Consider the following 56,806-nt stretch of genomic DNA (forward strand, 5'->3'; position numbering starts at 1 on the left):
ACGTCTCCGCCTTCGGCCCGCAGGCCGCCGCGGTCGCGGCACGCATCGGCGACGGTCTGATCACGATGGCGCCCGACACCGCCATGGTCGAGCGCTTCCGCCGCGGTGGCGGCGGCACCAAGCCGGTGTACGGCGGACTGAAGGTGTGCTGGGGCACGGATCGGCAGGAGGCGCTGCGCACCGCACACCACCTGTGGGCCAATGAGCAACTGCCCGGGGAACTCCCGCAGATCCTGCCGACCACACGTCATTTCGAACAGGCCTCCGAGTTGGTCACCGAGGACCAGGTGGCGGCCGCCGTACCGTGCGGCGACCATCCGGACACGCACGTCGAGGCCCTGACCGCGTTCGTCGACGCGGGATTCGACACCGTGTACGTCAACCAGATCGGCAAGGACCAGCAGGGCTTCTTCGACTTCTACCGCTCGAAGGTCCTGCCGCGACTGCGCGACTGACCCGCGCCGGGGGACGGGCGGTGGAGCCGTGGACCGGCCCGCGGACACGACGAGCCTCGCTCTCGTCGTGATCGACATGATCAACACCTACGAGCACGAGGACGCCGAGTTGCTCGTGCCGTCCGCCGTGCCGTGCCCGTCCTGGCAGAGCTGATCGGCCGGGCCCGCGAGGCGGGCGTGCCGGTGATCTGCGCGAACGACGACTTCGGCCGGTGGCGCTCCCACCGAGGGGAACTCGTGGACACCGCTCCGGCCCGGCCCCCTCGCGACCCGATCGAGCCGACAACCCCCGACGACGAGTCGCTCTTCGTGGTGAAGGCCCGTCCACGTCCGGATCCCGTGCTATCGTAAAGAGTTGCAGTTTTGGTTACCAGAGGCTTTGAGTGCTCTTCCGACCTTCCGTCGACGAGCACTCTTTTTTGATGCTGGAAAGCTTCGCGGCTCACCAGGAACAGAGCCGGGCGGACCGCTGCTGCGACGACGGGCCCACAAGGTGTGGACCCCGAGCACTGCCCTCGAGGGAGATTCAATATGGCATCTGGCACCGTGAAGTGGTTCAACGCGGAAAAGGGATTCGGCTTCATCGAGCAGGACGGTGGCGGCCCCGACGTGTTCGCCCACTACTCGAACATCGCCACCTCCGGCTTCCGCGAGCTTCAGGAGGGCCAGAAGGTGACTTTCGACGTCACGCAGGGCCAGAAGGGCCCGCAGGCCGAGAACATCGTTCCCGCCTGACGCTGACGCCGACGCCGACGCGCGCCGCGTGGCCGGGATCCGCACTTCTGTGGTGCGGGCCCCGGCCCACTGCGTTCTCCGCGGCCCGCCGAATTTTCCCGGTCCTCGGCCCGGCAACGAAGCCGGCACCGTTCCCGCACCCACGGCGCGCCCCGCTGTCGCCCTGGCGATCCGCCGCTCCCGGCCGCCCGATTCTTCGTTCCACTGTTGTTTCGGCTCATTCTTGCGAATCCTCATGCGGCCGTGCAGGTCGCCGCTGGAAGGCATTCCTCGATACGTGCCGCATCGAGGAAGGTTCCGCATGAACCGCAACCACACAGCCCGTTCGAACAACAACTCCTCCCGCTCCCGTACGGACAAGGCCTCCACGGGCTCCGGCCGGGGCGGTCGCGTCCGCTCGCAGGGATCGGGCCGTCAGGGCGCCGCTTCCCGTCCGGCCAAGGCCGGGCGCAGCGGTCGCGGAGGCCGTCCCGCCGTGTCCGGTGGGGAGTTCGCCCCGCCGGTCACCCTCACCCCGGCGCTGGCACCGGTCGAGTCCTTCTCCGAACTGGACATGCCCGAACGGCTGTTGACCGCCCTCGGAGCCGAGGGCGTGACCACCCCGTTCCCGATCCAGGCCGCCACGCTGCCGAACTCGCTGGCCGGCCGGGACGTTCTGGGCCGCGGGCGCACCGGATCGGGCAAGACACTCGCCTTCGGCCTCGCCATGCTGGCCCGTATCCACGGGCAGCGGGCCGAGCCCCGGCAGCCGCTGGCCCTCGTCCTCGTCCCCACCCGGGAACTCGCCCAGCAGGTCACCGACGCTCTCACCCCCTACGCACGCGCGCTGCGCCTGCGCCTCGCCACCGTGGTCGGCGGGGTGTCGATCGGCCGGCAGGTGAGCGCTCTGCGCGCCGGGGCCGAGGTCGTCGTCGCGACACCCGGCCGGCTCAAGGACCTCATAGACCGGAACGACTGCCGCCTGGACCAGGTCGCCATCACCGTCCTGGACGAGGCCGACCAGATGGCCGACATGGGCTTCATGCCGCAGGTGACCGCCCTGCTCGACCAGGTGCGCCCCGAGGGCCAGCGCATGCTGTTCTCCGCCACGCTGGACCGCAACGTCGACCGTCTGGTGCGCAACTACCTCCACGATCCCGTGGTCCACTCGGTCGATCCGTCCGCGGGCGCGGTCACCACGATGGAGCATCACCTGCTGCACGTGGACGACGACGACAAGCACGCCACCACGACGGAGATCGCCGCCCGCGACGGACGCGTGATCATGTTCCTGGACACCAAGCACGCCGCCGACCGGCTGACCAAGAAGCTCCTCGCCGTCGGGGTGCGCGCCTCGGCCCTGCACGGCGGGAAGTCCCAGTCCCAGCGCACCCGGACCCTGACCCAGTTCAAGGACGGCCACGTCAGCGTGCTGGTGGCCACCAACGTCGCGGCCCGCGGCATCCACGTGGACAACCTGGACCTCGTCGTCAACGTCGATCCGCCCGGCGACCACAAGGACTATCTGCACCGGGGCGGGCGCACCGCCCGCGCCGGTGAGTCCGGCACCGTCGTCACGTTGGTCCTGCCGCACCAGCGCCGCGACATGACCCGCCTGATGACCGACGCCGGCATCACCCCGCAGACCACCCGGGTACGCCCCGGCGGGACCGAGCTGAACCGCATCACCGGATCCCAGGCGCCCTCGGGCGTACCCGTCGTCCTCGCTCCGCCGCCCGCCCAGAACAAGCCCGCGCGTTCCGGGCCCTCGTCCCGCGGCCGGCGCGGCCGCCCCGGCCAGGGTCGTCGCCGCCCGTCCGCCAAGGGGTAGGGGACGGTCCAGTCACTCCTCGCATGCGTGTCGGCGTCGTACAGGGTGTCGTAGTCCGGCACGATGACGCGCGTCGCCGGTGACGCCTCTCCGACCTGGGCGATGAACGCGTCCGGGTCCATCGCGGGATGGTGCACCGGGGAACCGGTCAGCGGCACCTCGAAGTTGTCCCAGTGGACGGGGACGGCGACACGTGGGCCGCCCAGCGCGCGCAGCAGCCGGGGTACGTAGAGGTGGGTGGCGGTGCCGGCGGGTACGGTGATCATCGCGAGGTCGGGACTCAGCCCGCGCACCGCCCGCCCGGAGAAGTCGCCGGCGCCCATCTCGACCACCCGGCCGTCCGGCACACCACCACCGCGCAGCGCCCGCCACGTCGAAGTGATCCGGGTCACCGTAGCCCAGCCGGGCCCGGCTGGGCTACGCTCTTCGACCATGTCGCACCCTGACGATCTGCTCGTCGCCGTCGCCGCGATGGTCGAGTCGGACCAGGACAGCCAGATGTCCCTCACCGTGGTGATCCCCGGTGCCGTCATCACCGGACGGCTGGCCCCCGAAGCCCTGTGGAGAGAGCGTGTGGCGGAGGTGCTGCGCGACTCCGCGCGGCTGACCCACTTCGCCCTTCCGTTCAGGGAGGCCGGCGGAGACGGGGACCCGTCACGCCCCTCCCACCTCCACTTCCACGTCGCCCGCATCCTCCAGGGCAGCTACGGCATCCCGGAGACGGGGGGCATGTACCGCGTCGCCCTCGCCGACGTGAGCGCCTGGACGGTGGGGGACATCGGCTACGCGGACCAGTTGGCGTAGTGCGCGGACGGGGCCGGTCGCCTACGGGGCGAGGCCGATCGAGGCGCAGGCCGCCCGGTACTCGGCCGTGCAGATGTCCTCCACGTCGTGGACGTCGTCCCGGATCACCGTGTCCTTGATGTTGTCCCGCGTCAGGGCGACCACCGGTACCAGCATCGCCGGGATGTCCTTCTCCGTCGGGCTGTCGACGCGGTCACTGGTCAGCGAGTCGAACTGGATGTCCCGCCCCTGGACCCGGGCCAGCGCGATCTCCGCGGCGCCGCCCGCCTCGAGCAGGAACGACTTGTACACCGTCATGTACTGCGTGCCCTCGACGATCCGCTGCACGGCCGCCAGATCGGCGTCCTGTCCGGTCACCGGCGGGAGGTCGGAGACGCCCGCCTCCTGCAGCGCGTCGATGACGGCTCCGGCCATGCTGTCGTTCGCCGAGTAGACGGCGTCGACGCCGTCTACTCCGACGGCGTCGATCGCCTTCTCCATGTTCGCCTTGGCGACCTCGGGCCTCCACTTCTCGGTGTCGTACGACTTGGCTATGTCCACGTTCCCGTTCAACTCGCTGAGCGCGCCCTCCTTGAAGAGGGCCGTGTTCGGGTCGGCGGGCGCGCCGTTCATCATGACGACCTTGCTGCTCTCCGCCTCGCTGCCGAGCGCGTCGACGAGTGCGCGGCCCTGGACCTCGCCGACGAGCTCGTTGTCGTGCGACACGTACGCGTCGATCGGGCCCTCGGCGAGCCGGTCGTAGGCGATGACGGGAATGTCCGCGTCCTTGGCCTTCTTCACGTCCGGTCCGATGGCCTTGGCGTCCACCGCGGTCACCAGGATCACGTCGACCTCGTCGTCGATCATCCGGCCGAACTGCCGGCTCTGCTCGGCCGCGCTCCCCCCGGCGTTGGCGTAGGCGACCCTGCCTTCCTTGCCGGTGAGAACCCCGACCCGCTCCTCGATGAGGGGGCGGTCGAACTTCTCGTAGCGTGCCGTCTCCTTGTCGGGGAGGAGGAGGCCCACAGTGATGTCGTTGCGCTTGCCCGGCGACGGGGAGTCACCGCTCCCGCCGCCGTCGCGCGCACCGCACGCGGAGAGCGAGAGGAGCGAGAGGGCCGTAAGGCCGGCCGTCACAAGGGTGGTGCCGCGACGTGCGGTGTTCGTGCGAGGTGCCGAGGTCATGCGCTGTCCCGGGGTAGCGGAGGCGGTGCGAGCGGTACGTGAGGGGCAGCCAACGCCGCGCGACCCGGCAGCGTCAAACCGTGTCCGTCACGAGGTCCACGTGCCAGTTCCACTGCCCGGCGGCTGTCACCGGGTCCGATTTCTGGCCGTGACGACCCGAATGGGCTTTGTGCTCCGCTCCGGAACTGCCTTTATGGCAGGGGATTTTGGTTGAATATCATACAGTCGGGATCGCCCCACGCGCCGGGCGCCACACATGCTCACGACATTCACGCGAAGCGGGCAGAGAATGTGCGCAGGAATGACACACGGACTGCACACAGCGGCTCGTGACTCTCGTTAGCGTTGCTGTTTCTGCTCCACTCGCTCTCGCGTGCGAACGCGAACGGGCCGTCTCCGGCTCGGCGGGTGCGTGCATGTCGACTCAGGAAGACAGCGGATGGACTACTGCTCCACGTGTCGCCGGCATCTGAACGGCGCCCTGGTGTGCCCCGGATGCGGCGCCTACGCCCCCGACCTCACGCCGAGCGTCATGGGCGGTCGCTCGGTCCCGGGCCCGGGGACAACGACCACACCCCCGGACGCGGGAGCCACCGGGGTCATGGGGGTCATGGGACGTACCGACGCGGGTGTCGGTACGGATGCCGGCCCGGCATCCGTACCGCAGCCGGCATATGCCGGCGACGGGCCGGTCCCGCCGCCCACGGCTGACCCCGGCCCCGCGGCGGCGTCCGTATCCGCGATGTCCATATCCGCGATGTCCGCGCCCACGGGACGGGCGGCGCGGCGGCGGCAGTTGGCGCGGTGGAAGAAGACCCAGCGCCGCGCCCTGGTCGCCACGGCGGTGGCGTTCGTCGGCGGTGGTCTCACCCTCGCCTCGATGGACCGGGGTTCCGGCGACCGTGCCCAGGCCGCGACGGCACCCGCGATCACCGGTATGGGCGGTGCGGACGGGCCCGCGGACCACTACGGCGACCCGGCGCCCCCGGCGACCCCGCCCGGCACGCACCAGTCCTCCCCGGACCGGCCCTCGCAGTCGGCCTCGGACGACGACTCGGACCCGCAGTCGGCCGGCCTCGCGTCGACGCCCACCACCGCGTCGAACATCCGACCGGACCGCGCCACCGGCGCGCCCACGACGGCGACGCCCCCGCCCCGGACCACCTCGCCGTCCACCGGCTCGGGAACAGAAGTCGGTTTCGACTCCGGCTCCGAGGGTTCCGGTGCCGGTTCCCACTCCGGTGCGGTGACCCGTCCGACGAGTCCGCCCGTGGCCGCCTCCGACAGCGGTGGAGGCGGCGGGGACAGCGGGAGCGATGGGTCGGGAGACCGGAGCGGCTCGCAGCCCGCCACGTTGGCCCCCACGACGCCCTCGCACAACTCGCCGGGCTCGTCCGACTCCGACGCCAAGCTGTGCCTGCTGGTGATCTGCCTCGGCTGACCGCCCCCGCACGTGTTCCGCGCCGTACTGCGGAACAATCGGGGCATGAGCATCGTCAAAATCAACGTACTCACGGTCCCGGAAGAGCAGCGGGAGACACTGGAGCAGCGGTTCGCCGCGCGGGCGGGAGCGGTGGAGGGTTCGGACGGCTTCGAGTGGTTCGAGCTGCTGCGCCCGGTGGAGGGCACCGACACCTATCTCGTCTACACCCGCTGGCGGACCGAGGAGGACTTCCAACGCTGGATGGAGGGCCGCGCCCAGGCCGCGCACGGCGGTGAGGGCGCGCAGGACGACCGCCCCAAGCCCGCGGCCACGGGGGCGACGCTGTGGTCCTTCGAGGTGGTCCAGCAGACCGGCCCCAAGCAGGCCTGACCCCACCGCTACGGCATCCCCGCGTTCACCCGAACCGCGTACACCGCGGCCACCCGTCCGGCGGCCGAGCGGCCGCTCGAACGGAAAGGGCCGGACTCAACTCGCCGGCCCTTTCCGGGCACCGGAAACACGCGCGGGAGCCGGAGTCCGGAAAACACGGAGCAGGGGCCCGCACCGATGTGCGGGCCCCTGCTGAAATCCCTGCGTACTCGCGTACGTACGGGTCAGGCGGGAACGATGTTCTCCGCCTGCGGGCCCTTCTGGCCCTGGGTGACGTCGAAGGTCACCTTCTGGCCTTCCTGGAGCTCACGGAAGCCCGAGGTGGCAATGTTCGAGTAGTGAGCGAAGACGTCGGCGCCGCCGCCGTCCTGCTCGATGAAGCCGAAGCCCTTTTCCGAGTTGAACCACTTCACCGTACCGGTGGCCATATCAAATCTCCTGAGACAGTGCTGGGAAATCGCACTTTACGAATTCCCTCATCGTCGCGATGATCACCTGCCCGGAGAACCGGTAGCAAACTGGCAACCACAACTGCAACTGACGTCAGCCTAGCATGGACCATATCCACGGCAAGCGAGGAAAATCACCGAGAAATAATGCCGACAGCGCGTTTGAAGAAATAGATTTCCATGACGGATACTGGATTTCTGTTCCAGCGGGGACAGATTTTCAGTGGTGGCGCTCGACATCCGCGCCCTGTCGGCGCAGCCCCTCGCCGACCCGCTCGACCTGCTCCGGCCGCTCCTCCAGGTCGACGACTTCGCGGACCCTGGCGGCGAGCTTCAGCCGGCGGCGCGAGCAGCGGCGGTGACCGCCCTCCGAGCGGCCGGGGTGATCAGCCCCGTCTCGCCCAGGGCACGGAGGAAGGCGGGTGTCGCTCCGCCCGGTTCGGCGGCCCTGCCCATGGCGCAGGCCGGGAAATGGTCGTCGTCGAGCCGGTCGGCGACGGGCAACCGGGCGTCGTCCGGCTGTGAGGCGTCGACATACGGCCGGCTCTCCAGGGGCATGCGCACCTTCCTGCGGACCGCAGGGGCACGGACCGCCACGGGGACGGGCCCCCACACCAGAACTCTCATCACCTCGGCGGAAAAACTACCGCGGCGCACACAGATATTCATGTCTGCCCCTGTTCACGGTGTCCGAGTCCGACGCACCTCCGTCCGTGCACCCGTCCGTGTACCGCGGCCACCCTCCGAGCCCTCCCCGGGCCGTGGCCGGTGCGGACCCATCTCCTGGAGCACGGCACCGAGCTCGACACCGGTGAGGGCGCGGCCCGGCAGCGGCGGCGGTGGGGCGGTGCGCAGGCCGTCGAGGAACAGGGCGAGGGGGCGGCGCCAGGCGTCGGAGGTGGTGGCCGTGGTGAGGGGCGGTACGGCGCGACCGAGGGCGGCGAGGGCGAACAGGACGTCCTCCGTGGTGACGTCGGGACGCACGGTGCCCTCCTCCCGGCCCCGAGCGAGCAGCAGCTCCACCGTCCGGCGGTTGTGGGCATGCACGGACCGAAGGGACTCGACGTCCGGCAGGTGGGTGGTCATGAGGTCGTTGGTGCCGCGGTCGTCGGCCAGGGCGCCGAAGACGGCACCGAGGTAGTCGCTCAGACCCGTCCAGGCGTCGGGGGCGGTTCGGGCCCGCTCGCCGGCCGCCATCGTGTCCGTCAACTGGTCGCGGAACACGGCGTCGACGAGTGCCGCGCGGGCGGGGAAGTGCCGGTAGAGCGTCGCGTTGCCGACGCCTGCCCGGCGAGCGATCACGTCGAGCGGTGCGTCGAGCCCCTGCTCCGCGAACACCTCGTGGGCCGCCGCCACCAGCCGGTCCCGGTTACGCCGGGCGTCGCGCCGCTGCCGGGGCGCGGGCTCCGGAACCGTGAAGTCCTCACCGACGCTCATGGCCGTCCCTCCGTCCACCCATCCATCCGTCCGCCCCTCCGTCAATCCGTCTTCGCACGAAGTGGGGAGCGTTCCCCGGTGAGGATGTTATCGTCGGGCCACCAAACGGGGAGTGTTCCCCATTTCAGTTGCCTCGAAGTCTCGGAGGGCATACCTGATGGGCGGAACGGGCGGGACCGCGCTGGTGCTCGGAGGTGGAGGTCCGGTCGGCGGGGCCTGGCTGACCGGGGTGCTCGCCGGTCTCGCGGAAGCCGGTGCCGACATCGACGGCGGCACCCGCTCCACCGGCAGCCTCCAACTGGCCCGCGGTGACGAGTGGGTGCTGGCCGCCACGCCGATTCCCTCGGCCGTCGGCCCGCGTCCCGACGCCTGGCGGCAGGCGGCAGGCGGCAGGCGGCCGATCTCAGGGCCGGGGGCGCCGCGGTCACCCTCGTCACGCCGGACGCCACGGCCCGCCGCGCCGCGGGCCGCGATATGACGGCCGACGCCCGACGCCCGGACACCGTCCGCGCGGGACACGTCCAGGGGACCGCCGTCGCGGACGCGATGACCGGTGCATGGCCCGGTCGGTGAGGCGAGCCCCCCAACCGAGGAACGACACGACCGACACGGAAAGGACGGCAGCATGCGAGCGCCCACCCCGAAGGAGCCGGTCCCCGAGGACCTCGATCCGGCGGCCGACCCGTACGCCGTCTACGCGGCGCTGCGCGCCAAGGGTCCTGTGCACCGCGTCCGTGTCCCCGCCGGCGGAGAAAGCTGGCTGGTGGTCACGCACGAGGCGGTCCGCCACGCTCTGACCGACCCTCGGCTGCGCAACGACATCCGGCACTCCGCGACCTGGGAGACCGACGGCGGCCACGCCATCGGCCGCAACATGCTCCAGAGCGACCCACCACAGCACACGCGCCTGCGACGGCTGGTGGCGGGCCACTTCACGCCGGGCCGGATCGCCGGGCTGCGCCCGCGGATCAAGGCCGTCACGCGGGAACTGCTCGCGGAGCTGCCCGAGCAAGGCACCGCCGACCTGGTGAGCGGTTACGCGCTGCCGCTGCCCGTCACGGTGATCTGTGAGGTGCTGGGCGTGCCCATGGCGGATCGCGCGGCCTTCCACACCTGGTCGAACGAGCTGGTCATGCCCACCAGTGAGGAAGCCGCCGCCGGTTCGGCGAGCGCGCTGACCGATTACCTCACCGAACTGATCACCGAGAAGACCCGCACCCCGGACGACTCCCTGCTCGCGGCCCTGGCCACGATGACCGACGACGCGAGTGCAGGCCCCCTCCCCGAACCCGAAGCCGGCGGCCTCACGCCGGAGGAACTGCTCGGGATGGCCTTCCTCCTCCTCGTCGCCGGCCACGAAACGACGGTCAACCTGATCTCGGCGACCCTGCACGGCCTGCTGGCCCACCCGGACCAGCTCGCCCGGCTCCGCGCCGATCCGTCACTCATCGGCGGGGCGGTCGAGGAGTCCCTGCGCTACCACTCCCCCGTCCACGCGGGCGCGTTCCGCTTCGCGGCCGAAGAGCTGGACCTGGCCGGCACCCGCGTCGACGCCGGAGACACGGTACTGGTGTCGCTGGCGGCGGCCTCCCGCGACCCGCTGGCCTTCCCGAACCCCGACCGTTTCGACATCACCCGCCGCCCCCGGGGCCACCTGGGTTTCGGCCACGGCCCCCACCACTGCCTCGGCGCCCCGCTGGCCCGCGCGGAGGCCACGATCGCTCTTCGCCTCCTCCTCGACCGCTGTTCCTCCCTCACCTTCGCGACCGACCCGACGGACCTCACCTGGCGAACGAGCACCCTGCTGCGCGGCCTGAAACAACTGCCGGTGCACCTGGGCTGACCGGAGAGCCGAACGGTGGCAGAGTGCCACCGACCCGGCAGTCCCGGCAGAGCCGCTCACGCGGGCGTCGGCACGGCCTTCCGCGACGTCGGCCGCTCGAGGTGAACCACGACGGTGGAATAGAACCGGTTGACGGCGTCGTCCACGCTGCGGATGAACCCGGCCTCGGCGTTGCCACGGGTGCTGCCCATGCCCTTGAAGAGAGTCAGCCGGAAACCGGTGATCTGGGTGCCGTTCTTCGGCAGCAGGTCACCCGGCTCGGGCCGTAGCCGTTCCGGAGTCCCCCGCGGCCCGCCCGTCTCGGCATCGGCCAGCGTCTCGATGTGCAGGTCGGCCGGCGCCTCGCTCAGCCACTTGATGAGCCGCTTCGCCCGGGTCAGGGGGTAGCCCTGGTCGGATGCCGGGATCTCGATCCCGGTTGTCGGTCCGCCCACTGCCGCCGGGTCGTGCGGACCTTCCGCCTCGTCGGCCCTCGCGGCTGCCACCGCTTCAGCCTCGTCGTCGTCGATGTCGACCCCGAAGTCGGTCGCCGGCCCGGCGAGACCGGTGTCGTAGCCCTGTCCGACGGCCCGGAACTTCCACTCACCTGCCCGCCGGTACAGCTCACCGAAGATGAACGCGCTCACCGAACCGGCGCCCTCGATCGGAAACCGGAGCAGGCCGTCGCCCGAGCCGTTGGCCAACGTGACCTGTAAGCCGTCCAGTTCATCGAAGCGCATGCCCTCGTACCGGCTCGCGGCGACGACGATCCGCTCGACATCGTTCGGGTCCACCGTCAGATCGAAGACGATCCGGTCCTCGCTGCCCTCTCCGGCAGGCTTCTTGCCGAGGAGTTCCACGCCGCCGTCGGCGGCCACCGGATTGTTGTAGAAGTAGAAGTCGGCGTCGCTGCGCACCTTGCCGTGTGCGCCCAGCAGCAGAACGGATACGTCCGCGTCGCCCTCGCCGGTCTGACTGACCCACCCCAGACTCGCGATCACCGAATCGACGGTGTCACTCAGGGTCGCCAACCCGACATCGGCCCCCTTGACCATTTCGCACATGAACCCCCGAACTCACGGCGGGACAGACAGACCCCTCCCTCGACTGCTCGCCACGCACCGTGCGTGCCATGACACGCATTCAACGCAGCCGAAACTCTGGTACGCGAAGCGCGCAGTCGGCGATGTTCCGGCAGAAACAGGATGATCACGGGCAGTGCGCACGGCGCGCACCGCCGTCATGCGCACGCCGTGGACGGCACGGCCGAGGGATGATCTGGCGGCAGGTCCGCGACGCGTCCCCCGAGCCGTCCCCTAGGGCCTGTGTGATGTTGTGATCAGTCTTGCCGGTCCGGATCCGCCTGGAAGGCGGATCCGGTAGGAAGACAATCGTGACGCGCAGACAACTCACCGAAGAACAGTGGAAGTTGATCGAGCCGTTCCTGCCGATAGGCGAGTACGGCCCGTACCCCGAGCGGCTGCGGGATCAGTTCGAGGGGGTGATCTGGCGGTTCAGGACGGGCGCGCAGTGGCGGGAGATGCCGGGCGAGTTCGGCCCCTGGCCGACCGTCTACGGACGCTTCCGGCTCTGGCGGAACGCCGGTGTCTTCACCGCCCTGCTGGAGGGCCTGATCGCCGAGGCCGCCTGCCGGGGCAAAACGGACCTGTCCCTGGTCAGCGTGGACTCCACGACCGTCCGCGCCCACCACGACGCCGCCGGGATGCTCGTCGGCCAGGAGGTCATGGAGGCGCTCGAGGAGGCCGCCGCCGAGCAGGAACAGGCCCGGCAAAAGGGGGCGACAAGGCGGAACAGAACGGGCGGGACGGCGGAAACGGGCCCGAGCGGGAAGAACGCCGGCGCGTCCGCCGCCGACGCAGGCTCCGCCTGAAGGAAGCCCTGCTCGGCCGGTCCCGCGGCGGACTGACCAGCAAGATTCACCTCGCCGCCGACCAAAAGCGCCGGCCGCTGTCGTTCGTGCTGACCGCCGGGCAGGCCGCGGACAGCCCGCAGTTCATCCCCGTGCTGAACAAGGTCCGGGTCCGCGGGCCGGTCGGCCGGCCCCGCACCCGGCCCGGCGCGGTCGCCGCGGACAAGGCCTACTCGTCCCGCGCCAACCGCGCCTACCTGCGCAAACGGCACATCAGGGCGGTCATCCCGGAGAAGAAGGACCAGGCCGCCAACCGCAAGAGGAAGGGCAGCAGGGGCGGCCGTCCCGTCACGTACGACGCCGATCGTTACCGTGACCGCAACACCGTCGAGCGACTGATCAACCGGCTGAAGGACTGGCGCGGCATCGCCACACGCTTCGACAAGACGCCCGAGAGCTACCTCGCCGGCCTCGAACTCCGCGCCTCGATGATCTGGATCGGAGATCTCCTGCAAGCGGCCGATTGATCACAACATCACACAGGCCCTAGCCGACCCCGAGATGTCCCCCAACCGACCCGGAGATGTGTCAGAGAACTTTGACGGGCCCCCTCGCACCTGTCAGCCTTTCCTGACAGGTACGAGGGAAGGTGGCCGCGATGCCTGAGGTCCCGCCCGTGGCCACCACGGGCGACGAGTTGCTGAAGGTGCTGTCCGCGCTCGGCAACCCGCACCGCATGCGCATCGTCGCGGCGCTCCTCCAGAACCGGAACTACGTCAGCGCCCTGGCCCGCGAGATCGGCATGGGCCGCCCGCTGCTGCACATGCATCTGCAGCGGCTGGAGGCGGCCGGCCTCGTCACCGGCACGCGCGAACTCGCGGAGGACGGCAAGGCGATGAAGTACTACGACGTCACGCCGTTCGTCTACGAGCTCACCCCGCACGTCATAGCCCACGCGGCCGCGACGCTCACCGACGCCGACGCCGGGGCGGAGGCCGCTGACACCGTCGAGAGCCGGTCGGACCGAAGCCCGAAAGAGGATGCGAAGTGAACGACGAACTGGTGACGCAGGCCGCCGGAGCCGAAGAACTGGGTGTCCTGGTCGGTGCCGTCGGCGCGGCCGGGTTCTTCACCCTGATGATCGTGATCGTCTGGCAGGTCGCGGCCACCTGGCGGGCCCGGATGCTGGCCGCGCGTGAGGAGCAGTACAAGGAACTCGCCGCCCGGTACGCCCGACTCCTGGAGGACACCGTGGAGTTGCAGCGCCGCACCGCCGACGAGCAGCGGCAGCTGCTGGACGAGCTGACGCAGACCCGGCTCGCGGTCGGCTCGATGGAGAAGATGATGCGCGAGATCGAGTGAGCACACGCGTGTGCACCGCGTGCGTACGGCCGGGAGCGGCAACTCCCGGCCGTACCGAGGAAGCACATCGCCCCGGACACACCCATCCCCGACACCACGGCAGGTCGTCACACCCTGTGCGCCGCGGTGCGGATCCCGTGCGCCCCGCGCCGACCGTCGTCGGCCGGCGGTGCACTCCACACGAAGGAGACTACTCATGCGTGCCTTGTTGCAGCGCGCCGCGCGTGCGGCCGGCGGGCGGCGCGGCTGGGGCTCCCCCCTCTGGGGGAGGCTGGTGCTGGTGGCCTGGCTGATCGCGGTCGTCGCGCTCGGCCCGCTCGCCGGGAAGCTCGGCGACGTCGAGGACACCGGCGCCAACGCCCTCCTCCCGCACGGCGCCGAGTCCGCGCGCGTCAACACGGAGCTGGAGAGGTTCCGTACGGACACGATCATTCCCGCCGTCGTCGTCTACACCGGGGCGGGCGCGAAGGAGGCGGCGGACGCCGACCGCGCCGGCCTCGCGCGGTTCGTTCCCGCGGGCGAGGAGCCGGCCGGGCCGATCCCGTCCGAGGACGGCAAGGCACTCATGACGGTGGTTCCGCTGGACAGCGAGGACGACATCATCGCCAAGGTGGACGAGCTGCGTGAGATCGCCGGGGCCGACGCCCCGCCCGGCACCGACGTCGAGGTCGGCGGCCCCGCCGGTTCCCTCACCGACTCGGTCGCGGTGTTCGAAGACCTCGACTCCACCCTGATGATCGCCACCGGCCTGGTCGTGGCCGTGCTGCTGCTCCTCACCTACCGCAGCCCGGTGCTGTGGCTGTTCCCCCTGCTCTCGGTCGGCTTCGCGGCCGTGCTCACCCAGGCCTGCACCTATCTGCTGGCCCGCCACGCCTCCCTGCCCGTCGACCCGCAGAGCGCGGGCGTGCTGATGGTGCTGGTCTTCGGCGTCGGAACCGACTACGCACTGCTGCTCATCGCCCGCTACCGCGAGGAGCTGCACCGCCAGGAGGACCGGCACGCCGCGATGCGGACCGCCCTGCTCCGCTCGGGCCCCGCGATCCTCGCCTCGGCCGGCACGATCGCGGCGGGACTCGCCTGTCTGGCCCTCGCCGACATCAACTCCTCGCGTTCGCTGGGCCTGGTGGGCGCGGTCGGCGTGGTCTGCGCCTTCCTCGCGATGGTCACGATCCTGCCCGCGCTGCTCGTCCTCGCGGGCCGCTGGGTGTTCTGGCCCTTCGTCCCCCGGTACGGCACACCCGCCCGCAAGGCACGCACCGTCTGGTCCCGTATCGGGTCCGCCGTGGCGCTGCGCCCGCGCTGGTCCTGGCTGATGTCGGTCGCGGTCACCGGTGTGCTCGCGCTGGGTGCCACCGGGGTCTCCCTGGGACTCACCCAGGCGGAGAGGTTCCAGGAGAAGCCCGAGTCGGTCGTCGCGCAGGAGCGGATCTCGGAGCACTACCCGTCGGGCGCCTCGGACCCGGCACAGATCATCACCCGCAGCGACCGGGCCGACCAGGTCCGGGCGGCGGCAGCGGAGGTCGCCGGGGTCGCCCGGGTCGAGCCCGGTGGCGACCGCACCCCGGACGGGGAGCTCACCACGCTGTCGGTGGTGCTGGCTAACGCCCCGGACAGCGACGCCGCCAAGGACACCGTCGACGATCTGCGCGACGCCGTGCACGCGGTGGGCGGCGCGGACGCCCTGGTGGGCGGCACCACCGCGGAGAGCCTCGACACCGAGCGGGCCGCCGACCGCGACCTGACGACGGTCGTCCCGGTCGTCCTCCTGGTCGTCCTCGCCGTCCTGGTGTGGCTGCTGCGCGCCCTGGTCGCGCCCGTGCTGCTGCTGGCCACGGTGGTGCTGTCGTACGTCGCCGCGCTCGGCGCCTCCCACCTGCTGTTCGAGCACGTGCTGGGTCATGCGGGCATCGACTGGTCGGTCCCGCTCATGGGCTTCGTGTTCCTGGTCGCCCTCGGGATCGACTACAACATCTTCCTCATGCATCGCGTGCAGGAGGAGGTCGGTCGCCTCGGCCACGCCCGTGGCGTTCTGGAGGGGCTGACCAGCACCGGAGGCGTCATCACGTCCGCGGGCATCGTCCTGGCCGCCACGTTCGCCGTCTTCGCGGGGCTGCCGCTGGTGACCATGGCGCAGATGGGTGTCCTCGTCGGCATCGGCGTCCTGCTGGACACGTTCCTCGTGCGTACGGTCCTGGTTCCCGCCCTCGCCCTGGACCTCGGCCGCTGGTTCTGGTGGCCGGGCCGGCTCTTCCGGGAGCCGCCGCGCACGGAAGGCACCGACGCCGCCGGTCCCGCAGGCATCCCTGTGGGACGGAAGACGGTCTCCCGGCCGGGGTGAGGCGAGTGGGAAGGCCGGGGCCGGGCCCCGAGCTGCACACGTGGGGACGCGACGGCCCGTCCCGGCCTTCCCACTGTCAGCAATCTGTCATGGTACGGGGGCGGCCGCCCGCCGGAACGGCCGAATGAGCACGGGGCGGGGTCGCGCCCGGCCCGGCGCTGGACGCCCACTGAAATCCCCCAAATGGACAAATAACCTATTCAGGTGCTTTATCTCATTTCCTCACCCATAATCGGACCATGAACACGGCACCGTATGAACTGCTGGCCGCGAGTCAGCAAGTACTGAATCTGCTCGTGGCCTTCGTCGGCGGGCTGGTCGTGGCCGGTGCGCTGATCTGGGCCGTACGTGTCGGTATGAAGGTCATGGACCAAGAAGAACACCGCCCCAGCCCCGAGGACCAGCCGAAGCTGCCGGAGACCGGCGCGGTCCGCGAGATGCGGGAGATGCGGGAGCCGGACGAGATACCGATGGTGTCCAGGGACGGCGAACGGCTCATGCCCTACGAGCTTCATCACTCCGCGACCAGAACCGGGAAGGACCAGCAACGGCGGCGCTGGCTGCCCGGATCCAGCGGTGCCTTCGGCAGTGGAGGCCCGGGGCACGTGTGAGCGAACGGCCCCGGGCGTCAGGCGGGCGCGCCCGGCGTCCGGTCGGGGATCAGCCACGCCGTGGTGTCCGGGTCCAGGCTGCCGTCCGTCAGGGGCGCGCTGGACAGCAGGACCTCGCCCGCGGGGAGGGGGACGGGATCGGACGACAGGTTGGTCACGCAGCGCCAGCCGTCGTTGCGGTCGAACCGCAGCACCCCGGCGGGGGTGTCTTCCGCCCAGGTCAGCGCCTCGCCCTCCTGGAGCTTGCGGCGCAGGCGCAGGGCCGCGCGGTACAGCTCCAGGGTCGAGCCCGGCACCCCGTCCCGCGCCTGCACCCCGTCCTGCGCCTCGACGGCGTACGCGCCGAAGCCCGGCGGCTGCGGCAGCCAGGCGCCCCCCGCGCCGAAGCCGTACGACGGTCCGGTCGTCGTCCAGGGCAGCGGCACCCGGCATCCGTCGCGGCCCTTGCGGCCGTGGCCGGTCTGCTCCCAGACCGGGTCCTGGAGGACCTCGGTGGGCAGGTCGGCGACCTCGGGCAGGCCGAGTTCCTCGCCCTGGTAGACGTAGGCCGAGCCGGGCAGCGCCAGCATCAGCAGGGTCGCCGCGTGGGCCCGGCGCAGCCCGGCGGCGGTGTCGACGGCCGGGATGTGTCCGCCGGACAGCAGCCAGGCGTTGTCGTCCGTGCCCGGCGGCAGCATCAGGCGTGAGGTGTGGCGTACGACGTCGTGGTTGGAGAGCACCCAGGTCGCCGAGGCGCCGGCCGCTCGGGCCGTCGCGAGCGAGTCGGTGATGACCTGGCGGAGCACCTCCGCATCCCAGGGAGCTTGCAGGTACTCGAAGTTGAAGGCCTGGCCCAGTTCGTCCGGCCGGGCGTACAGGGCGCGCCGGACGCCGGGGACCCAGGCCTCCGCGACGGCCGTGCGGGGCGGGGAGTAGGCGTCGAGGATCTTGCGCCAGTCGCGGTAGATCTCGTGCACCTCGTCACGGTCGTAGAACGGGTGGGTGCCGGGCGGGAACCCGGTGAGGGCGGCCTCGCCGCTCGGTTCGCGGGCGCCGAGGTCGCGCAGCGGCTCGCCCAGGTCCTTGGCGAGAGCGTGCGCGACATCGACGCGGAAACCGTCCACCCCCCGGTCGGCCCAGAACCGCAGGGTGGTGCGGAAGTCGGCGCGGACGTCCTCGTTCGCCCAGTTCAGGTCGGGCTGTTCGGCGGCGAAGAGGTGCAGGTACCACTGTCCGTCGGGCACCCGCCGCCAGGCGCTGCCGCCGAAGACGGACTGCCAGTCAGTGGGCGGCTGTTCGCCCCGCGGACCGCGTCCGTCGCGGAAGACGTAGCGCTCGCGGGCCGGGGAGCCGGGCCGGCGCGCAGCGCCTCCTGGAACCAGACGTGCTGGTGGGAGGTGTGGTTGGGGACGACGTCGACGATCACCTTGAGGCCCAGGCGGTGGGCCTCGGCGACCAGCGCGCCGAAGTCGTCGAGGGTGCCGAGGCGCGGGTCGACGTCACGCGGATCGGCGACGTCGTAGCCGCCGTCGGCGAGCTCGGAGGGGTAGAACGGGCTCAGCCAGAGGGCGTCCACGCCCAGGGTGGCGAGGTGGGTGAGGCGCCGGGTGATGCCGCGCAGGTCGCCGAGACCGTCGCCGTCGGCGTCAGCGAAGCTGCGGGGATAGACCTGGTAGACGACGGCCTGCCGCCACCAGTCGGGGTGGCGCGAGGAGAGGTCGGGCGCGGCGTCGGACAGAACGCCTGTGACGGGTGCGGCCGGAGCGGAGGTCGGCGGGGTCGGCCGGGGGCGGGCGGATTGATGCGGTCGGTCACGCGGTCTCCTCCGGACGGGTGCGGATGACAGCATGAATCTGTCCAGAACACCGTGAAAGTGAACACACGGGCGGAGCGGAGGCATTCCTTCCCTGTGTGACGGAGGCGTGAAGAGCATGCAACTCCCCATGCTTCGCAGCAGGCTGACAGACTGATCGCGGCCTGGAACGGCGGCACGAAGGACTGCACCGCCGACACCCCGCCCGAGGAGCAGGCCCCCGAGCCGTCCACCTCCGCGCCGGAGCCGTCCGAGCCCGCCGAGGACACCACTCCGCCGGCCTCCGGGGCGCCGGGCGAGCCGTCCACGACGCCCAGCACCGACGCACCCACCCAGTCCCCCTCCGAGCCGGCCACCGAACCGGGGGCCTCGCCGAACGGCGGCAGCGACAACCTCGCGGAGACCGGCGCCGACAGCAACACCGGCCCGTTCGCGATCGGCGCGGCGGTCCTGCTGGCAGGCAGCCCGGCGCTCGTCGTGGCCACCCGCCGCAAGCGCACCGGCACCAGCAGCCAGTAGCCAGTAGCCGGCAGCGCCCGCATACGCGCCCGGCCCGTCCCCCGCGGGCCGGGCGTCCGGGTTCGGGGGCAGCACCGCGGAGGCGGCAGAGGTGTCTGCGACGGACAGCGGGCCTACTGCCGTGCCCCGGGCCCGCCTCCCGCGACGGTCGCCAGGTAGAGCGTCACGTAGCGCTGTACGTCCACGTCCAGCCCGACGTCCACCAGGCACTGCTCGCGCGTGCCCTCGTGCAGTTCGGACTCGCCGATACGGGGGCGGCGGTCGACCACGGTCTGGCCGCGGGCCGGGCCGGGGCCGAGGGAGACCTCGACGGGGAGCCGGTGGGTGGTCAGGCCCTCCGGGTCGGCGACCGCGCACAGCGCGCCCGCGTCGCCGAGCCCGCCCGCGTCCTCGGTGGGGTCGCCGGGGGCGCTGCCGGGGGTCGCGGGCCGGTGGGCCAGCAGGTCGCCGGCCAGTCGGGCTCCCGATTCGGTGCTCGCGCGCAGCCTGCGCACCTCGGCCGCCGGGACGACGACCCGGTGGAACACGTCCAGGCCGTACATCGTGATCGGCACCCCCGCGGTGAGCAGGATCGCGGCGGCCTCCGGATCGTGCCAGACGTTGAACTCGGCCACCGGGGTGGCGTTGCCGGCGCCGGCCGCGCCGCCCATGAACACGATCCGCTCGATGTTGCGGGTGACCTCGGGATGCGTCCGCAGCAGCAGCGCGATGTTGGTCAGCGGGGCGGTGGGCACCAGGGTGACCGGGCGCGGGGAGGCGAGGATCTCGCGGCGCAGCAGGGTCACCGCGTCCACGTCCACCGGGGTGCGCCGCGGGGCGGGCAGGCCGAGGTCGCCCATCCCGTCGTGGCCGTGGACGTGCCGTGCGGAACGCGGGGCCTCGATCAGCGGGCGCTCGGCGCCCCGGGCGACCGGAATGCCGGGCGCGCCCGCCTGCTCCAGCACGGTGAGCGTGTTGCGGACGACGCCGTCCACGTCCGTGTTGCCGGCCACACAGGTCACCGCGCGCAGGTCGATCCCCCGGTGGCGGACGGCGAACAGCAGGGCCAGGGCGTCGTCGACACCCGTGTCGCAGTCGATGATCACCGGGATGGGCGGGCCGTTCGTCACGGCGCGGACTCCTTCGGGGCGCGGGGTCGGGGAAGGTCAGGGGCGGGAAGAGAGCGGGAAGGGAGCGGGAAGGGGACGGGGACAGTTTCCCCGCGCGCTCACCCGGACGGACCGCCGCGCTGGTGGGGCTGGCGGCTCGGTGGTGCCGTAAGAGCACGTCCCGACCCTGGGCAAGCAGAACACAGCAGCAGCCCGGCTCCACCAGGAGGCACCTCGATGACGCACGCCCAGGCCGCCGCCCGCGCCCTTCTCGCCTCCGCGCTGTCGGTGTCCGCGCTGCTGACCACGGCCGCCTGTTCCGTCGGCGGCCAGGGCGGGGCCGGGAGGGTGGTGCCCCCGTCCGTCTCCGTCCCGGCCTCGTCCTTGGCCCCGCCGTCCTCCGCCGTGCCGGCCGCCGAGCAGCCCTCCGCGTCACCGGCCGACGCCGGGCTGAGCGAGGAGCAGGTCCGGGCCGCGCTGATCACGGAGACGGACCTGGGGCAGCCCTGGGTGCCGACGCGGGGCGTGGCGACCTGGCGGGACGGGCTGCTCAAGGCGAGCACGGAGAACGCCGACTGCCGGCGCCTGCTCGACGTCCTCTACACCGAGGAGCTGTTCGGCACGCCGACCGGACCGCAGGCCGTGGTCACCCTGGACGACGCCTACAACGGCGCCCAACTGCGGTACCAGGTCGCCGCGTACCGGCCCGCCGACGTGGACCGCACGCTGAAGTGGCTCGGCGGACTGCCGGAGAAGTGCGGGGAGTTCAAGGCGACGACCAAGCGGGACGGCGTGCAGGAGGTCGAGGTCGACGCGTTGCGGCTGTCGGAGACCGGGGACGCGCGGCAGGCGCTGCGGGTCAGCATGACCGGCGAGACGCCCGACGGGGAACCGACGCATCTCACCCTGGACGTCGCGATGGTCCGCATCGGCGAGGACACCATCACCCTCACCAACGGCGGCTTCGGCGAGGTTCTGTCCGAACTCACGCAGGTGGTCGCGGAGTTCGGGGCGGACCGGCTGACGGAGATCAGGAAGCAGGGGCGCGCACAGGCCTGACCGCGGTTCCGGCCACCCGGTACCACTCAGCCCAGACGGTCCACGGCCTCCTTGGCCTCGGCCAGGCTCGCCCCGGTGGCGTCGCGGTACGCCTTGACCACCCGGATCGTCTTGCCCTCCCGCACGAGCGCGACGCTCTCGTCCCGGCCCGGAACCTCCTCGCGCAGCTCCAAGTGCTCGAGTACGAGGTCGAACCTGTGTTCGACACGGGCGACACGGCGGTCGGCCCGGGAGATGTTTCCCTGGAGGGTGATGACGCCGAGGAGCACGACGCCGAGGAGAATGAGCACGGCCACGTCCTCGTCAGGCACTTTGGGCAATCGGGCGCCCGGCCATACGCCCACGGGGCTCCCGCTCAGACCGGTGGCTGGGCCGGGGCCGGGCCCAGGGTCGTGGTGCCCGGGGCCGTGCGGTGGCCGAGACCGGTGCGGTAGGCGTCCAGCGCGGCTTCGGCGCGGCCGGTGCGGCGAGGCAGATCGCCGAGGAGGCGGCACAGGTCGGCCAGGTCGCCGGCCGCGCCCGCCCGCTCCAGCCTTGCAGCCCTTGCCGTCCGAGTCCGCCAGCCCCTAGGTTGAAGCGCGGATTGAACCGCTCAACCCATCGCTGTTGCGAGGTCGCCGTGCTGGAACGCATTCGCACCACCAGGCGTTATGCCAGAGGCTTCGTCGCGGCCGTCGCCGCGGTCGCCGCACTGGTCCTGGCAGCCAATGCGGGCCCGGCCAAGGCCGCTCACCCCGAGGAGTCGGAGCAGCGCACCACGAACCCGGTGAAGGCCGCCGTCCGCTAGGGCCTGCCCGGCGAATCAAGCCGGCTCGCGGCCCTCAGTGCGGCAGGGCCTTGCGCAGGGCCGCGTCCAGCCGTTCGGCCAGCTCCTCGTCCGTGGGCACGTCGTCGCCGTGCAGCGGGGCGAGCCGCGCGATGAACGTCTGGGTGAGCGCGCCGTACAGCGGGGTCCTCGGACGGTGGACCGCTTTCTCCAGGGCCTGGCAGGAGGATGTCGCGGGCATAGGCGGGGCGGCCCTCCCCGTCCCGCGGGGCCGGGTCGGCGCCCTCGCCCGTGGGGGACGCGGAGGGCGCGGGGGCGACCGCGGCGCACCGCACGCCGTCGTCCTCGTAGGCCGAGACACGCGTCGCCGCGAAACCCGCGTCCAGCAGGCAGCGCTCGCTCTCCTTGCCGGTGAGGAACCGGATCAGGTCGGCCGCCTTGTCCTTGCGCTGTGACACCCCGGTCACCGCGAGGTTCTGGCCGCCGAGCACCGCCCGGCCGGGCAGCGGGACGACGCCGAGCCGCTCCTCGGAGAAGGTCCGGTACAGGGTGCGGTACTCCGACGGCCAGTGCCGCAGGAACGCGGTGCGGCCCTCGACGAAGTCGCTCAGCGAGGCGGCCTCGTCGGACTCGGCGGCGTCCTGGAGGGTGTACGCCGTCTCCGTGCGGCGGCGCAGCTCCGCGATCCCGTCGGTCAGGTCGTCGACGTCGGCGGCGTAGCGGCCTTCCTCGTCGACCAGCTCGAGGTCCGGCACCGCGGAGGCGAACGCCTCGACCGCGTTGACCGTACGGCCCTCGTAGGCGGCGAGCTGGGTGGTCCAGCCCTTCTCGTAGACGTCGGCGGCGGGGCGGGCGTCCAGGATGTCGATGAGGCCCCGCAGCTCGTTCCAGGTGAGGTCGGCGCCGAGGTCGGGCCGCTCGACGTCGGCCCGCTCCAGGTAGTCGCGCCGGTAGTACAGCAGACCGACGTCGCTGTTGAACGGCACCGCGTACACCTTCCCGTCCCACCGGGCCGTGCCGGCCACCGACGGGATGATGTCGGGGTCGACCAGGTCGTGCGGCAGCGGCTCGATCAGGTCGGCGGTGGCGAACTCCGGCACCCAGGTGACGTCCAGGTTGACCACGTCGTAGTCGGCGCTGCGGGACTGCAGGGCGGCGAGCAACTGGCTGCGCTGCTCGTCGGCGCTGCCGGGGAGCTCGACCAGGCGGGCCCGGAAGCCGGAGTTCTCCCGCTGCTGACGCTGGTTCCAGGCGTCGATGAGCTGCTGGCGTATGCCGTTCTTGCCGGTGACGTCCCGGCCGCTGGCGACCACGATGACGCCTTCCATGTCGCCCGAGGCGGACACGGTGGGGCCGCCGTCGACGCCGCCCGCGCCGGCGTCCGTACCGCCGGTGCAGGCGGCGACGGCGACCAGCAGCAGGACCGTCAGCAGAGCCGGCCACAGGACGGGCGTCCGGGTCGGTGGGGCGGTGAGCCGTCCGGTCATCAGCCTGTCCCCGTTCCGGTGCGTGCCACCTCGTCGCGCAGGGCCGCGCCCAGGTCGTCGCCGGCGTCCAGACAGCGCCCGTCACTCGCGTCGGCGATCCGGCGGTCCGCCCGGTTCCGGTCGCAGCCGCCGTTCGCCAGGGACACCACGGTCACCGGGACGTCGGATATCCGCGCCGCGGCGAGGATGTCCTCCCGGCGGTCCCCGCCGAGCTCGTCGCTGTCCTCACCGTCCGTGATGTACACGATCAGCCGCGGGCGGCTGTCGGCCGCGGGCTGCTCCATCTCCTCGAACGCGGCGTGCAGGGCGGCGTGCGGGTCGGCCGCGGCGTCCCGCACCCGGGCCCGGGCGCCGAGGGCGCGCTCGGCGTCGGCCCGCCGGTGCCGGGCGAGGGGCAGCAGCGTCTCGTACGCCCGGTCCCCGGTGTTCGCCACCGCCCACACGCCGTACTCGTCCTCTTCGCCGAGTCCGCCCAGCGACTGCTTCAGCAGTCCGGGAGCGCCGCTCGCCCCCTTCCACAGCTCCCTCATCGAACCGGAGCTGTCCAGCAGGTACAGCACCCGCCCCGGACCGCCCGCCTTCCGGTACTCCTCCAGTGCCTCCTCCATCGCGTCCCGCCCGGCGAACCGGTCGAGCCCGGTGGGCTGGGGCAGCATGCCGTCGGTGCCCTTCCCCGGGTCCATCAGCTTCCATTCGTAGGGGGCGCGGAAGCCGTCGCGGGCGAACACCTCGCGGCCCTGCTCTCCGGTCAGCCAGTCCTGGAAGGCGGCGACCGACGTGTCGCGGGCGCTCTCGTCCCGGTCGGCGCCCTGCCAACGGATGCGCACGAACACCGGTGCCACACCGGGGACGTCCTCGGGGTACTGGGCGATGCGCGCGGTGCGCGTGGTGCGGTCGCAGCCGACACCGCTGCGCATCAGGAACTCGGGGACCAGGGCGGCGGTGTGGTCGTCCACCTCATCCTTGTCGGGCAGGGTGCACAACAGTTCGGCGGCCGTGGGGGAGGGCGGGCCCGCCTGGGCGACCAGGTGTTCGGCGGTGAGGGGGGACGCGTTCCCGGCGTACAGACCGATCGTGGCGAGGAGTCCGACGTCGGTGAACTCGGGGTCGGGGCGCTGCACCCGCGCTTTCTCGTCGCGCTCGGCCAAGTCGCTGATCATGCGGTTCAGGGTCAGGCCGGTACGGGTGTCCACGTCCTTGCCTGCGATGTCCTCCGGGACGGCCAGCACGACCGGGGAGTAGGCCAGGGGCTCGTCGGCGGCCTCCGGAACGGCCACGGCATTGGTGTCCTGGCCGGCCACGACCCGGGCGAAGTCGGCGCGGGAGGCGGGAATCCAGATGTCCGGCTGCGGCCCGATGTCCCGCTGCGGGTTGGTCTCCTCGTCATGGGGCTCCTGCCAGGCCCCGGTCTGCTCACGCAGCGCGGTGACGACGTCGGAGGAGCCCGCGCTGTAGACCGTGATGCCGGTGCGCCGGCAACCGTCGTCCGTGGTGTTCGCCTTCGAGGTCAGATGGGCGTCGGCGGCGGTCCGGATCGTCCGCTCCAGGTCCGGGTCGGCCAGGACGCGCAGCTCCAGAGCTGGGGCACAGGCGGTGCCGCCGCCCCGGACGTGTCCGATGAGTCCGATCACGCCGTAGGTGCCGGCGACGAGCAGGGCGAGGACCAGGAGGCCGAGGAGGGCGGTGAGAGGGGCAGGGGCCCGCGAGGACGCGGGGCCGCGGGCGCCGGGCATGGACCTTGAGGTGGGCCTTGACGTGTCGACGGCGTCGTCCGCACCGGGTCCCTCCGAGGGCTGCTCCGGGTCTTCCGCCTCCCTCACCTCTCCCGTCTCCCCCACCGGTGGGGCCGGTGGGGCCGGTGGGGCCGGTGGGGCCGGTGGGACCGGGCCGCCCGGCTTCGCCATCAGCAGGACGTCCTCGGCGGGTTCCGCGCGCCACTGCGGCTCCCACTTGTCACCGCGCAGGGTGCGGTGGCGGCGGGCGGCCATCCGTTTCCTTATCCGCTCGGAGAGATCCAGGAAACCCGTCTCGCCCTCCTCGTCGAGGAGCCGTACGAGTTCGGCGGTGAACGGCGTCGGGGTCCGCGGCTTGCCCGCGTCGATACGGTGGTTGGCCTGCACGCTCATCAGCAGGAGTATGCGGTGCTTGTCGCTCAGGGTCTCCCGGATCCAGGCCGCGTTACCCGCGAAGCAGCAGTCCAGGATCACCACGATCCGCCGGGCCGGGCTGGTGGCCAGCACCGCCAGCACGGTGGTGAATGTCTCCGCGCCCGGGAACACCGCTGTCCCACCCGCGACCACGCTCGCGTTGCGCATCTGCAGGAACAACTCGTCGCCGGCGCTGGGGATGGCGCCGTGCCCGGCGAAGTAGAGCAGCAGCACCCCCTCGGTCCTCTCGGCGGCCGAGCGCAGCGCCCGCCCGAACTCATCCTGGGAGGGCGAGTGGGCGACCGTGATCTCGTGCTCGCCGAACACCCGCCCGCGCGCCAGCACTTCGCGCAACCGGTTCACGTTGTGCTTGACGGCGGGGAGGTTGCCGGGCACACCGTGCGGCGGATCCGTGAGGTCGTACTCGGACACACCGACCAACAGCGCCCTGTTGGCGGACCCACGCGGGTCGAGACGGGTCACCGGCCTACCTGTCGTCGAGGTTCACCGGTTCGACTCTGCCCACCGGCGGTTCGCCGTCCTCGACGTCGCGCCGGTTGGCCCGCCAGGCCGAGACGGCCTTCTTGACCTGTTCCAGCAACTCCGTGAAGACCGCGCCCGCGCCCGCGCCGACGATCAGGACGACGATGTCCATGCCGAGGCCCATCGGGGATCCGGTCTCGTCCGTCCTCGGCCGCTCCTGGATCTGCAACTCGCCCGCGCGCAGCAATTCGTAGAGCGGTTTCTCCCGCTCCAGCCACTTGCGCAGCGCCCCGACGTCGTTCTCGCTCGCCCTACCGTCCAGCCGTACCCGAATACCCTGGTTGGCCATGCTGTCCCCCTCAGCCACAACTCACCATCATCACACCGCCGTTGCTCCAGGGGGAGGGTTCGTCAGCAGCTTTGGCCAACCGGCTCGGCGCGGGCTGTCCGGCGCGGAATGTTCAGCTCTGCGTCTGCAACTGGCTCAGCTGCCGCCGCACATGGTCCAGGGCACCCTGCTGCCGTCCGGGTACGCGGATACGCAACTCCGCCAGCAGCGGGCCGAGTTCGCGGGCCCTTACCGGGTCTTCGATCCGACCCCACTGGTGGTGCGCCCGGTCCACGGCCGTCTCGACGACGGACGCGTCCACCGCCTGGCCGGTGTTCAGCCGTGCGGCGGCCACCGTCAGCCAGGTACGGCAGCTGAGCGCCGCGTCCCCGGCCAGCATCGCCAGATCGGCACGGACCTCGGTCCAGTGCAGCGCCTCCTCGGAGGCGGGCCCGTACGCGAGGACGGCACTGCGCTCGTGGCGCGCGGCGAGCGCGTCGGCGTCCACGTGGCGGCCGGACCGCACGGCCGCCGTGATGGCCGCGTGCGGGTCCCCCGGGGCGGGCCCGGACCCGCGCCGCGCCAGTACGAGACCGGGGTGCGCACTCTCCGCGGCGACCCGGGTCAGCGCCCGCTGGTGCAGTTCCTCGTTCGACGGGCGCCGTCCGCTGCGCAGCAGTGTCGCGACCGCCTTCATGTACGCCGGTGCCGCGACCGTACGACGGGAGGGCGGCGGCGCGACGCGGCCGTACACGGCGGTGTCGCGGCCGGAGTCGAGCGCGAGCGGCGCCGGGACCGGCACCGGGGCCTGCGGGCCGGACTGCTGGTGGGGCAGCAGCCCCGGTGCCTGCGGGGAACTCAGTGCCTGCCAGGCCTCCGGGCCCGCGTGCAGGTCGAGGATCAACGTCGTGGCGCCCGCGGGCCGCAGCCGCAGCTCCTCCCGGAACCAGTGCCACGGGAACGCCGTGTAGCGCACGGTCGACGCGGTGGTGCGGGCCAGCGCCAGATGGGGCAGGCGCTGGCGGCGGTCGAGCACCAACTGTCCGGTGACGTACGCGGTGAGCGGTCCGGGAGCGGTCGCGGCGGCGCGCAGCCGGGTCAGGACGGCCTGCGGCTCGAGCGGGTCGGCGAGTTCGACGACGTTCGCGGTGTCCGTGCCGGACAGCACGGCGGGCGGTACGGCCGCGAGGACGGGAAGCACCGACGCCGCGTCCACCAGCCGCCCCCGCCCCAGCGGCGAGGCCGCCAGCAGCAGCACGGTCCCGGGCGTGGTTCCTGACACGGTTCCCTCCCTCTGCCGATCACCCTGTCGATCACCCAGGCCAGCACCGTAACCGCTGAGGCCCCCGCCGGGGGCCTCAGATCCGTGAACGTCCCCCTTCGGGGCGTTCGCCCGGGCGCGCGGATCCGGCGGACGGCGAAGACGGTCGTGTCGTCGGCCAGCCGGCCGCCACTGTGCCGGAGTGTCCCCTCCCGCACGAAGGCGGCCAGCCGGGCCGGTTCGGCGAGGTTCGGGTCCCGCGTGACCGCCCGCGCCACCTCCTCGGCGAGCCGGTAGAACGCCCCGTGGGCATTCCGCGCCTCGGTCACCCCGTCGGTGACCAACAGCAGCGTCTCGTCGGCGGCCAGCGACAGCCGGTGCACGCGCGCCGGAGTGGGGTCCAGCTCGCGCAGACCCAGCGGAAGGCCGCCGGTCACGGGCAGCGACCGTACGCCGCCGGCACGCACCACCAGCGGCGGTTCGTGGCCGAAGACGACGGCCTCCACCGTGTCGGAGCGGCCCGCGGGGAAGCCCAGCAGCACGGCGGTGGCGAAGCGGTCGACATCGGTCCGGCCGAGGGCCCTGGTGTAGTCCCGGTGACGCAGCATCCGCTCCTCCAGGCGCTCGGCGACGGCCGTCAGCTCCGGCTCGTGACTGCTCGCCTCGCGAAATGTGCCGAGCAGCACCGACGCCGTCTCGACCGCGCCCAGCCCCTTGCCCTGGACGTCCCCGACGAGGACCCGGGTGCCGTACGGGCCCGGCTGGATGTCGTAGAAGTCACCGCCGACCCGGGCACCGACGTCCGCGCTGAGGTAGACGCCGGCGTGCTCCAGGCCGCCCCAGAGCGGTGGCAGGGGGCGCAGTACCGTACGGCGGACCGTGTCGGCGACGTCCCGCATGTGCAGCGCGCGGCGCTCGCCGCGCACCCGGACCACGCACGCCAGCGTCGCCAGGCCGCCGCCGACGGTGACGAGGATGAAGTCGGGCAGCCCCGTCTGGAACTCGTGCGGCCAGGCACTGTCCACGAGCACGAAGGTGCCGACGGCGAGCACCGCGAACACGGCTGTGCCCCACACCCCGCAGGTCGCTGCGGCGATGCCCGGCACCAGCACGATCCAGGAGATGATCCGGAACTCGCCGATGGTGTGGTAGTCGGCCACCGCGATGGCGACCAGCAGCAGGAGCGGGGGCACCCAGGCGACACTGCGTCCTCGTACGCGCAGCAGTTCGTACCGGTGCACGGCGTCCCTGCGACCGGCCCGGGAGTACCGGTCGTGCCGGTGGTGTCCCCTGCTGCCCTGACGCACCGCCCCAGCGAAGCACGCGGCCACACGGCACGCATCCGGTCGGTGGAGCCGTATCCGGTCGGTACGCCGACTTGCCGCCGGTCCCGCACCGGTGTGCTCTGGAGGAGGAAGCGAGCAGGGAGAGGAGCACTCTCATGGCTCATGCGGCACCCGGACCTCGGGCCCCGAGCAGGCGGCCCGGCGCGATCCACGTCTTCAGCGACCGGGCCCACAGCGCCGCCAAGCTGGCGGTGCCCGTCGTCCTCGGGCTCGTCTACGGCTACTGGGCGGCGGCCCGCGCCCGCGACGGCGGGCCCATCACCGGCGGGAACCTCCTGTTCGGGTTCCTCACCGCGCTGGTGTTCGCCGTCCTGTGCGCGGTCCTGCTGAGAGTCGCGCCGAAGCTGCGCCGCGAAATGCACGCGGTGCTGTGGGGCGGCTTCGCCGGCATCGCGGTCGGTTTCCTCGTCAACCAGGCCGGCACGAGCGTGCTGCGGTCGACGGTGCTGGGGCTGGCGACCGCGGCGGGCGTCTTCGCGTTCCTGTTCTACCGCTACTCCACGCACGAGGACGCGGAGGGCCATCCCCTCGAGTGACCGAGTGACGCGGCCTCCTCGTTCGCCTCCGCGGCCTCCTTCGCCGCGGCCTCCGGTCCGGCATCGCGGGCGCCGGGCACGGGGCGGGTACTCCGGATGCCCGCCCTGCGCTCGCACGTCCGGCCCCCGGCACCTTGGCTGGAGAGATGCCTCCCGCCGCCGAACCGCCCCGCCGCGAACCGCCCCGCCGCGAGCCGACCCCCGCACGCCTGCGCAACGCCCTGTCGGCGGCGCTCGTCGCCCTGGCGTGCCTGCTCGCGCCCTGCGGCGCGCTCGCGGCCTGGGCGGCGTACGGGCTGGCCGACACCGGACGGTACGTCCACACGATGGCGCCGCTGGCCGCCGACCCCCACGTACGCGACGCGGTCGCCGAGGCCGTCGGGGACGAGGTCCTGCGGGAGCTGGACGCGGGGCCGGCGCGCAGCACGTTCGAGCCGTTCGTACGCGACGCGGTCCGCTCGTTCACCCGCACCGAGGTGTTCGCCACGGCGTGGGAGGCGGGGAACCGGGCCGTCCACGACGCCGTCCTGCACGCCCTGCGCGACGAGCGGGCGGCCCCCGGCCCGGTCACCGTCGACCTCGCGCCCGTCACCGCCCGGGTGAAGCAGCGACTCACCGCCGATCACGTGCCGTTGGCCCAGCGCATTCCGGTCCGGCACACCGAGATCGCGGTGGTGCCGGCGGAGGAGGTGGCCGGGCTCCGGAAGGGGTACCGCGTGCTGGACGCCGCCGCCTTCCCTCTGCCGTCGGCGACCGTCGTCCTGGCCGTCGCCGGGGTCGCCGTCGCCGTCCGCCGCCGCCTCGCGGTCACCGTGACCGGGCTGGGCATCGCGCTGGGCGGCGGTCTGCTGGCCGTCGCCGTCGCCATCGGCCGCCACCTCACGCTGGCCGACCTGCCCGAGCGGGCCCCCCGCCCCGCGGCGGGCGTGGTGTACGACGCCCTCACCGCCACCTTGCGCACCGCGTCCTGGCTGCTGCTCGCGCTGGGTCTGGCGGTGGCCCTCGCCTCCTGGCTGACCGGGCTCCGCGGTGGTCGCACCGCCCGGCGCGGCGGCCGTGCCCTGCGGCGCCGTGGGGCGACGGCGCCTCCCACGGCCGCCCCGCCCCGGGCGCGGGTCTGAGCACGGATCGCCGCAACCTCCCGTCGTGCGCCCTCGTCCTTGAGGGAGGATCCCAGTACCTCCCAGTACATCCCACCCGCGAGCGGAAGGCCGGACGTTGGACACTGCGACTGCCGAGTGGACGGCCATCGAGGACGGCGCCGGACGCCGCGGCGGCGGGCGGCGGTTCGGCGCGTGGTGTGCGGCCCTGCTCTTCGCCGGGGTGAGCGTCGTCGTCGGCTGCCGGGCCGTCGGCACCGACGGCGTCACCCCCGTGCCCCAGTTGCTCGCGTTCCTGCCCTGGCTGCTCGTACCCACCGCCACCGGGCTGCTGTTCACCGTGCTCGCCCGGTGGTGGACCGGCGCGGTGTGGGGCGTCGCCCTGCTCGGGCTGCTGGCCTGGTTCATCGAGCCGTACGGGAAGACCGGCGCGCCCGTCGGGCCGCCCGTCGCCGAACTGCGGGTCATGACCTCCAACGTCGAGTTCGGCCGGGCCACCGACGGGCTGGTCGCCGCCGTGCTCCGGGAGGAACCCGACCTGGTGTTCGTCCAGGAGTGCGAGTACACCTGCGACGCGGTGCTGAAGCGGGAGCTGACGGCCGCCTATCCGCACCGGCAGGCCGTGGCGGGCGGCGGCTCCGAGGGCTCCGTCCTCCTCAGCCGCTTCCCGCTCAAGGGCGCCGGCGGCGTCCCCGGCACCATGGGCATGCCCGGCGCCGTCGCCGACGTCGACGGGCACGCGGTACGGCTCCAGCTCGCCCACCCCGTGCCGCCGCTCCCCGGCCAGGTGGACGTGTGGCAGCGCGAGCTCGGCAGGCTGCGCGACGCGGCCGCCGCGGACCGGACGACCCCGACGGTGCTCGCCGGGGACTTCAACGCCTCTCAGGACCACGCCGCCTTCCGGCACATCCTCGACACGGGCCTCAGCGACGCCGCCCGGCTGGGCGGCTCGCACCGGGTTCCGACCTGGCCGACCAGGACCACTCCGACGTTCGGCGCCCAGATCGACCACGTGCTGGTGTCCGAGCGGTTCACCGCGGACCGGGCCCGCTTCCTCGACCTCGCCGACACCGACCACCGCGCGCTGGTCGTCGACCTGACGCTGCGCCGCGGCGACTGACCCGGGCCGGCCCCACCACGCCCCGAGGCGGACGGGGTGCGGGCCCCCGCGGGGGCCCGCACCCCGTCCGTATGCGTACCGGTCAGCGCCAGCGCCGGCCTCGACGCCGATGTCCCGCCCGTCGGCACGCCACACGGCGACCACGGACGGCCGGACGTACGTGCCGGGTCCGTCGGGCCAGGTGCTGCCCGGGTTGTCGACCGACGCCCCGTCCACCTCACCCGGGTGCTGCACGGCGACCAGCACGCGCCGGTCCTGGATGATCGGGCCGCAGGTCTCCGCACCCTTCGGCACGGTGAGGAACTGCTTCAGCTCACCGCGCCGGTCCCCGCGCGTGGCGACACCGAAGAGCCCGTCGTGCGAGCCGAGGGCGGCGCCGTCGGTGGAGATCCACAGGTTGCCGTGGTCGTCGAAGGCGACGTTGTCCGGGCAGGAGATGGGGCTCACGGAGTCCTTCGGGAACCCGGCGAAGTACGTCGCCGGGTCCTGCGGGTCACCCGCGACCAGGAACAGCGACCAGGCGAACCGGGTGCTCTCCGGCCGGTTCCAGCGCTCGGTCAGTTCCAGGACGTGGCCGTGCCTGTTGGCGTTGCGCGGGTTGGCCTCGTCGGCGGCGGCGTAACCGGCCTTGCCGCGGTTGGAGTTGTTGGTCAGGGCGACGTAGACCTTGCCGGTGACCGGGTTGGGCTCGATGTCCTCGGGCCGGTCCATCTTGGTGGCGCCCACCTTGTCACCGGCGAGCCGCGTGAAGACGAAGACCTCCTCGGCGGTCATGCCCTCGACGTGCGAGACGGCACCGTCGGCGGTGGCGGTGGCCAGCGGGATCCACTGACCGCTGCCGTCGAACTCGCCGTCCTTCGGAAGCTTGCCGGTGCCGTCGATCTCGATGGCCGGCGAGTCACCGGTCAGCTTGGCGACGTACAGGGTGCCCTCGTCGAGCAGCGTGAGGTTGTGCTCGCGCGCGGCCCGGCTGCTGCCGTGCTTCATCCGCTTGCCGCCGACGAACTTGTAGAAGTAGTCGAACCGCTCGTCGTCACCGGAGTAGACGACCGGCCGCCCGTCGTGCGTCAGCCGCACGGTCGCGGCCTCGTGCTTGAACCGGCCGAGCGCGGTGCGCTTGCGCGGGGTGGAATCCGGGTCGTACGGGTCGAGCTCGACGACATACCCGAACCGGTGCACCTCGTTGGGCTCCTGCGCGAGGTCGAAGCGCCTGTCGAAACGCTCCCACTTGCGGTCGGTGGCACCGGTACCGATCCCGTACCGCTTGTCGGTGGCGCGGCTGCCGTGGGCGAAGTACTGGTTGAAGTTCTCCTCGGCGTGCAGCGTGGTGCCCCAGGGGGTCGTGCCGCCGGCACAGTTGTTGAGGGTGCCGAGCACCTTGGTGCCGCTCGGGTCGACGGAGGTCTTCACCAGGTCGGACCCGGCGACGGGACCGGTCAGGCGGAACTCGGAGGTGGCCGTGAGACGCCGGTTGAGGTGGTGCCGGGTGACGGGCGTCAGCCTGCCGCTCTTCTTGTCCTCCTCGACGACGACCGTCGCGAGCCCGTGCGCGGCCCAGGCGATCTCCACCTGCTCGCGGGTGGGGTTCTCGGAGTCGTAGTCACGGAACATGAGGATCTCGTCGGTGTACTCGTGGTTGGCCACGAGTACCTGCCGGCCGTGCTCACCCTTGAGGGGGAGCAGCGCGAGGAAGTCGACGTTGTATCCGAACTGCCCGGCCTGCGCCGCGGCGGTCTGGTTCTCGGGATCGAATGCGGGCGCTCCGCGCAGGATGGGTTCGCCCCAGCGGATGACGACGTTCTGGTCGTAGCCCTCCGGCACGGTGACGGCGTCGGCGGTGTTGGGCGCGACAGGCGTGAACCGCAGGCCGCGGGCACCCTTCGACTTGTTGTCGCCGTGGCCCTCTCCTGCCGCGGGCGCCGCCTGGGCCTCGGGGGCACCGGCGAGGTCGACCGCGCCGGCCCCGGCCGCGATGACCGTGACGGCGGCGGCGGCCCGCATCATCGAACGGCGGCTGAGGGCGTCGGAGATGACGTCACCGACGTACTCGTTGGAGCTGGTGTTGGGCACCTCGTGGAAGCAGGCGTCACCACACCGGAAACGACAGGTCATGGCGGACCGGCCGCCGGGGTGCGAACTGGACGGCGTTCCGATCAACGGCAACAGCTTGCGCACGTGTTCTCTCCTTGGAAACCCGGGGTGTCAGCGTGACCGTAGGGGCACATATGTGCGGTAGCCGGGCGCCGGGGTGAACGGAGAGTGAACCTGCTGCAGCATGAGGGGAGTTGCCAGGATCACGGCACGACGGCCCACACGGGCCGGATGCCGCCCTTGACAAGTGCGGCGCCCGAGACCCGACCCTGCCCAAGATCACCCCCGAGGGCCGCTAACCTTACGTGTCCGTCCTGGCCAGGGATTGACGGGCTACAACTCATGCGAAGGGTTGCGCACATGGGCATTCTCACTCTCCTGCGGAACGCGTTCAGCCGGTCACGCAGAGCGAGCACCGCAGAGGCGGAGGGTGCGACGCCGGTCGCCGAAACGGACGGTGCGGAAAAATCCGCCCGGCCGGACAAGGCGACCGCGGCCACCCCGACGCCGCACGATCCGGCCGACAAGCCTGCCGCGGCCACCTCAGAGGCTCCGAGGCTTCCGTCCCCCTCCCCCGAACCGACGCCGGCGCCGACGCCGAAGGCCGAAGCCTCCGTCCCGGAACCCCGCACCGACGAACACGACCTCGTCTCAGCGGCCTTCAACAAGGTAACGCCCCCGAACCCCACCACCCCGGCCCCCTCGACCACACCTCCGCCAGAAACCCCCGCGCCGGAGCCGACCCCCGAGCCCGAGGCACCCGAGGCCGCGGTCGTGCCCGAGGCGAAGCCCGACGTCGAGACCCCAGCCGAGCCCGAGCCCGAAGCCACACCCGAGCCCGAGGCGAAGCCCGACGTCGAGACCCCAGCCGAGCCCGAGGTCGAGACGAAGGCCAACATCGAGCCCGCAGCCGAGGCGAAGACCGACGTCGAGCCCGAAGCCACACCCGAAGCGGAAATCGCGCCCGAAGCTGCTGAGGCAGAACCCGAGCCCCAGCCGAAGCCCGAGGTCACGGCCGAGACAGAGACCGAACCCACGGCAGAGGCAGCCGAGCCGAAGGCAGAACCCGAGCCCCAGCCGAAGCCCGAGGTCACAGCCGAGGCAGAGACCGAACCCGCGGCAGAGGTCGCAGCCGAACCTGCGGCAGAGCAGACGCCTCAGCCCGAGGTCTCGGCCGAGGAAGGGACCGAGGCGAAGGCCGCGGCCCAGTCCGAGGCCGAAACCGAGCCGGAGTCGGTGCCGGAGCCCGTGGCGGATGCCGCCCCGGAAGCACAGCCGGAACCGGAGCCCGCACCCGCCGATGGCGAGGACGCCCCGCAGGGGCCACCCGCACCCGGCAACGAAAGCCGCACGGGTGATGCGGGTGGGAACCACACCGAAGCCGAGGCCGAGCCGACCACCCCCTCGCTGCCGCAGGCACTCACCACCGCCCACACCGCCGCCGCCACCACCCTCGCGGAGCACAACCTCACCGGCACCCGCGCCCACGTCTACCTCGTACTCGACCGCTCCGCGTCCATGCGCCCGTACTACAAGGACGGCTCCGCACAGGCCCTCGCCGAGCAGACCCTCGCCCTCGCCGCCCACCTCACCACCGACCCCGAGACCACCACGGTCAAGGTCGTCTTCTTCTCGACCGAGGTCGACGGAACCGGCGAGCTCACCCTCACCGACCACGAGAACAAGATCGACACCCTGCACGCCTCCCTCGGCCGCATGGGCCGGACCAGCTACCACGCGGCCGTGGCCGAGGTCCTCGCCCTGCACGACAAGGCCGCCCCCGCGGGCACCCCCGCCCTGGTGGTCTTCCAGACGGACGGCGCCCCCGACGCGAAGACCCCCGCCACCCAGTCCCTCACCGAGGCGGCGAAGACCCACCCCGCGGTCTTCTTCTCCTTCGTCGCCTTCGGGGACCCGGAGAGCAAGGCCTTCGACTACCTCCGCAAGCTCAAGACGCCGAACACGGCCCACTTCCTCGCCGGCCCGTCCCCCTGGAGCTCACCGACAAGGAGCTCTACGAGGCCGTCCTGAAGTCCTGGCGCCCGTAGCCCCACGGGGGCACCCCCAGCACACCCCGCGCCGCCCGCTTCTCAGCCCGTAAAACGAGAAGCGGGCGGCGCACCCGTGTCGGCTACGATTTGAAGGTTCCGTACGTTTCAACCTGGGAGCAGCCCCCGATGGCTCGACACCTCATCACCAGCGCCCTTCCGTACATCAACGGGATCAAGCACCTGGGCAACATGGTGGGGTCCATGCTCCCGGCGGACGTCTACTCCCGGTACATGCGCCAGCGCGGCCACGAGGTCCTGTACATCTGCGCGACCGACGAGCACGGCACCCCCGCCGAACTGGCGGCGAAGGAGCAGGGCCTCCCGGTCGACACGTTCTGCGCGCAGGCGCACGACGCGCAGAAGGCGGTCTACGACGGCTTCAACCTCGCCTTCGACCACTTCGGCCGCAGTTCGTCGCCGCAGAACGTCGAGATCACCCAGCACTTCGCCCGCCGTCTCCACGAGAACGGTTTCATCGAGGAGCGCTCGATCCGGCAGGTCTACAGCCCGGCCGACGGCCGCTTCCTGCCGGACCGCTACGTGGAGGGCACCTGCCCCCACTGCGGCTACGACAAGGCCCGCGGCGACCAGTGCGAGAACTGCACGCGCGTACTGGACCCGACCGACCTGCTCGACCCGCGTTCGGCGATCTCCGGCTCCACGGACCTGGAGGTCCGCGAGACCAAGCACCTCTTCCTCCTCCAGTCGAAGCTCCAGCACGAGGTCGAGGAGTGGGTCGCCCGGCACGAGGAGGAGTGGCCCCAGCTGGCGGCCTCGATCGCCCGCAAGTGGCTGAACGAGGGCCTGCACGACCGTTCGATCACCCGCGACCTGGACTGGGGCGTCCCGGTTCCGGCCGACACCTGGCCGGAGCTGGCCGCCGAGGGCAAGGTCTTCTACGTCTGGTTCGACGCCCCGATCGAGTACATCGCCGCGACGAAGGAGTGGGCGGACTCCGCGCCCGAGGGCGAGACCCGGGACTGGAAGTCCTGGTGGTACGAGGCGGACGACACCGTCCGTTACACGGAGTTCATGGCGAAGGACAACGTCCCCTTCCACACGGTGATGTTCCCGGCCACCCAGCTGGGAGTCCGCGAGCCGTGGAAGAAGGTCGACTACGTCAAGGCCTTCAACTGGCTGACGTACTACGGCGGAAAGTTCTCCACCTCCCAGAAGCGGGGCGTCTTCACCGACCAGGCGCTGGACGTCCTCCCGGCCGACTACTGGCGGTACTTCCTCATCGCCAACGCGCCCGAGTCGGACGACTCGTCCTTCACCTGGGAGCACTTCACCGCCACGGTGAACAAGGACCTGGCCGACACCCTCGGCAACTTCGTCAACCGTGTCCTGTCCTTCTCGAAGAAGCGCTTCGGCGAGGAGGTCCCGGCGGGCGGCGAGCCCGGCGAGGCGGAGACCCGGCTCGGTGAGGAGATCACGGGGCTCCTCGCGGAGTACGAGTCCCAGATGGAGGCGACGCAGTTCCGCAAGGCGGCGGCCGCGCTGCGCGCCCTGTGGTCCGCGGGCAACTCCTACCTGGAGGAGAAGGCCCCCTGGCTGGAGATCAAGACCGACAAGGACGCCGCCGCCCTCACCCTGCGTACGGCGATGAACCTGATCCGCCTGTACGCGGTGGTGTCGGAGCCGTTCATCCCGGCGACGGCGGCGGCCATGCGTCAGACGTTCTCCCTCGCCGAGGACACGGCGACCTGGGTCACCGCCGAGGAGGCCCGCGCTCTCACGTCGGTCCCCGCCGGCACCCCCTTCACCGTCCCGCCGGTCCTCTTCGCCAAGCTGACGGACGACGACCTGGACGCGTACAAGGAGCGTTTCGGCGGCGAGCCGGAGCCCGCGTAACGACCGCGCACCACCGACGTCAGGGCCCGGGAACAAAGGTTCCCGGGCCCTGACGCGTCCGATAGCGTCTCGGCACGATCACTTTTCACGCAGGGGGATGCCTCATGGCACTGTTCGGCAACGCGCACAGCATCGACCCGGCGTCAGCGCAGCAGGACTACGCCCGCCTCCTGGGCCACGGCGAACAGGTGCACGCCGCCTACCTGCTGATCCGCGACACCATCCTCTTCACCGACCGCCGGCTGATCCTGATCAACAAGCAGGGCATCACCGGCAAGAAGACCGAGTACCACTCGATCCCGTACCGCAGCATCACCCACTTCGCCGTCGAGACCGCCGGCCACTTCGACCTCGACGCCGAGCTGAAGATCTGGATCTCGGGCACCCCGGCCCCGGTGGAGAAGACCTTCACCAAGGGCGTCGACATCTACGAGGTCCAGGCCATCCTCACCCAGTTCGTAGCCCGCTGACCCGAGCATCCGGAGAACGGGTCGACGGCGGATCGGCAGCCGGCCCCGAACCGGGTCACGCACACGTCCGAGGGCCCGGAACCGGCGTGTTTCCGGGCCTCTGCGCTGTGGTCCCGATCGGTCCGGGCAGATCCGTCCAACCGGGGTGTCCCCGCCCACTCCGCACCTAGACTTCTACGACCGCCGGGAAGGGGATGCACGTGAAAGCTGGGGGACGAGCGAGATGACCACGCAGTCGGCGAATCCGGAGACTCCGAGCGCGCCGGTACCGGCCCCCGGTCAACGTGTCACGGTCCGCCATCGCCCCTGGGTGGTCACCGACGTCGTCCGCTCGACCGCCACGAGCGACGACCCGGCGCGTGCCGCCGAGGCCGCCCCCACCCACCTGGTCAGGCTGTCCTCCCTGGAGAGCGACGGCCGGGATGAAGAACTGCGGGTCGTGTGGGAGCTGGAGCAGGCGACGGACGTCCACGACGCGTACGAGCTGCCGTCTCCCCTCAACGGCTTCGACGATCCGGGACGGCTGGACGCCTTCCTGGACGCGGTGCGCTGGGGCGCCATCGCCTCCGCGTACAAGACCGCGCTCCAGGCCCCGTTCCGCTCCGGCGTGGAGATCCAGGACTACCAGCTGGACCCGGTGGTCCGCGCCCTCTCCATGCCCCGGACGAACCTGCTGATCGCCGACGACGTCGGTCTCGGCAAGATGGTCGAGGCCGGCCTGGTGATGCAGGAGCTGATGCTGCGGCACCGCGCCCGGTCCATGGTGATCGTGTGTCCCGCCGGGCTGACCCTTCAGTGGCGGGACGAGATGCGGGACAAGTTCGGCCTGGACTTCCGGATCGTCGACACGAAGCTGCTGCGCGAGCTGCGCCGGGCGGCGGGCCCGTACGCCAACCCGTGGACGCACCATCCCCGGCTGATCGTCTCGATCGACTGGCTGAAGCGTGAGCGTCCGCTGCGGATGCTGCGCGAGGTGCTGCCCCAGGTGCCGGAGTATCCGCGCGCCTTCGATCTGTTGGTGGTGGACGAGGTGCACACCTGTGCTCCTTCGGGCACGGGCCGGTACGCCGTCGACTCGCAGCGCACCCGGGCGGTGAAACTGCTGGCCCCGCACTGCGAGCACCGGCTGTTCCTCTCCGCCACCCCGCACAACGGCTTCCTCAACTCCTTCACCGTTCTCCTGGAGATGCTGGATCCCAACCGGTTCGCCGTCGGCACCAAGCCGGCCGACGAGTAGCAGAGGCATACGGCTGGACCGATCTGGACCTCAAGCACGGTTTCCACACGACCCCTCGAGTCGTGCGCTTCACCATCGCCCCGCAGATCCAAACGGAAATCCTGGACCGTCTCCTTGAGCTGAACCACGCTCGCTACAAGGAAGAGCTGGACAAGGGCCTGCACACGCCGGAGGCGAAGCGGCGGCGGGCTGCCGCCCGTAAGACCAAGGCGCGGGCCGCCGCACGCAGCCCTCAGCACGCCACCGAGGGCTTCGCTGACGACGGCCTGTTCCCCGACCCCGACGCGCTGTTCTGAGCCGTACCCCAACGCGCCCCGCACCCAGTGACAATCAGGAGCGGGGCGCGTGTCATTGCTGAGTCAGCGCTCCGAGGTGTACGCCACGAAGTTCGCCCACGCGCCGGGCGTGAGCTCCAGCCGGGGGCCGTCGGCGTTCTTGGAGTCGCGGACGTGCACGGTGCCGGGTGTGAGAGCAAGCTCGACGCAGGAGTTGCCGTCGTTTCCGCCGCTGTAGCTGCTCTTGAACCACGCCAGCTCGGAAAGGTCCCCGGCAGTGGTCTTGCGGATCATGTCTCTCCCAGCAGTTGCTCGACTAAGGCCAGCGACTCCCGAGGCGAGAGCGCCTGAGCCCGGATGGTGCCATACCGCAGCTCAAGGATGCGCAAGTGTTTGAGTTCGGAGATCGTCCGGCCGTTGAACGCGCCGTCCGAGCGACCCACGGCCGTACCGTCCGGAAACTTCAGCAGCTCGATCCGACCGTCCAGGCCGGAGTGGGTGTCGCAGTCCATCGGCATCACCTGAAGCACGACATTGTGCAACCGCCCCACCTCCAGCAGACGTTCAAGCTGCTGACGCCACACCATTGTGCCCCCGATAGGGCGCCGCAAGACCCCCTCTTCCAGGACGAAGCTGAGCGCTGGCGCGGGCGAGCGCTCGAAGACCGATTGCCGGGCCAGGCGAGCGGCCACCATGCGTTCCACATCCTCCGGCGAGTACGGAGGCTGCGCTGCCCCGATCACCGATCGTGCGTGCTCCGGCGTCTGCAACAACCCAGGAATGATGTGGCACTCGTACAGAGCGATCTCGACCGCCTTGCTCTCCAGCTTCCCTAGCTCCCGAACCCTCTTCGGATACCGGACCTTCTTCACGTCCTCCCAAGCCGCCGCGACGAGCCCACCCGCGCCCAACACCTCGTCGGCCTTGTCCAGGTACTCCTGGCGAGGAATCCGCTTCCCGCCTTCGACCTTGTAGACCAGGTCCTCCCCGTACCCCACCGCCACCGCGAAGTCGGCGACCCGCATCCCCACGTCCTCCCGCCGCAGCCTCAACTGCCGACCCACCGTGGCGAGCACGGCCACGCCCCACTCGTCGTCCGGGTCCACCTCCCACCCCGGCTCGTCCGCCTCGGTCCGGAGCCGTACCGCCTCGCCGTCCACCGACATACCGCACTCCTCTTTCGTACCGCCGTGCCGTAACGCCCGTACTCGTAAGCCCGTTTCCGACGGTCCGGACAACGGCCGACAAGCTCCGACAGTCACCCTACGTATCGGGGCTGTCACTGTTCACGGTAAGCGCGTCCGGCCACGCTCGGTCACGTGAACAGCGAAAAGTCCACCCAACTTCTGTCACCTGCCGACCACTTCAGCGTGCTCCTGTCACCCACGCCCCGCGGTGCCCGCCTCGCCCGGCTGCTCGCCACGGACTGGATGCGCGACCGGGACCTGCCCCACCGCGTCAGCGAGGCCGCCGAACACCTCGTCGCCGAACTCGCCGCGAACGCGGCCACCCACGGCCGGCTCGCCGGACGCGACTTCCGCCTCGCACTCCTGGACCACGCCACGACCCTCCGCATCGAGGTCACGGACAGCCGCGGTGACGACCTCCCGCGCCGCCGTCCGCCCGCCCCCGACGCCGAGTCCGGACGCGGCCTGCTCCTCGTCGAGGCCCTCGCCGACCGCTGGGCGTGAAGCTCGGACCGGTCCCCCGCAAGACCGTATGGGCGGAACTCGATCTACCACCAGTCTGACCAGCGGAAACGGCAAAGGCACCGGAACCCGACCGAGTGTGTTCCGGTGCCGTCGGACGTCTTTCCCAAGGACCACCGGAGAGAAAGAAACCCCACCAAGCCCCACCCCTCCCGCCCACGACGCACACTCACTCGCGCGAGTGAACATCACCAACTGAACTGGATATGTGACGGGTTGCCTGCCCTACGCTCAGCGCAGCACGGCACACAACCTCAGACATGCAAACGGCCCTCGCCGGGACTGGCATCCCACTGCGAGGGCCTGACCACCAAGGAAGTTAGGGCTTCCCGATGGACACCCAAAACACTAGCGTGCACCCGCACGCCCAGTCCCGTATCGGCGGGAAAAACCACCCCTCCCGGCACGCCCACGCGAAGGGGCACCCCGGCGGCGTCACCCACGACAACACCCGCCACACCGCCCGCTTCACGGTGATCGGCAACCACCTCGCCCAGCACCCGGACCTGTCGCTGCTGGCGATCGGACTGGCCTGCCACATCCAGTCCCTCCCCACCGGCACCCCCGTCGACATCAAGACCCTCGCCGCCCGCTTCCCGGAGGGCCCGACCCGGATCGCCGCCGCCCTGCGCGAGCTGGAGATCCACGGCTACCTGCGCCGCACCCGCGAACGCACCCCGACCGGCCGGATCGTCACCCGCACGGTCTCCTGCAACCAGCCCGGCCGACGCGACGCCACGTCCGAAACGAGCGAGGTGCCCAAACCCCCGACCCGCCGCGCGACCGCCGCCCCGCAGCAGGCACCCGCGCGCCGCCGCGCCCTCCCTGCCGTACCGAAGCCCTCGTACACCTCCCCCGCCCTCCTCCAGGCGGCCACCGACGTCCTCGCCGGCCTGCGCCGCGAGGACCCCCGCCTCCTTCTCTCAGCCACCGACGCCGAACACCTCGCCCCCGGCGTTGCCGCCTGGCTGGAGCGTGACCTCACCCCCACCGCCGTACGCAAGGCCCTGGCCGGCGACCTGCCGCTGGAGCCCCTGGTCCGGCCCGCCGCATTCCTGGCCCACCGCCTGACGACCAAACTGCCGCCCCTCCCGCCGTACCGCGCCCCCGAGCAGCCCCAGCCCGTCCGGCACCCCCTCCGCAACTGCGACACCTGCGACCACGCCTACCGCGGCCCCGACCCCCACCACTGCCAGGGCTGCGCCTCAGCGGGTGTCGGTTCCGGTGTCCCCCACACCGGAACCGACGAGCCGTCCCTCGTTGAACAGGGCCGACCGTGACAGGCCGCTCGCGGCCTGCCCAGTTCCCGGTCCGGCTCCTCCGCGGCCCCGTCCGGATACCCTGGCCAGGGCACCCTGTGGAGGACACCATGAGTACTCAGGCCGATCACGGACACGAGCTGATCCCACGTCCCGAGCAGACTCCTGACGCCCTGCGCACGGCTCTCGCCGTGGTCGATCCGGGGCGCCTGGACGAGATGCAGGCCACAAAGGACGACGCCTTCACCAAAGCCGTGGAGTGGCAGTCCCTGAGCCCCGTGCGGAGCTGGGTCCTCACCTGGGCCCGAGACATCGAGATCGCCCGGCGCCCTGCTCTGTCCTCCCGCTTCGCGCAGGCACAGAGCAGGCTGGAGCACGAAAATCCCGCCATCGCCGAGGAGGCTCTGCGGGAGCTGAGCGCCGTCCTGGACGAAGCCATGAAAGCAGTGCGCGGTTGAGCTGGAAGTGGGAGTACGCCTTCGGTGCGGAGGAAACCGCCCGCACCGCACCCGCCGAGTTCCTCGCTGGTGTGAAGAGGAAGGCGGACGAGCTGGTCAGAGCCGCCGAAGCCGTCCACATTCACGGCCGGGCCCACGAGGGCATCGACCCGAAGGGGGGCGACGTCATCGTCCCCGGCGGCATGTTCAGATACCAGGTCGTCGTACGCAGCGAACGTGTCTACATCGTCCAGATCACCTACCTGGGGTACTGAAATCAAGGACGACCGCTCTGCGGGACACCCCGCAGAGTATCGCCAGCCCGTTCATCGAACTCGTCGCACAAGGCCTGGGCAAGCACCCGGCCGCAGATCTGTGGAGGAAACTGGTGGCCGTGGACCTCTCCTTTTACAAGTCGGACCTCTCCGAGGAAATCCGGGACGAAGGCCGGGCTCAGCGCGGGGCCGAGGACGTCCTGGACATCCTGGAAGTGCGCGGCATCGACGTCCCCGACGCGGTCCGGGAACGCATCACTGGCTGTGGCGACCCTGAGATCCTGCGCCACTGGCTCCGGCGTGCCGTCACGGCCCCGACGGCCGTAGAGATCTTCGAAGACGAGTAGTCACGGCTGTCGGAGCGACCTCCCCGCGCTGCCTGCCGGGGATGCGCGTCTTCGGACTGCCCGACGGGAAGGACCGCTCACCGTCCGAAGAAAGTGCGTCCCCGGCACGCGGATACCCGGAGGTGCGACTGTGACCGGCGACAGCTGGCGCGAGCGCAGGCGAGCACTCTTCCGAGACGACCCGGCCGAGGCCGAGCGCATCGCACGTCTCCTTGATGAGTTGGGCACCGAGGACCGGGACGACGAGGAGATCGAGGCGGACCATCGCGCGAGCCTGCTGGCGGCGGTACGGGAGTACGCTCCGAACGCCCGGCTCGACGAAGGGCCGCGGCTCCGGCTGTCCGGACCGGACGCCGACGGCGGTGCTCTCCCCTTCCAGCGGGGCGACGCGTCATCTGATGAGGGCGGCTGATCGGGTTCCGCACGGAAGTCCGTACCCGTTGTCGGTGGCCGCCCCTAATCTGGCCCCGTGACCCAGCAACCTCTCGCCGGCCCGGATTCCGAGCCCGGCCCCGCCTCGGGTGGGGCGGTACTGTCCGCGCCCACCCCGCAGCAACTGCGCGACCGACTCGCCGAGCTGGTCGTGCGCGACCTCCTGGGACCCACCGGGGACGAGCCCGAGGAACTGGCGGGGAACCCGCTGGACCACTACATCATCGGACGGCTGGCTCCCGGCGGGGTGCGGGACGAGGAGGGCGCGCCGCTGCGGACCGTCGGCAAGGTGGTCGAGCCCGAGACCCTCGACGAGCCGGGCATGACGCCCGAACAGGAGCCGGAGGCGGGGACCCCGACCCGTCCGCGCCCACCATGCCGAGTCTGCACCCGTCCACGCTGGGGCTGACCTTCCGCGTGGACAGTCAGGTGCCGGAGCTGACGGTCGACTGCGCCTGGGCGCGGTACGAGCGCGGGGACTCGAAGATCGAGGGCAACCCGAAGCGGGTCTACCACCGGGTGCCGTGCTCGGGGCAAGTCACCATGAAACTGGTGGAGGGCGGACTGGCCGCCCAGCCGGTCCACATCCGCGACTTCCCGAACGTCGTGGTGCGCGGCCGGGCCCGCCTGCACGAGGGCTCGTGGCTGGTGTCCCTCTTCCTGGTCAACGGGCAGGAGAACAAGCCGGGTTCGACCCACTGGATGTTCCAGGCGTCGATGACCGTGGCAGGCGCCCCGGACACCGCTCCCTTCCTGCCGCGCCGCAGCGTCGAGCCGCCCGGCAGCGGCCAGGACGAGCGGCGTGCCCTCGCCATGACCTACCGGTTCCACCCCGAGTTCGCCGTGGGCCACGGGACCGGCGTGCACGCCGAGGCCGACCCGGCGAACCCCCGGCGCGCGGTCCGCCTCTCCACGACGGCCACACCCTCGTACGAGGTCCCGCACACCGACGTACCGGATCCGCGCAACGACGCACGTGACGAGGACCTGCCCGAACTCAGCGACCTCGTGCTGGACATGAACGAGCTGAGCAGGCTGGAGGCCGCCCCCCCTGCGCGCCGCCCTGCTGCCCCTGGTGGACGGCTACCGCTCCTGGATCGCGCGGCAGAAGCAGTCGGTGGACGAGCTGGCCTCCGGACTCGACGCCTATCGTGCGGAGGCCGAGGAGAACATGCGCCTCGCCGGGCGTGCCGCCGACCGCATCCAGGCCGGCATCGACCTGCTGCGGGACGACCCCGACGCGCTCGACGCGTTCCGGTTCGCCAACCGTGCCATGTGGCATCAGCGCATCCACACCATCGCCGCGGGCGAACGGCGGCGCTCCCCCTCGACGTCGCTCGAGGAAGCGGTCCGGGCGGTCGACCTGCCGAAGAACCGCAGTTGGCGCCCCTTCCAGCTGGCCTTCCTGCTGCTCAACCTGCCCTCGCTCGCCGACCCCGCCCATCCCGAGCGCGCCGACGACGGCAGCGCGCTGGCCGACCTCCTGTGGTTCCCCACCGGTGGCGGCAAGACCGAGGCCTACCTCGGTCTGACCGCGTTCACCCTCGCCATACGGCGGCGCAAGCCCCACCTCGGCGGGCTCGACGCCGAACACGGCGTCGCCGTGATCATGCGGTACACGCTGCGGCTCCTGACCATCCAGCAGTTCCAGCGCGCCACCGCGCTGATCTGCGCCTGCGAGGTGATCCGCCGCGAGGAGCCCGACCGCTGGGGCCGCAACCCGTTCCGCATCGGCCTGTGGGTGGGCGGCAGGGTCACCCACAACACCAACGACCAGGCCGCCGAGTGGGTCAAGGAGCGCAAGAGGGAGAAGGGGTTCGGCGGCTTCGGCCGGCTGGGCTCGCCCCACCAGCTCACCAGCTGCCCCTGGTGCGGTACGAAGATGGAGGCGGGCCGCGACATCACCGTCGACACCACCCTCCGCCGAACGTTCGTCACCTGCCCGGACGTCTACGAGTGCCCCTTCGGTGTGAGCGCCTTCGGACTGCTTCCGGACGAACGGGGGCTGCCGGTCCTCGTCGTGGACGAGGAGATCTACCGCCACCCGCCCAGCCTCGTCATCGCCACCGTCGACAAGTTCGCGCAGCTGCCCTGGAAGGGCGAGACACAGGCACTGTTCGGGCAGGTCTCCCGGCGCTGCACCCGGCACGGCTACGTCACGCCGGCCGCCGTGGACGCGGAGTGGGAGTCCTCCAGTCACCCCGCGGCGAACGGCCACGAGGCCGCCTCCACCGTGGACGTCGTGCGCGTGCGCCCGCCGGACCTGATCGTCCAGGACGAACTGCACCTCATCTCCGGCCCGCTCGGCTCCCTCACCGGGCTGTACGAGACCGCCGTGGACCGGCTCTCCACCTGGGAGCCCGAACACGGCCGTGCCGTGCGCCCGAAGGTCATCGCCTCGACCGCCACCGTGCGCCGCGCCGACCGGCAGATCCACGACCTGTTCGCCCGCCGGACAGCGGTCTTCCCGCCGTCCGGACTGAGCGCCGACGACACGTTCTTCGCCCGCCGCCGGGACACCGCCACCACGCCCGGCCGCCGCTACGTGGGCATCTGCGCGCAAGGCGTGCGGACCAAGTCCGTGGCGATCAGGGTGTTCGTCGCCCAGCTCGCCGCCGCCCAGCACCTCTACGAGACGTACGGTGCGAGCGAGCTGACCGATCCGTACATGACCCTCGTCGGCTACTTCAACAGCCTGCGCGACCTCGGCGGCATGCGGCGGCTCGTGGAAGACGACGTGTCGGCCAGGCTCGTCAGGGCAGACCGTCGAGGGCTCGCCTCACGGCGGATCGGTGAACCGGCCGAGCTGACCAGCCGCATGGCCTCCGACGCCATCCCCGACATCCTGGAGAAGCTCGACATCACCTTCGGCCGTCGGCCCAAGGGATCGCCCCGGCCCATCGACGTCCTGCTCGCCACCAACATGATCGCCGTCGGCGTGGACGTCTCCCGGCTCGGCGTCATGGTCGTCAACAACCAGCCCAAGTCGACCGCCGAGTGCATTCAGGCCACCAGCCGCGTCGGGCGCCGGGCCCCCGGTCTCGTCTTCACCGTCCTCAACTGGGCCCGCCCTCGCGACCTCTCCCACTACGAGACCTTCGAGTCCTTCCACGCCACCCTCTACCAGCACGTCGAGGCGCTGTCCGTGACCCCGTTCGCGGACCGCGCCGTCGACCGGGGTCTCACCGGCGTCCTGGCTTCCCTGGTGCGCAACCTCAAACCCGACTGCAACCCCAACCGCGGCGCCCAGTGGGTCAACCGCCGGGGCGAGGTCGTCAGCCACGCCGTGCGGTCCCTGGAACTGCGCGCCAAGGACGTCACGGACGTCCAGCACACCGTCGACGACGTACGCACCCGGCTCGACGCGCGACTCGACTACTGGGAGCAGAAACGCAAGGCACCGGGCGCGGTCCTCGGCTACCGCGCGGCCCGCCGTCAGGGCGACGTCGCCCCGCTCCTCCTCGAACCGGACAGCGGCCCCTGGCGGCTCATGACCTGCCCGACGTCACTGCGTGAGGTGGAGCCTCCCATCCGGCTGATCTTCACCGGTCCCGCAGGCCAAGAGCCCGAAGAGGAACCCCCTTACGTGCCGCGGCAGCAGACCGACGGCAGCGCCCCGGCCACCGACGCGGATCCCTCGGATCCCATGGAGACGACATGACCGGCCCCACCACCGCAGCACTCCGCGTGGGCGAGCTGCGTCCGAGCCAGCTTCTGCACACCTACGGCGTCGGCGCCGTCACCGACCTGCCCAACCTGTTGACCATGGTGATGGGGCTCGACACCTGGGACCCCGTGCGCGCCAGGGTACTGACCGAGGACCGCCTCCTGGCAGCCGTCCGGCGCCGGCTGGGCGGCCAGGTCGCCGCCCTGCGCACCCCGCCCCACCTGCCGGAGAACCCCGCGGACCCGTACGGCGACTGGACCAGGACCGGCGTTCCGGTCGGGCTGTTCCCCCGCTGGCTGCGCTGTTCACGCGAACGCTGCAACCAGCTGGCCCCCGCGTCGGGCGGTCTCTTCCAGCTCCGGCCGAACCCCTACCGGCCCGAGAAGACCAAGTACGTCCACGTCAACTGCGGCGGCGCCGGCAAGGGCCAGCCCACCGCGCTGCCCGCCCGCTTCCTCGTCGCCTGCCCGGCCGGGCACATGGACGACTTCCCCTGGGTGTACTTCGTCCACCGCGGCGCGGCCTCGTGCGAGGGGAACACCCTCAGCCTGACCGAGTCCGGTACCACGGGCGAAGCCGCCAACGTCTTCGTACGGTGCACCTGCGGGGCGCCGCCGCGCTCCATGGCCGACGCCCTCGGCCAGGCCGGTGAGCGGAACCTGCCCGCCTGCCGTGGCCACCACCCGCACCTCGGCACCTTCGCCCCGAACGGATGTCCCGAGCAGGCACGCACGATGGTGCTGGGAGCCACCAACAGCTGGTTCGCCTCCCAGCTGCGCGTGTTCAGCATCCCCCGCGCCGAGGAGCCGCTCACCCAGGCGGTCAGGGAACACTGGAGCCTGCTGTCGCCGCTCGCCGCCGTTCCCGCGGACGCCGCGAAGATGCTGCTGCCGACGCAGGCGTGCTGGCCCGAGTTGGAACAGTACGGAGCGGACGCCGTCTGGGCCGCGGTCACCAGGGAAGCACAGGCGGCCGCAGGGGATCAGAGTGACGAAGAAGAGGAGTTCGACCTCATCACGCCCGAGTGGCGTGCCTTCACTCACCCCCGTGACCACTCACTGCCGGACTTCACCACCGTCCGTGAACGGCGGGTGCCCGACGGTACCGCCGACTGGCTCGACAGCGTCGTCCTCGTCCACCGGCTCCGCGAGGTCTCGGCCCTCACCGGTTTCACCCGCATAGAGGCTCCCGAATGGCTACCGGAGGACGACGGCCGCACCCGCAAGGTCGCCCCGCTGAGCCGCAATCCCTCCACCTGGGTGCCGTGCGCCGAACTGCGCGGCGAGGGCGTGTTCCTCGCGCTCAAGGAGCACCAAGTCGCGGAGTGGGAAAGCCAGCCCGCCGTACGCGCCCGCGAGGAGGTACTGAAGACAGCGCACCGGGACTGGTGCCTGGCCCACCGGGTCGAACCCCGCTGGCCCGGTATCAGGTACGTGCTCCTGCACACTCTGGCCCACGTGCTCATCCGCCAGTTCGCCCTGGAATGCGGTTACGGCGCCTCGGGCATAGCGGAACGGATCTACGCCCGCTCCGGCCCCGACCCCATGTCCGGAATCCTGCTCTACACCGCCGCACCCGACAGTGAGGGCACCTTGGGCGGACTCGTCTCGCTCGGCCGCGGCGACCGGCTCGGGCCGGCCATCGCCCAGGCCCTTGAGGAAGCCAGACTGTGCAGCTCCGATCCCATGTGCGCCGAGCACGATCCCCGCGTACACGCCCGGCTGCACGGCGCGGCATGTCATGCATGCCTGTTCGCCGCGGAGACCTCCTGCGAGCGAGGCAACCACTACCTGGACCGGGCCCTGCTGGTGGAGACGCTGGCGGACGACAAGTGCGCGTTCAGGCCATGACGGAACCAGGAGCTGACAACCAGCCAAGTGAGTTGGACGGTCATCGGGAGACCGCCCATGGCGCCAGGCCCGCCGCCGGCACAGGCTCCTCGGCATCGCGTCTCCCGGTTCTCCTTGCCGCCCTCTGTGATCGCCTGCCGAGGACCGTGTCGTCACTCTGGAGCATCTCTTCGGGATGATCACCGGCCCGGGTGATCCCCTGCTGACCCGTTTCATAGCCGCCCAGCACGCGGCGGGTCTGGTGCAGCAGCTCACGGAGATCATCCGCGTATGGAGCACCGAAGTGCCCGGCGTACCCGGATCCGGACTGGCTCTCGCGCTGGCGGCCATCCGCTCGTTCCCCCGACCTCGGGCGGCCCAAGTGGTCGTCAGCGGCCCGATCAGTGCGTCGGCCCCGGCTCGCCTGACGAGCGGAGTCGCCGTGGACGTCATCCGCTCTGCGGAGTCGTCGTTGTTGATCGCCAGCTTCGCCGCCCACGGGGCTCGTGACGTCGTGAGGGAGATACGGCGAGCCGTCGACCGGGGAGTGCGTGTGGATCTCTTACTCGAAGAGTCCACACAGGCCTCGGTGGCCTTCGCAGCGCTGCCCGACGAGGTACATATGTGGCACCGTGCAGACAGTACGGGGGTATTGCATGCCAAACTGATCGCCGCCGACCGGCACACGGCCTTTCTGGGCAGCGCCAACCTCACCGACCGGGCTCTGTCCCACAACATCGAGCTCGGAGTGCTGCTGCGTGACCCGAGCACCGTGGAACCGCTCGTCGACCATTTCCGCTGGCTGCTGGCCCCGGAGAACAATGTCATGTGCTTCGCATGAAGCGACGTGTCAAGGCGGGCCGGTCCTGCTTGCCCTGACAGGAGTTCGGTTACTCAGTCCGTATGAGACGGCGTCCGGCTGGCGCGCCAACGCAGCTCGACCGACGAACACGAGATCAATACAGGTGAGGGAGTAAACAATGGCACTCTTCGGCAACGCGCACACCGTGGACCCCGCATCCGCCCAGCAGGACTACGCCCGCCTCCTCGGCCACGGCGAACAGGTCCACGCGGCCTTCCTCCTGATCCGCGACACCATCCTCTTCACCGACCGACGCCTCATCCTGATCGACAAGCAGGGCATCACCGGCAAGAAGACCGAATACCACTCCGTCCCGTACCGCAGCATCACCCACTTCGCGGTGGAAACGGCCGGCACCTTCGACCTCGACGCCGAACTCAAGATCTGGATCTCCGGCACCCCGACCCCCATCGAGAAGACCTTCACCAAGGGCGTCGACATCTACGAGGTCCAGGCGATCCTGACCCAGTTCGTCGCGAGGTAGCCCCGTCGCGCCCTACGCCGGATGGACGAACGGCCTTTGGGTATAGATTTACTGACGGCAGGTCAATGGGTGGGGATGATGGGGGAATCGGGGGAAGCGCGGCCGGAGGCGGCCACGGACACCGCCACGGTCCGCAACGAGTTCGCGCTGGAGCGCTACCGGTACGTGCTGCAGCAGATCCAGGCCGTGAACGAGAATGCCCACCGATTCCTCGCCATTTACCAGACCCTCGCCACCGCCCTCGTCACCGCGGCGCTCGCCCTCTTCGTCGGGTACCGCAAGTGGGACCTGGCGGCGACCACCGCCCGGGGCGGAGTGATCGGCCTGCTGACGCTGGTCACGGTGGTCGCCGCCTTCACCGGCACGCTGATCGTGGTGGGGGCACTCGCCTGGCTCGACTACCGCAACGAGGAGTGCGACATCACCGACGAGATCGTCGGGCCCGGCTTCCGCAAGCGCCCCCGCCCCGGCAACTTCCTGCGCTGGTATGAGACGTACGTGGTGCTCTTCATTCTCGTATCGGTGATCACCATGTGGGTGCTCGCCGCGTTATTCCTCCTGCCCGCTATGAGGTGATCGTCCCCAGTGCCCGAGCACGTCTACACCAGCACGCCCCTGTGGCGGAACACCCTGGCCGCGCGCCCGGACCTCGACACGCACGCCGGACAACGGGAGCGGCTGCGCACGTCGTACACGGAGTTACGGAGGAAGGCGGGCGTTCTCCTCGAGGAGAACGCCCGCAGCACGCCCGACTTCACCGTGCACGACATCAGCCACGTGGACGCGCTGTGGGAGACGGCCGACCTCGTCTGCGGCAGCGAGGTCACCCTGAATCCCGCCGAGGCCTACGTACTGGGTTGCGCGTTCGTTTTGCACGACGCGGCGATGGGGGCGGCCGCCTACGGGACGACCGTGCCCGAGGCGCTGGGTGAGAAGCGGTGGCGCGACCTCGTGTCGCTGGCCTACTACGAACGGAAGGGCTGCTGGCCGGACCGGGAGGAGCTGGATGCTCCGCCCGTGGAGATCGCCGAAGCCTGCGTGGCGACCGCGATCCGCGAAACCCACGCGGAACAGGCGAAGCGGCTGGTGGACCAGCCGTGGCGGTCGAGCGCGGGCAACGAGATCTTCCTCATCGAGGGGGTCCAGTTGCGGGAGTGGTACGGCCCGCTGATCGGCGAACTCGCAGCCAGTCACTGGTGGCCCGTGGACCGCCTCGCCGGGGAGTTCCGGCACTCGATCGGGTCCCTGCCCTGGCAGCCCAGCGAGTGGATCATCGAACCGCTCAAGCTGGCATGCATCCTGCGGCTCGCCGACGCCACCCAGGTCGACAGCCGGCGCGCACCCGGTTTCCTGTTCTCCCTGCGACGACCACGCGGTGTCTCCCGCGAGCACTGGCGGTTCCAGGAACACATCAGCCGTCCCTACCGGAAGGGCGATCGGGTCACCTACAGCTCGCTGCGTCCCTTTCCCCCGCAGGACGCCACCGCCTGGTGGCTGGCCCTCGAGTATCTGCGCGGCATCGACCGGGAGCTGAAGGCCGTCGACGCCCTCCTGCACGACCTCGGCCGGGACCGGCTCGCGGCGCGGGCCGTCGCCGGTGTCGACTCCCCGGAACGCTTCGCGGAACTGTTCCGCGTGCAGGACTGGCGCCCCATCGACGCGACCGTCAAGGTCTCCGACATCCCCGCACTGGTCGGCACGCTCGGCGGGCAGCAGCTGTACGGGGACGTGCCCGAGATCGCCCTGCGGGAGCTGATCCAGAACGCCCAGGACGCCGTGCTGGCCCGACAGACGCTGCAGCCCGACTTTCCGCTCGGGAGGGTGGAGATCCGTCTGACCGACACCGACGGCGACTGGTATCTGGAGGTCCGCGACTCCGGCACCGGCATGGACGAGGAGACCCTCGTCCACGGGCTGCTCGACTTCGGTGCCAGTGGCTGGAGCTCCACGAGGGTCCGCAACCGGCTGCCCGGACTGGCCGACGGCGGCTTCCAGCCCAGTGGCCGCTTCGGTATCGGCTTCTTCTCCGTCTTCCTGCTTGGTGACCAGGTGGAACTGATCACGCGCCGCTACGATGCCTCCCTCGCGGACGCCCGCCGCCTCACCTTCGACGGCCCTTCCAGCCGCCCCCTGCTCACCCCCTGCACCGGGCAAGGCTGGGTGCCCGAGGGCACGGCCGTACGGGTCAAGCTCAGGAACAGCCCCTACGAACTTCAAGGCCTGTTCAGCCGGACCGACGACGAACGGCTGGCCCAGCTCGCCCAGCGTCTGGTCCTGGAAAACGCGGTGCCCGTCCACACCTGGGAGCCGGGAGCGACCGATCCCGAAATCCTTGCGCCGTTCTCCCTGTCGTCCGGGTCACCGGACGAGGTGTTCGACCGTCTCTACCCGCCCCAGGCCGCGAAATGGCGCGCCGGGGAGGAGAAACTCCGCCTCCAGATGCGCGACGACTTCGTCAGCAGGGCCACGGAACTGCGTGACGACAAGGGGCAGCGCATCGGGCTCGCCATGCTGTGGAACAGCATGCATTACCAGAGCCGACGCGACTTCTGGGGCACTGTCACGGTCAACGGCTTCCTCGCCGACACCTCGGTCTCGTTCGCCGGTCACCTCGCCGGACAGCCCAGCCGGGCATCACGGGACAAGGCCGCGCTGGTCGCCACCCGGGACCAGGTACGGCAGTGGATGCGCACCCAGGAGCAACGGCTGCGCAGCACCGGGCACTTCGACGACTCGCTCCAGCTCGAGCTGGCCTTCATCCTGCACTGCGCTTTCAACCCGCTCGCCGACGACATCGCCTTCGCCCTGACTTCGCAGGGCGTGCTGCGCCTGTCCGAGGTGCCCGAGTGGGCAGGACGGCACAACGAAATCTTCCTGGCTTTTGGCTGGCCCGTCACCTGGCGGACGCGTCCGCCGGAGCTCAACCATCCGCTGTCCGGAGAGCGGGTCCGGCTTCCCGACAACTGTGTTTTCATCTGCCAGGTCGGCTCCACCCCACCGTTGTCCCAGGTATTTCCGGTCGCCGCCAACCGGGACACCGCGTACGAGTTCGCCCGCGATCACACCACGCCCACCTGGCAGAAGCAGTGGTGGCGCACATCGGACGACCTGTACGGCCTGTTCCTCCGCACCCTGTGCGAGGCCTGGTCCTGCACTCTCGAGACCCTGCTGGCCCCCGTCGAACGGCGCGACTGGTCGGACAGCATCCACCTGGACGACGAGACCCTCGGCCCCATTTCCGGTTACCTCCTCCACCGACCGCCGAGCACCTGACGGAGAGCCCGGTGGAGAAGGCCCGGCTACGAAGGGGCCCGGAAGCGCCGAACGCTTCCGGGCCCCTTCGCTGCTGCCGGGGTTACTTCGGCTGCGGCTTGCGGACCGTCAGGTGGAGTTCCTTCAAGCGGGTTTCGTCCAGCTCTGTCGGGGCGCCCATCATCAGGTCCTGGGCGTTGCCGTTGAGCGGGAAGGCGATGGTCTCGCGGATGTTGGGCTCGTCGGCGAGGAGCATCACGATGCGGTCGACGCCGGGTGCGATGCCGCCGTGCGGCGGGGCGCCGAAGCGGAAGGCACGCAGCATGCCGGCGAACTGCTCCTCGACGGTGTCGCGGTCGTAGCCCGCGATCTCGAAGGCCTTGAGCATGATCTCCGGCTCGTGGTTCCGGATCGCGCCGGAGGACAGTTCGACGCCGTTGCAGACGATGTCGTACTGCCAGCCCAGGATGTCCAGCGGGTCCTGGGTCTCCAGGGCCTCCAGGCCGCCCTGCGGCATGGAGAAGGGGTTGTGGGAGAAGTCGACCTTCCCCGTCTCCTCGTCCTTCTCGTACATCGGGAAGTCGACGATCCAGCAGAAGCGGAAGACGTTCTCCTCGAAGTGGCCGGCCCGCTTCGCGGTCTCCACCCGGACCGCGCCCATGATCTTGGAGACCTCGTCGAACTCGCCCGCGCCGAAGAACACCGCGTGGCCGGGGGCGAGCGCCAGCCGCTTGGTCAGCTCCGCGACGTTCGCCTCGGTCAGGAACTTCGCGATCGGGCCGGTCAGCGAACCGTCCTCGGTCACCCGCACCCACGCCAGGCCCTTCGCGCCCTGCGAGACGGCGTAGTCGCCGAGCTGGTCGAAGAACTTGCGCGGCTGACCGGAGACGTCCGGCACCGGCAGCGCGCGGACGTGCTTGCCGGCGAACGCCTTGAACTCCGAGCCCTCGAAGACGTCGGTGATGTCGACGAGCTCCAGCTTGGCGCGCAGGTCCGGCTTGTCGGAGCCGTACTTCAGCATCGCCTCACGGAACGGGATCCGCGGGAACGGCGACGTCACATGCCGTCCGTTGCCGAACTCCTCGAAGAGCTCGGTCATGAGCTTCTCGATGGGCTGGAAGACGTCCTCCTGCTCGACGAACGACATCTCCACGTCGAGCTGGTAGAACTCGCCCGGCGAGCGGTCCGCGCGGGCGTCCTCGTCGCGGAAGCAGGGGGCGATCTGGAAGTAGCGGTCGAAGCCGGAGATCATCAACAGCTGCTTGAACTGCTGCGGGGCCTGCGGCAGCGCGTAGAACTTGCCCGGGTGGAGACGCGACGGGACGACGAAGTCGCGGGCGCCCTCGGGGGAGGTGGCGCTGAGGATCGGCGTCGCCATCTCGTTGAAGCCCAGTGCCGTCATCTTGTGACGGATGGCCGAGATCACCGACGTGCGCAGCAGGATGTTGCGGTGCATGCGCTCGCGGCGCAGGTCCAGGAAGCGGTACTCCAGGCGCCGCTCCTCGTTGACCCCGTCCTCGCTGTTGATCGTGAAGGGGAGGGGTGCCGCCGCGCCCAGCACCTCGACTTCGCCGACCTCGACCTCGACCTCGCCGGTCGGCAGCTCGGCGTTGACGTTCTCCGCGCCGCGGGAGACGACCTTGCCGTCGATCCGGACGACGGTCTCCTTGGAGAGCCGGTCGAGGGTCTCGTAGGAGGGCGTGCCCGGGCGGGCCACGAGCTGCGTAATGCCGTAGTGATCGCGCAGATCGATGAACAGGATGCCGCCCAGGTCGCGCCGATTGTGCAGCCAGCCGCTCAACCGGACGTCGGTACCGACGTCAGAGGCGCGGAGCTCGCCGCAGGTGTGGGACCTGTACCGATGCATCGTCGTTCATCCAGCCTTCGCTGATCGGGGCCTTGGTGTCGGGGTCTTTGTTTCACGTGAAACCCCCCCAGCCTACCGGCCGCCCCAAGATCGATTCTCCCCCGGATAATCCGCCGGTCACGCACACAGCGCCGGTGGCGCTTTCCCTTCGAATCTTCATAAAGTGGGGCAATGTGAACTGGTGATCTTCTTCCTTCCATGGAGGGTGTCCTCGCCCTCCTCGACACCGGCAGGTGGCACTGGGACACGGCAACCGGGACGGGCGCGGTCGACGGGGTGGCGGCACGGCTGCTGGGACTGCCCGCCGAGGCGAGGGAGACCGGGCCCTCACGGTGATGCCGGGGGCGGAGCCTGTTCTTCCGGTGCGGTGTGGCGTTGGCGCAGTTCGCTCAGGACGCCGACGGCCGCCGCCGTCAGCGGCACCGCCATCAGCATGCCGACGATCCCGGCGACCGAGGCGCCCGCGGTGATGGCGAGCAGCACGGCCGCCGGATGCATCTGCACGGTGCGGCTCTGGATCATCGGCTGGAGCACATGCCCCTCCAGCAACTGCACCGCGAGCACCACGCCGAGCACCCACAGCGCGATGGCGAACCCCCGGTCGGCCAGCGCCACCAGCACGGCCACCGCCCCGGAGATGAACGCCCCCAGGTAGGGGATGTACGCCCCGACGAAGACCAGCGCGCCCAGCCCGACGGCGCCCGGC

The 56,806-nt window shown here is 71.1% G+C and carries 49 protein-coding genes and 10 pseudogenes (2 of these 59 cut by a window edge); 39 read left to right on the forward strand and 20 right to left on the reverse strand.

From position 1 onward, the window contains the following. The 4 genes and pseudogenes from WJ438_RS19500 to WJ438_RS19515 all read left to right on the forward strand — a co-directional run. Positions 1 to 455: the 3' end of a TIGR03557 family F420-dependent LLM class oxidoreductase gene (locus tag WJ438_RS19500; RefSeq protein ID WP_406726395.1), read on the forward strand. Its footprint begins 502 nt before the window's first position; only the last 455 of its 957 coding nucleotides appear in the window; its start codon lies beyond the left edge, outside the window; it ends in the stop codon at positions 453 to 455. Between the two features lie 76 nt (positions 456 to 531). Continuing rightward, a pseudogene (locus WJ438_RS19505) lies at positions 532 to 779 on the forward strand (cysteine hydrolase); the annotation flags it as partial. Positions 780 to 986: 207 nt separating this feature from the next. Beyond that, positions 987 to 1,190: a cold-shock protein gene (locus WJ438_RS19510; protein ID WP_109379033.1), complete on the forward strand. Its 204-nt coding sequence runs from the start codon at positions 987 to 989 to the stop codon at positions 1,188 to 1,190. 301 nt (positions 1,191 to 1,491) lie between these two features. Next, positions 1,492 to 3,000 carry a DEAD/DEAH box helicase gene (locus WJ438_RS19515; protein ID WP_406726396.1) on the forward strand — a complete coding sequence of 503 codons (1,509 nt, stop codon included), beginning with the start codon at positions 1,492 to 1,494 and terminating at the stop codon, positions 2,998 to 3,000. Positions 3,001 to 3,029: 29 nt separating this feature from the next. Here the strand turns inward: WJ438_RS19515 and WJ438_RS19520 are convergent. Continuing rightward, positions 3,030 to 3,323: pseudogene (locus tag WJ438_RS19520) on the reverse strand (MBL fold metallo-hydrolase); the annotation flags it as partial. Between the two features lie 109 nt (positions 3,324 to 3,432). Between WJ438_RS19520 and WJ438_RS19525 the strand changes: the two are divergent. Further along, positions 3,433 to 3,804, forward strand: coding sequence for a hypothetical protein (locus tag WJ438_RS19525; RefSeq protein ID WP_406726397.1), 372 nt, complete (start codon positions 3,433 to 3,435; stop codon positions 3,802 to 3,804). 21 nt (positions 3,805 to 3,825) lie between these two features. Here WJ438_RS19525 and WJ438_RS19530 read toward each other — a convergent pair whose 3' ends face one another. Next, the gene (locus WJ438_RS19530; RefSeq protein ID WP_406726398.1) at positions 3,826 to 4,968 is read right to left on the reverse strand and encodes a sugar ABC transporter substrate-binding protein; all 1,143 of its coding nucleotides are present in this window, start codon (positions 4,966 to 4,968) and stop codon (positions 3,826 to 3,828) included. A gap of 757 nt (positions 4,969 to 5,725) precedes the next feature. On the opposite strand from WJ438_RS19530, the gene WJ438_RS19535 reads away from it, so the two are divergent. Both WJ438_RS19535 and WJ438_RS19540 read left to right on the forward strand, forming a co-directional pair. Then, positions 5,726 to 6,409, forward strand: coding sequence for a hypothetical protein (locus WJ438_RS19535; protein ID WP_406726399.1), 684 nt, complete (start codon positions 5,726 to 5,728; stop codon positions 6,407 to 6,409). A gap of 45 nt (positions 6,410 to 6,454) precedes the next feature. Continuing rightward, positions 6,455 to 6,781 (forward strand): antibiotic biosynthesis monooxygenase family protein, encoded by a 327-nt coding sequence (locus WJ438_RS19540; protein WP_406726400.1) that lies wholly within the window; start codon positions 6,455 to 6,457, stop codon positions 6,779 to 6,781. A gap of 224 nt (positions 6,782 to 7,005) precedes the next feature. Here WJ438_RS19540 and WJ438_RS19545 read toward each other — a convergent pair whose 3' ends face one another. From WJ438_RS19545 to WJ438_RS19555, 3 genes and pseudogenes are all read right to left on the reverse strand, one after another. Next, positions 7,006 to 7,209 (reverse strand): cold-shock protein, encoded by a 204-nt coding sequence (locus WJ438_RS19545; protein ID WP_004985680.1) that lies wholly within the window; start codon positions 7,207 to 7,209, stop codon positions 7,006 to 7,008. A gap of 241 nt (positions 7,210 to 7,450) precedes the next feature. Further along, positions 7,451 to 7,788: pseudogene (locus tag WJ438_RS19550) on the reverse strand (MerR family transcriptional regulator). Between the two features lie 123 nt (positions 7,789 to 7,911). Next, a complete protein-coding gene (locus WJ438_RS19555) occupies positions 7,912 to 8,667 on the reverse strand; it encodes a TetR/AcrR family transcriptional regulator (RefSeq protein WP_406726401.1) in 756 nt (251 codons plus the stop codon). A gap of 157 nt (positions 8,668 to 8,824) precedes the next feature. Here WJ438_RS19555 and WJ438_RS19560 point away from each other — a divergent pair, with 157 nt between their 5' ends. Continuing rightward, positions 8,825 to 9,145: a hypothetical protein gene (locus tag WJ438_RS19560; RefSeq protein WP_406726402.1), complete on the forward strand. Its 321-nt coding sequence runs from the start codon at positions 8,825 to 8,827 to the stop codon at positions 9,143 to 9,145. A gap of 147 nt (positions 9,146 to 9,292) precedes the next feature. Then, positions 9,293 to 10,510 (forward strand): cytochrome P450, encoded by a 1,218-nt coding sequence (locus WJ438_RS19565; RefSeq protein ID WP_406726403.1) that lies wholly within the window; start codon positions 9,293 to 9,295, stop codon positions 10,508 to 10,510. 392 nt (positions 10,511 to 10,902) lie between these two features. Here the strand turns inward: WJ438_RS19565 and WJ438_RS19570 are convergent. Then, positions 10,903 to 11,553, reverse strand: a pseudogene (locus tag WJ438_RS19570) (TerD family protein); the annotation flags it as partial. Positions 11,554 to 11,882: 329 nt separating this feature from the next. Here WJ438_RS19570 and WJ438_RS19575 point away from each other — a divergent pair. The 5 genes and pseudogenes from WJ438_RS19575 (at position 11,883) to WJ438_RS19595 (ending at position 16,670) form a co-directional block, all read left to right on the forward strand. Continuing rightward, a pseudogene (locus tag WJ438_RS19575) lies at positions 11,883 to 12,886 on the forward strand (IS5 family transposase). 131 nt (positions 12,887 to 13,017) lie between these two features. Then, on the forward strand, positions 13,018 to 13,410 hold the full coding sequence (locus tag WJ438_RS19580; protein WP_406726404.1) for an ArsR/SmtB family transcription factor: 393 nt from the start codon (positions 13,018 to 13,020) through the stop codon (positions 13,408 to 13,410). Then, complete coding sequence (locus tag WJ438_RS19585) at positions 13,407 to 13,721, forward strand: hypothetical protein (protein WP_406726405.1); 315 nt, start codon at positions 13,407 to 13,409, stop codon at positions 13,719 to 13,721. The genes WJ438_RS19580 and WJ438_RS19585 overlap by 4 nt, the downstream gene beginning before the upstream one ends. 196 nt (positions 13,722 to 13,917) lie before the next feature. Beyond that, entirely contained in the window at positions 13,918 to 16,059 is a 2,142-nt protein-coding gene (locus WJ438_RS19590; protein ID WP_406726406.1) for an MMPL family transporter, read from the forward strand. 239 nt (positions 16,060 to 16,298) lie between these two features. After that, positions 16,299 to 16,670, forward strand: a complete 372-nt coding sequence (locus tag WJ438_RS19595) for a DUF6479 family protein (RefSeq protein WP_406726407.1) — start codon at positions 16,299 to 16,301, stop codon at positions 16,668 to 16,670. A gap of 17 nt (positions 16,671 to 16,687) precedes the next feature. Here the strand turns inward: WJ438_RS19595 and WJ438_RS19600 are convergent. Next, a pseudogene (locus WJ438_RS19600) lies at positions 16,688 to 18,387 on the reverse strand (glycoside hydrolase family 13 protein). 231 nt (positions 18,388 to 18,618) lie between these two features. On the opposite strand from WJ438_RS19600, the gene WJ438_RS19605 reads away from it, so the two are divergent. Continuing rightward, on the forward strand, positions 18,619 to 18,981 hold the full coding sequence (locus tag WJ438_RS19605; RefSeq protein ID WP_406729741.1) for an LAETG motif-containing sortase-dependent surface protein: 363 nt from the start codon (positions 18,619 to 18,621) through the stop codon (positions 18,979 to 18,981). Between the two features lie 113 nt (positions 18,982 to 19,094). On the opposite strand, the gene WJ438_RS19610 is transcribed toward WJ438_RS19605, so the two are convergent. Beyond that, on the reverse strand, positions 19,095 to 20,090 hold the full coding sequence (locus tag WJ438_RS19610) for a nucleoside hydrolase (RefSeq protein ID WP_406726408.1): 996 nt from the start codon (positions 20,088 to 20,090) through the stop codon (positions 19,095 to 19,097). Between the two features lie 216 nt (positions 20,091 to 20,306). On the opposite strand from WJ438_RS19610, the gene WJ438_RS19615 reads away from it, so the two are divergent. Next, positions 20,307 to 21,128, forward strand: a complete 822-nt coding sequence (locus WJ438_RS19615; protein ID WP_406726409.1) for a hypothetical protein — start codon at positions 20,307 to 20,309, stop codon at positions 21,126 to 21,128. 26 nt (positions 21,129 to 21,154) lie between these two features. Here the strand turns inward: WJ438_RS19615 and WJ438_RS19620 are convergent, their stop codons facing one another. Next, positions 21,155 to 21,439, reverse strand: a complete 285-nt coding sequence (locus WJ438_RS19620) for a hypothetical protein (protein ID WP_406726410.1) — start codon at positions 21,437 to 21,439, stop codon at positions 21,155 to 21,157. Positions 21,440 to 21,747: 308 nt separating this feature from the next. Between WJ438_RS19620 and WJ438_RS19625 the strand changes: the two genes are divergently transcribed. Beyond that, entirely contained in the window at positions 21,748 to 21,915 is a 168-nt protein-coding gene (locus WJ438_RS19625; protein WP_406726411.1) for a hypothetical protein, read from the forward strand. Here the strand turns inward: WJ438_RS19625 and WJ438_RS19630 are convergent. From WJ438_RS19630 to WJ438_RS19650, 5 genes are all read right to left on the reverse strand, one after another. Continuing rightward, positions 21,912 to 23,381: an extracellular solute-binding protein gene (locus WJ438_RS19630; RefSeq protein ID WP_406726412.1), complete on the reverse strand. Its 1,470-nt coding sequence runs from the start codon at positions 23,379 to 23,381 to the stop codon at positions 21,912 to 21,914. The two genes, WJ438_RS19625 and WJ438_RS19630, sit on opposite strands and share 4 nt — an antisense overlap. Next, positions 23,381 to 26,011, reverse strand: coding sequence for a caspase family protein (locus WJ438_RS19635; RefSeq protein ID WP_406726413.1), 2,631 nt, complete (start codon positions 26,009 to 26,011; stop codon positions 23,381 to 23,383). Before WJ438_RS19635 ends, WJ438_RS19630 begins: the two co-directional genes overlap by 1 nt. Positions 26,012 to 26,015: 4 nt before the next feature. Continuing rightward, a complete protein-coding gene (locus WJ438_RS19640) occupies positions 26,016 to 26,360 on the reverse strand; it encodes a hypothetical protein (RefSeq protein WP_406726414.1) in 345 nt (114 codons plus the stop codon). A 112-nt stretch (positions 26,361 to 26,472) separates the two neighbouring features. Further along, complete coding sequence (locus WJ438_RS19645; protein ID WP_406726415.1) at positions 26,473 to 27,555, reverse strand: hypothetical protein; 1,083 nt, start codon at positions 27,553 to 27,555, stop codon at positions 26,473 to 26,475. Continuing rightward, the gene (locus tag WJ438_RS19650) at positions 27,438 to 28,907 is read right to left on the reverse strand and encodes a PP2C family protein-serine/threonine phosphatase (RefSeq protein WP_406726416.1); all 1,470 of its coding nucleotides are present in this window, start codon (positions 28,905 to 28,907) and stop codon (positions 27,438 to 27,440) included. The genes WJ438_RS19645 and WJ438_RS19650 overlap by 118 nt, the downstream gene beginning before the upstream one ends. Before the next feature lie 134 nt (positions 28,908 to 29,041). On the opposite strand from WJ438_RS19650, the gene WJ438_RS19655 reads away from it, so the two are divergent. The 3 genes from WJ438_RS19655 (at position 29,042) to WJ438_RS19665 (ending at position 31,702) form a co-directional block, all read left to right on the forward strand. After that, entirely contained in the window at positions 29,042 to 29,482 is a 441-nt protein-coding gene (locus tag WJ438_RS19655; RefSeq protein ID WP_406726417.1) for a hypothetical protein, read from the forward strand. 146 nt (positions 29,483 to 29,628) lie between these two features. Further along, entirely contained in the window at positions 29,629 to 30,603 is a 975-nt protein-coding gene (locus tag WJ438_RS19660) for a hypothetical protein (RefSeq protein ID WP_406726418.1), read from the forward strand. 97 nt (positions 30,604 to 30,700) lie between these two features. Then, positions 30,701 to 31,702 (forward strand): endonuclease/exonuclease/phosphatase family protein, encoded by a 1,002-nt coding sequence (locus tag WJ438_RS19665; protein WP_406729742.1) that lies wholly within the window; start codon positions 30,701 to 30,703, stop codon positions 31,700 to 31,702. 102 nt (positions 31,703 to 31,804) lie between these two features. On the opposite strand, the pseudogene WJ438_RS19670 reads toward WJ438_RS19665, so the two are convergent. Further along, positions 31,805 to 33,877: pseudogene (locus tag WJ438_RS19670) on the reverse strand (PhoX family protein); the annotation flags it as partial. A gap of 276 nt (positions 33,878 to 34,153) precedes the next feature. On the opposite strand from WJ438_RS19670, the pseudogene WJ438_RS19675 reads away from it, so the two are divergent. From WJ438_RS19675 to WJ438_RS19695, 5 genes and pseudogenes are all read left to right on the forward strand, one after another. Continuing rightward, positions 34,154 to 35,841 (forward strand): annotated as a pseudogene (locus WJ438_RS19675) (VWA domain-containing protein). 129 nt (positions 35,842 to 35,970) lie between these two features. After that, positions 35,971 to 37,698 (forward strand): methionine--tRNA ligase, encoded by a 1,728-nt coding sequence (gene metG / locus WJ438_RS19680; protein ID WP_406726419.1) that lies wholly within the window; start codon positions 35,971 to 35,973, stop codon positions 37,696 to 37,698. 104 nt (positions 37,699 to 37,802) lie between these two features. Next, complete coding sequence (locus WJ438_RS19685; RefSeq protein ID WP_406726420.1) at positions 37,803 to 38,168, forward strand: PH domain-containing protein; 366 nt, start codon at positions 37,803 to 37,805, stop codon at positions 38,166 to 38,168. Between the two features lie 223 nt (positions 38,169 to 38,391). Next, positions 38,392 to 39,405, forward strand: a complete 1,014-nt coding sequence (locus WJ438_RS19690; RefSeq protein WP_406726421.1) for an SNF2-related protein — start codon at positions 38,392 to 38,394, stop codon at positions 39,403 to 39,405. A 62-nt stretch (positions 39,406 to 39,467) separates the two neighbouring features. Further along, positions 39,468 to 39,701, forward strand: a complete 234-nt coding sequence (locus tag WJ438_RS19695; protein ID WP_406726422.1) for a hypothetical protein — start codon at positions 39,468 to 39,470, stop codon at positions 39,699 to 39,701. A gap of 63 nt (positions 39,702 to 39,764) precedes the next feature. Here the strand turns inward: WJ438_RS19695 and WJ438_RS19700 are convergent, their stop codons facing one another. Then, the gene (locus WJ438_RS19700) at positions 39,765 to 39,974 is read right to left on the reverse strand and encodes a DUF397 domain-containing protein (protein WP_406726423.1); all 210 of its coding nucleotides are present in this window, start codon (positions 39,972 to 39,974) and stop codon (positions 39,765 to 39,767) included. After that, positions 39,971 to 40,846, reverse strand: coding sequence for a helix-turn-helix domain-containing protein (locus WJ438_RS19705; RefSeq protein WP_406726424.1), 876 nt, complete (start codon positions 40,844 to 40,846; stop codon positions 39,971 to 39,973). Before WJ438_RS19705 ends, WJ438_RS19700 begins: the two co-directional genes overlap by 4 nt. 153 nt (positions 40,847 to 40,999) lie before the next feature. Here WJ438_RS19705 and WJ438_RS19710 point away from each other — a divergent pair. The 7 genes and pseudogenes from WJ438_RS19710 (at position 41,000) to WJ438_RS19740 (ending at position 44,548) form a co-directional block, all read left to right on the forward strand. Continuing rightward, positions 41,000 to 41,430, forward strand: a pseudogene (locus WJ438_RS19710) (ATP-binding protein). A 291-nt stretch (positions 41,431 to 41,721) separates the two neighbouring features. Further along, positions 41,722 to 42,669 (forward strand): helix-turn-helix domain-containing protein, encoded by a 948-nt coding sequence (locus WJ438_RS19715; protein WP_406726425.1) that lies wholly within the window; start codon positions 41,722 to 41,724, stop codon positions 42,667 to 42,669. A gap of 89 nt (positions 42,670 to 42,758) precedes the next feature. Then, positions 42,759 to 43,106, forward strand: coding sequence for a hypothetical protein (locus tag WJ438_RS19720; RefSeq protein ID WP_381204923.1), 348 nt, complete (start codon positions 42,759 to 42,761; stop codon positions 43,104 to 43,106). Further along, positions 43,103 to 43,360, forward strand: a complete 258-nt coding sequence (locus tag WJ438_RS19725) for a hypothetical protein (protein WP_381204925.1) — start codon at positions 43,103 to 43,105, stop codon at positions 43,358 to 43,360. The genes WJ438_RS19720 and WJ438_RS19725 overlap by 4 nt, the downstream gene beginning before the upstream one ends. Further along, positions 43,354 to 43,707, forward strand: a pseudogene (locus WJ438_RS19730) (hypothetical protein); the annotation flags it as partial. The gene WJ438_RS19725 and the pseudogene WJ438_RS19730, both read left to right, overlap by 7 nt. Positions 43,708 to 43,837: 130 nt before the next feature. Continuing rightward, positions 43,838 to 44,119, forward strand: coding sequence for a hypothetical protein (locus tag WJ438_RS19735; protein ID WP_406726426.1), 282 nt, complete (start codon positions 43,838 to 43,840; stop codon positions 44,117 to 44,119). Positions 44,120 to 44,176: 57 nt separating this feature from the next. Beyond that, entirely contained in the window at positions 44,177 to 44,548 is a 372-nt protein-coding gene (locus tag WJ438_RS19740; RefSeq protein ID WP_406726427.1) for a hypothetical protein, read from the forward strand. Positions 44,549 to 44,648: 100 nt separating this feature from the next. Here WJ438_RS19740 and WJ438_RS19745 read toward each other — a convergent pair whose 3' ends face one another. Next, positions 44,649 to 44,954, reverse strand: a complete 306-nt coding sequence (locus tag WJ438_RS19745) for a hypothetical protein (protein WP_406726428.1) — start codon at positions 44,952 to 44,954, stop codon at positions 44,649 to 44,651. 248 nt (positions 44,955 to 45,202) lie between these two features. Between WJ438_RS19745 and drmA the strand changes: the two genes are divergently transcribed. The 6 genes from drmA to WJ438_RS19775 all read left to right on the forward strand — a co-directional run bounded on the left by drmA (position 45,203) and on the right by WJ438_RS19775 (position 54,254). Next, positions 45,203 to 47,800, forward strand: coding sequence for a DISARM system helicase DrmA (gene drmA, locus WJ438_RS19750; RefSeq protein WP_406729743.1), 2,598 nt, complete (start codon positions 45,203 to 45,205; stop codon positions 47,798 to 47,800). Beyond that, positions 47,797 to 49,656 carry a DrmB family protein gene (drmB, locus tag WJ438_RS19755; protein ID WP_406726429.1) on the forward strand — a complete coding sequence of 620 codons (1,860 nt, stop codon included), beginning with the start codon at positions 47,797 to 47,799 and terminating at the stop codon, positions 49,654 to 49,656. The genes drmA and drmB overlap by 4 nt, the downstream gene beginning before the upstream one ends. Before the next feature lie 175 nt (positions 49,657 to 49,831). Continuing rightward, complete coding sequence (drmC, locus tag WJ438_RS19760; RefSeq protein WP_406726430.1) at positions 49,832 to 50,476, forward strand: DISARM system phospholipase D-like protein DrmC; 645 nt, start codon at positions 49,832 to 49,834, stop codon at positions 50,474 to 50,476. Between the two features lie 139 nt (positions 50,477 to 50,615). After that, positions 50,616 to 50,981 carry a PH domain-containing protein gene (locus WJ438_RS19765; RefSeq protein ID WP_190198050.1) on the forward strand — a complete coding sequence of 122 codons (366 nt, stop codon included), beginning with the start codon at positions 50,616 to 50,618 and terminating at the stop codon, positions 50,979 to 50,981. A gap of 75 nt (positions 50,982 to 51,056) precedes the next feature. Then, complete coding sequence (locus WJ438_RS19770; protein ID WP_406726431.1) at positions 51,057 to 51,557, forward strand: hypothetical protein; 501 nt, start codon at positions 51,057 to 51,059, stop codon at positions 51,555 to 51,557. A 9-nt stretch (positions 51,558 to 51,566) separates the two neighbouring features. After that, positions 51,567 to 54,254, forward strand: a complete 2,688-nt coding sequence (locus tag WJ438_RS19775) for an ATP-binding protein (RefSeq protein ID WP_406726432.1) — start codon at positions 51,567 to 51,569, stop codon at positions 54,252 to 54,254. 82 nt (positions 54,255 to 54,336) lie between these two features. Here the strand turns inward: WJ438_RS19775 and aspS are convergent, their stop codons facing one another. Further along, positions 54,337 to 56,100, reverse strand: a complete 1,764-nt coding sequence (gene aspS, locus WJ438_RS19780; RefSeq protein WP_406726433.1) for an aspartate--tRNA ligase — start codon at positions 56,098 to 56,100, stop codon at positions 54,337 to 54,339. Between the two features lie 198 nt (positions 56,101 to 56,298). On the opposite strand from aspS, the gene WJ438_RS19785 reads away from it, so the two are divergent. Next, complete coding sequence (locus WJ438_RS19785; RefSeq protein WP_406726434.1) at positions 56,299 to 56,436, forward strand: hypothetical protein; 138 nt, start codon at positions 56,299 to 56,301, stop codon at positions 56,434 to 56,436. Here the strand turns inward: WJ438_RS19785 and WJ438_RS19790 are convergent. Further along, on the reverse strand, positions 56,428 to 56,806 hold the 3' portion of the coding sequence (locus tag WJ438_RS19790; protein WP_406726435.1) for an AI-2E family transporter. The gene runs 701 nt beyond the window's last position; only the last 379 of its 1,080 coding nucleotides appear in the window; its start codon lies off the right edge, out of view; its stop codon occupies positions 56,428 to 56,430. The genes WJ438_RS19785 and WJ438_RS19790 overlap by 9 nt on opposite strands.

This window comes from Streptomyces sp. GD-15H (assembly GCF_045291515.1).
GTDB lineage: Bacteria > Actinomycetota > Actinomycetes > Streptomycetales > Streptomycetaceae > Streptomyces.

Bases quoted from the DNA above. Each gene is read 5' to 3' on its own strand.
- WJ438_RS19765 (WP_190198050.1), top strand. From the start codon at position 50,616: ATGGCACTCTTCGGCAACGCGCACACCGTGGACCCCGCATCCGCCCAG.
- WJ438_RS19530 (WP_406726398.1), bottom strand. From the start codon at position 4,968: ATGACCTCGGCACCTCGCACGAACACCGCACGTCGCGGCACCACCCTT.
- WJ438_RS19540 (WP_406726400.1), top strand. From the start codon at position 6,455: ATGAGCATCGTCAAAATCAACGTACTCACGGTCCCGGAAGAGCAGCGG.
- WJ438_RS19565 (WP_406726403.1), top strand. From the start codon at position 9,293: ATGCGAGCGCCCACCCCGAAGGAGCCGGTCCCCGAGGACCTCGATCCG.
- WJ438_RS19590 (WP_406726406.1), top strand. From the start codon at position 13,918: ATGCGTGCCTTGTTGCAGCGCGCCGCGCGTGCGGCCGGCGGGCGGCGC.
- aspS (WP_406726433.1), bottom strand. From the start codon at position 56,100: ATGCATCGGTACAGGTCCCACACCTGCGGCGAGCTCCGCGCCTCTGAC.
- metG (WP_406726419.1), top strand. From the start codon at position 35,971: ATGGCTCGACACCTCATCACCAGCGCCCTTCCGTACATCAACGGGATC.
- WJ438_RS19535 (WP_406726399.1), top strand. From the start codon at position 5,726: ATGTCCGCGCCCACGGGACGGGCGGCGCGGCGGCGGCAGTTGGCGCGG.
- WJ438_RS19580 (WP_406726404.1), top strand. From the start codon at position 13,018: ATGCCTGAGGTCCCGCCCGTGGCCACCACGGGCGACGAGTTGCTGAAG.
- WJ438_RS19555 (WP_406726401.1), bottom strand. From the start codon at position 8,667: ATGAGCGTCGGTGAGGACTTCACGGTTCCGGAGCCCGCGCCCCGGCAG.
- WJ438_RS19660 (WP_406726418.1), top strand. From the start codon at position 29,629: ATGCCTCCCGCCGCCGAACCGCCCCGCCGCGAACCGCCCCGCCGCGAG.
- drmB (WP_406726429.1), top strand. From the start codon at position 47,797: ATGACCGGCCCCACCACCGCAGCACTCCGCGTGGGCGAGCTGCGTCCG.
- WJ438_RS19785 (WP_406726434.1), top strand. From the start codon at position 56,299: ATGGAGGGTGTCCTCGCCCTCCTCGACACCGGCAGGTGGCACTGGGAC.
- WJ438_RS19745 (WP_406726428.1), bottom strand. From the start codon at position 44,954: ATGGCGAGGGCACGCCGCTCGTCCTGGCCGCTGCCGGGCGGCTCGACG.
- WJ438_RS19770 (WP_406726431.1), top strand. From the start codon at position 51,057: ATGATGGGGGAATCGGGGGAAGCGCGGCCGGAGGCGGCCACGGACACC.
- WJ438_RS19595 (WP_406726407.1), top strand. From the start codon at position 16,299: ATGAACACGGCACCGTATGAACTGCTGGCCGCGAGTCAGCAAGTACTG.
- WJ438_RS19720 (WP_381204923.1), top strand. From the start codon at position 42,759: ATGAGTACTCAGGCCGATCACGGACACGAGCTGATCCCACGTCCCGAG.
- WJ438_RS19525 (WP_406726397.1), top strand. From the start codon at position 3,433: ATGTCGCACCCTGACGATCTGCTCGTCGCCGTCGCCGCGATGGTCGAG.
- drmC (WP_406726430.1), top strand. From the start codon at position 49,832: ATGATCACCGGCCCGGGTGATCCCCTGCTGACCCGTTTCATAGCCGCC.
- WJ438_RS19545 (WP_004985680.1), bottom strand. From the start codon at position 7,209: ATGGCCACCGGTACGGTGAAGTGGTTCAACTCGGAAAAGGGCTTCGGC.
- WJ438_RS19685 (WP_406726420.1), top strand. From the start codon at position 37,803: ATGGCACTGTTCGGCAACGCGCACAGCATCGACCCGGCGTCAGCGCAG.
- WJ438_RS19655 (WP_406726417.1), top strand. From the start codon at position 29,042: ATGGCTCATGCGGCACCCGGACCTCGGGCCCCGAGCAGGCGGCCCGGC.
- WJ438_RS19705 (WP_406726424.1), bottom strand. From the start codon at position 40,846: ATGTCGGTGGACGGCGAGGCGGTACGGCTCCGGACCGAGGCGGACGAG.
- WJ438_RS19700 (WP_406726423.1), bottom strand. From the start codon at position 39,974: ATGATCCGCAAGACCACTGCCGGGGACCTTTCCGAGCTGGCGTGGTTC.
- WJ438_RS19510 (WP_109379033.1), top strand. From the start codon at position 987: ATGGCATCTGGCACCGTGAAGTGGTTCAACGCGGAAAAGGGATTCGGC.
- WJ438_RS19630 (WP_406726412.1), bottom strand. From the start codon at position 23,381: ATGACCGGACGGCTCACCGCCCCACCGACCCGGACGCCCGTCCTGTGG.
- WJ438_RS19560 (WP_406726402.1), top strand. From the start codon at position 8,825: ATGGGCGGAACGGGCGGGACCGCGCTGGTGCTCGGAGGTGGAGGTCCG.
- WJ438_RS19615 (WP_406726409.1), top strand. From the start codon at position 20,307: ATGACGCACGCCCAGGCCGCCGCCCGCGCCCTTCTCGCCTCCGCGCTG.
- WJ438_RS19515 (WP_406726396.1), top strand. From the start codon at position 1,492: ATGAACCGCAACCACACAGCCCGTTCGAACAACAACTCCTCCCGCTCC.
- WJ438_RS19640 (WP_406726414.1), bottom strand. From the start codon at position 26,360: ATGGCCAACCAGGGTATTCGGGTACGGCTGGACGGTAGGGCGAGCGAG.
- WJ438_RS19690 (WP_406726421.1), top strand. From the start codon at position 38,392: ATGACCACGCAGTCGGCGAATCCGGAGACTCCGAGCGCGCCGGTACCG.
- WJ438_RS19715 (WP_406726425.1), top strand. From the start codon at position 41,722: ATGGACACCCAAAACACTAGCGTGCACCCGCACGCCCAGTCCCGTATC.